A 53,013-nucleotide genomic window follows, 5' to 3' on the forward strand; every position below is an offset into this window, starting at 1 on the left:
GGTTTCCAAGGTAGAATAAATAACAACTCTTGTATATTTGCAGGGGTTGTTCATATAGTTTATTATTATAAACTGTCTCCCGCAGCCCCGTTACGCAAAGTCTCCTGACTTTGAGCCAATAATAAAAGCAATTCCTTTACAATATGCTCCAAAGTCGGGAGACTTCGGAGAGCAGGGGAAGCGGTGGTGGATTGATGTTTGGTGGTTATGGAAGGACTGTAACTGCTGCAGAAGAGGTTTCTATGACATCAAAGATTGCTGCCGAAGCAGAAGCTCAAGGTTTTAAAAGTCTCAATTCTGGAATAGATCCGGCTATAACAGGAAATTATTTAGAACAAATGATGAATGGTACATTTAATAAGCCTGTAGGAGTAGCAGGATTTAGATGGGAAGGCAAATTTTATTTAAATGATGGTAATCATAGAATGAATTCTGCTATCCAATATAAAATACTAACTGGTGACTATAAATATATGGATATACTTATGAACAATGCAAAATGGGATAACGCAAATCCAGTTAATTATGGAAAAGTATATAAATTCCCTGTAAAACCAACAAGATAATGAACAGAGTATCTATAATTAATTCAAAGGAGTTACAAACCTTAAAGGATATGAATGATTATGTTTTCGTTAATTTTGCCTATGATAATGCTCTAAAAATAGGTTATTTTTACGATGAAATTAGGAAGAATGAGAGAATTAAGTTAATTAATTTATTTAATCAATTAACAGGTATTGAAATTAGAGTAGATGATACCTTAGGTAAATTACACATAATTTTACTAAAATTATTAATCGATGGAAAAAAAGATAATATCGTTATTAGTAATGTTGGTTTCCATATGATATCATTTGAGTTTTTGATTGATAATTTGAAAAAGATCTTTCAACATTTAAATGAATTAGTAAATAAAAATGTAGTTATAGTTGACTGTAATCTTAATAACCCTGAGGATATTAAATATTTAGAGCAATATTTCAAAACTTAACCCCCGCTGCCGCACGAATCCTTTCGTGTGGTGAAATAAGTTTATAAATAGGTTCTGGTAATTATATTCTTCCATCCAATATAATTATTTAAATCTGCCTAAACAGATTACACAAAACTCTAAAGCTATTAACTATTATTACAGGGCAGATGGAGTTAAAATTAAGAAATCAGGACCAACAGAATCAAACACAGATTATCTTGATGGGTTTCAATATACGGAAGGAAGCATAAAATTTGTTCAGACTCTGCTGTGGGAAACCCAAGCTATAATTACAAATACAATGGTAAGGAATTACAGGAAACCGGAATGTATGATTATGGAGCAAGGATGTATATGCCGGATCTGGGAAGATGGGGCGTGATTGACCCATTAGCTGAAGCGTCCAGAAGATTTACCCCTTACCATTATGGAAATAACAACCCAATAAGGTTTATCGATCCGGATGGAAGGCTTACCGTAGATAACCTTCAAGGGGGATATAGTACAGGAAGTGCTGTAGCAGATTTCATGTACAGAACCGGTTTAAGCTCAGATGAAAGAAATATGCCGCTATTCTATCGTAATGAAGGGGGAGCAATGATAAGAACAAATGCTTTGGGGAATGATGGCCAAGGTGGCGGTGGTAGTTTTACATTTACTGGGAAATCTGCAGTGTCTATGTTTAATTACTTCAAAGATGGAGGGAGAATGTCTGGACTTAGCTTCCAAAAAAATAAGGTGAGCTGGTGGACAGACTATGAAGATCCGGATTTAAATGTTAAGGGAATTGGAGAATTAAATATATTGAAATTTATAGATAATGGTCTTACAGAAACTGTTAATACCTTAGATGGTATATCCTATGATTTAAAGCATTATCAAACAGAAACTTTCTTTAAAGATATGGAAAAGCATCTTAACGGAGGATTAGGAATAGCTTCTGCAGCTATCGCTGGACAAAGTAAATTACCTGGCGGTATTAAATATCTTGATAAGATAAAAGGGTTATCAAAATTCTCAAAAGTTTTAGGCAGAGCAGGCGTAGTAGGAACAGCTTTAACTGTAGGTGTTACTTTCTCTGAATACTATAATGATGAGTGGACCGCTCATACAGTTGTAAACACAGCTTTATTAGCAGGAACTTTGGCTGCAACAGTCTTTGGTGCTCCTGCAATACTTACGGGAATAGCTATTTATGGAATCGCAGATTATACATTTGGGATCGGTGATAAATTAGATAGTGAGTTTGGAAGAGGATCAATATTTTGGAATACACATATTGCTAATTAAATAAAAATGAACAATAAAAAATCAATTAAAATAATTTCGATAAATAAGGTATTACTTTTTGTATTATTTTTAGTTATCATTCCTAATTCATTAGCAATACTTACATATATTCATATTGCAAAAACTATTTATCCAGGTATAGTATTTTTAATTTCTATATTATTAGTTTACCTTTTATTTTACAAAATTTTACAAAAAAAAATTGATTTTGATTATTCTGATGATAAGATATTTATTAACGAAACTATTTATTTCTTATCAGATTTACAATCTTATAATTTTAGTGAAACGAATTATATTGGTACTATAACATTAAATTTTAATAAAAAAAAGGTAAAATTATATCTTCGCCTTAATAAAAATTTAGAGTATCAAGGGCTAAAAGATAGTATATTAAAGTTGATAAATACATATAATAAAAGGAACAATAGTAAAATTGAAGAGTTCAATTGGTATAAAACAAAATCTGCAAAAGTATATGGTTATATAACTGTATTTATAATGATTTTGTGGATTGCTATAATGTTTATCTATCCAGAGAAATTAAAACTCTCTAATTTATGTTTGTTGTTAATAGTTTCAGCAGGTCTTGCACCAATCTTATTGAGGATTTTTGGAAATAATAAATCTGTATAAGAAAACTGGTAATACTAATAACATTTTTCCCCCCGCTGCGCAAAGTCTGCAGACTTTGAGCTTATTAAATAAACTTACCTTCTGGTTTCCAAGGTAGAATAAATAACAACTCTTGTATATTTGCAGGGGTTGTTCATATAGTTTATTATTATAAACTGTCCCCGTTACGCAAAGTCTCCTGACTTTGAGCCAATAATAAAAGCAATTCCTTTACAATATGCTCCAAAGTCGGGAGACTTCGGAGAGCAGGGCTATACCAGAACAGAATCCGAGTTGGATTTTACCGGAATACCAAAGAAAATGGTTACTCTTCATAAGAGATTAGCGAATGAACCTGGAGTTACCATCACAGAACGTTTTGACTATGATAATCAGAACAGATTACTGGTTCATAAGCATCAGGTAGATGATAAACCGGAACAAATCCTTACACAAAACAGCTATAACGAGATCTCACAGCTTACAAACAAAAAAGTAGGCAATAATCTTCAAAGTATTGATTATAATTATAATATCAGAGGCTGGCTGACTCATATTAATAAAGGTCAGATGACGGTTCCTGATTTAGGAGGAAAGCTATTTTCCTACGAAATCAAATACAATCAGATGAATGGAATAGAGAATCCCGATTCGGCATTATTCTCCGGCAAAAATGTAAAGGCGAAATACAATGGTAATATAGCAGAAGTAGACTGGAGAGCCGTAGAATCTATAGGAGCCAATCCTCCTATACAACCTAAGAGATACGGTTATGTCTATGATGCGTTGAACAGACTTACAGCAGGGTATTATCAAAATCCTGTGAACCCTTACAGCAAAGAACATACAGAATCCTTAACGTATGACCTGAATGGGAATATAAAAAGCCTTTACCGTACTGCTGCTTTGGAAGGAAGTAATACAACCGCTACTGTCATTGATGAATTGGAATATATTTACGGATCCAATAATCTGACCAATCAGGTATCCATTATTAAAGACCACAAAAATAATCCATCAGGATATGAAGGCGGAGGTGGTACTATCCCGTATGACCTTAATGGAAACATGTGGCAGATGCCGGATAAAAACATCACCAAAATCACCTACAATCACCTGAACTTACCCAATAGAATAGAGTATGGCACTTTGGGGCTTTCAGGAATGCATAATTACCTGTACAGATCAGATGGGGTTAAGGTCCAGAAAAAGCTTCCCAAAGGAGAATGCGGGATTATCAATTGTTATACTGTAACCGATATCACAGATTATCTTGATGGATTTCAATATTATCATAATGAATCCGATAACAATGGCGGCGGTGGTATTGAAGAACTCCGTATGATGTCCGAAAAGTTGAAATATGCTCATGAACAGCAGGCTTACAGTGTAGAAAGTGGAATTGTCACCGCAGAGAACCAGCAATTGAATACCCCCGCTGGCGCGAGCGTCTCGCTCGTGTCCGTGAATAAAACAAAATAGCAGCTGCTTTAGCAATGGCTTTTACTCTCTATTCTAAAGAAACCGCTGCGCAAAGTCTGCAGACTTTGAGCTTATTAAATAAACTTACCTTCTGGTTTCCAAGGTAGAATAAATAACAACTCTTGTATATTTGCAGGGGTTGTTCATATAGTTTATTATTATAAACTGTCTTCAGCAGTGCTTTCAGTCACTCCACTAAGTGTTCGCAGCCGCTCATTAATTTGCTATAACCATTTTATAAACTGTCTCCAGATATTTAAGAAATGCCTTCAGACGCTATTGTAAGTATCTCCGGACACTTTATCAAATAGGTATAACTACTTTACAACCGTCTCAACCGTTTTCATAAGTCCCTATAGCCTTTTATTCAAGTAGCTGCAGACTGTTATGGAACACCCTTTAGCCCCTTATGTAACCAGGTATATCCCTTACCCAAGGGGCGAGAGGGGGTTGGCGAAGGGGGTAATCACTATTTTTTCAATAGTATAGATGTAAGTAATGGAAACAGGACATACGGTAATATTTAAATTTCCTAACTTTGTAGTTTTCAATAACAATCAAAATAAAAATATGTCAATCACCAACGAAGATCAGATGCTCGGAATGCAAAAAGTAAGTGAAGCTGTTGCCTATACGCTGAAGAAGATGATGGATTACGCTGAGCCCGGTATGACCACCAAAGATCTGGACGAATATGGAGCCCAAATACTGGGAGGTTTCGGAGCAAAATCAGCACCTTACCTTACATATGGATTTCCAGGGTGGACGTGTATCAGCGTGGACAATGAATTCTGTCACGGGATTCCAACAGATCAGAGGATTTTGAAAGAAGGCGATCTGATCAATATTGATGTTTCTGCGGAGTTGGATGGATATTGGGCGGATAACGGAGGTTCCTTCGTGATTGGAGAAGATATTCACGGACATCAAAAATTGGTGGAGGCCTCCAAAGATATTTTAAGAAAAGTTATCGACAATATCAAGGGCGGGGTAAAAATAGCTGACATAGGACATTTAATGGAAACAGAAGCCAAGAAAAGAGGCCTTAAAGTTATTAAGAATCTTGCAGGTCATGGAGTAGGGAGAAGCTTACACGAACAGCCTGACGAATTGCTGAACTACAGAAACCGCTATGATTCCAGACGTTTCAAAAAAAACTCTGTGGTTGCTATTGAAACATTTATTTCCACCGATTCCAATATCGCTGTAGAATTAAAAGACGGCTGGACCATGGTAGGCAATAAAGGCGGCTATATGGCCCAACATGAACATACTATCGTAATCACGGATGGAAAACCTATCATTTTAACCGAAATGAATGAAATCCTGAATTAAACTAAGATCGCTTATTTAATAGTAAGTAAATCGCAAAGGCGCCAGAATTTCATCATCATTCCTTGCTGAAAATCTCACATTGAGCACAGTCGAAATGTTCTTGCGCCTTTGCGTTAAAAAATAGGTGTTCTTTTAATTCCAAAGCTTCATCCAATCAACTTGTTGATTCCCTCTTTGCTCTCTTCTATTCAATATTCGCAATTCAAAAACTTTGCGTTAAAAACAAACCGTATTATCCACCATCAAAACTCTTTCAGAATACTTTCGTAATCCGCTGTAAAACCAGTCTCCATCGTTCCTTCAATGCGATACGTTTCCACATCGGTAATTCCGGTATAACTCCTTAAAACATCTTTGAGGTAAGCAGAAACATAATCTGGAGTACCTTCTGTACTTCTTCCGCCAGAAGCAACCGCGAGATATACTTTTTTATCTTTAAACTGTCCTATACGATTCCAGTGTTCATCAAAAATATAGGTAACACCTGCCCGGATCAGCTGGTCCAGCCATGCTTTCAAAGGAGTAGAAATTCCCAGATTAAACATGGGGGTTCCCATAACAATAATATCTGCTTCGCGGAGTTCATTCACAATCCTGTTGGCATACGAAAGAAGTTGTCGGCTTTGTTCATCATAGGATTCCGGATGTTTGTAAAATTCATGAATAGAAACTTCATTCGCTAGCGGTGGCATATCCTTCACCAGATCCCGTACCGTAATCTGACGGATATTATTTTGTTGTGAAATTTTTTCAACAATAGCTGAACTGAGTCCTTTGCTATAAGACAGATCTCCTCTTGCGCTGGAGATAATGTGCAGAATATTCTTCATAATATACTATTTTACCCTCATGACGATCAGAACTTCTGTAAGGGGACAAAAAAATGAATAGTAGGGGATTGAATGATAAAGAGTACCTTTAAACTATCTTTATCCTTTGTAAATCCCATCAGCTATGATCAGCCAGAAACATTCCAGGGCAATTGAAATCCTTACTCAGGTATTTGATGCTAATATCTATCGGAAAAAAGAAATAATAATGGATGTGGAGCAGGTTCACCGTGATTTATTTTATATCAGAAAAGGAGTGGCCCGCATTTTCTATTACGATGATAAAGCGATGGACCATACCCATTGGCTTAGTTCAGATGGCCATTTTATTGGTCTTTTCTCGGGTATATTGTCTGGGAAACCAATACCGTTTGGGATTGAAGCGATAGAAGACAACAGTGAAATCTTTCGTTTACCTTATCATCAACTGTTGGAATTAAAATCAAAAAATCTGGAAATACAGCAGTTGATGGAAGATCTCTTTGCTGAAAGTTTAATCACAATGGGCGAAAGGCTGATCGATCACCGGATAAAATCTACAGATCAGCGTTATCAGGATTTTGTGGCTTCACACGCTGGTTTGCTTCAGAGAATCAATCTTGGATATATTGCCGGATATCTGGGAATGACCAAGCAGCAACTGAGCAAAATAAGAGCTCAACGATCATGATTCTTTTTTAATCCAGGTTAAAAGAAAAGCTAAACTATACACTTAATTTCGAAAAAAATTAAGCTTATAAAGGCATGTCTGTAAGAATTAAGAAACACGGGCAGCAGGTTTTTCACCAAAAAAGAATCATAATGAAAAAAGGAACGTACCAATTACACGATGAAGCTAATTTTAATTTTCAGCTGAATCGTACTCTGATGTGGGGAGGAGGAGATCTGGAAGAGATCAGAAGTGTTGCTCCGGCAATCAATACCACAGAAGACTGGGTAAGAGAAATGAAGACTCTTGCTGAAAGAGCGGAAGCCAGTCAGCAGAAGTCCAAAGCGGCCGGATATTACAGAATGGCAGAATTTTTTGAAGCTGACGGATCATGGGACAAATCGGAGTTTTATACAAAATCAAAATCTTTATTCTACGAAGTGTATCAGGATGTTTTTAAAACAAAAATCAGAAGAGATGAGGTAGAATATGATCAGGGGAAACTGCCTGTCTGGATAGGCTTGCCGGAAACGGAAGTAAAAGATACCGTCATTATTCACGGAGGGAATGATTCTTATATGGAAGAGTTTCTCCCTTTGGTTCAACGGTTTTTGTCAGAAGGAATTGCTGTCTATTTATTTGACGGTCCAGGTCAGGGAGGAGCGTTAAGAGAATCTGGAATTCATTTTACGCACGAATGGGAAAAGCCTGTAAAAGCTATTCTGGATGCTTATCAGCTGGATGATGTGACGATTATCGGATTGTCTCTGGGGGGAATGCTCGCTCCGCGGGCTGCAGCCTTTGAAGACCGTATAAAAAGAGTAGTGGCGTGGGGAATTATGCCGGATTTTTATGAAGTGGTATTGAGTAAAGTGCCCGAACAATTAAAACTTTTAATGGATCTGGGAGAAAAAGATCAGGTGAATACGTTGATTCATGCAAAAATGAAAGTTGATCCCTTAATAAAATGGGCCATACAGCACGGAATGTTCAGTATGAATGTGGATACACCTTATGATTATCTTACCCAAACCAGGAAATTTGAAATGCAGAGTATAGGACATCAGATTACTCAGGACTTTTTATTATTGGGCTCTAATGAAGATCATTTTATTCCTGTGAAATTGTACAAAGATGTAATTGATGCCTTGCCCAATGTAAAATCACTCAGCTATAAAATGTATACTAAAAGTGACTCCGCTGAAAACCACTGTAATATTGGAAATACAAAACTGGTTCTGGATGATATTATTCACTGGATACAGCGGGTAAAGAATAAATAATCCACCAATCCCAATCCTAAATTTTTGATGACATCATTAAGGCTATCTCTGCAGAGACAGCCTTTTTAGTTGTCTATAGATGATAAGCAGCACAGGCCGAAAATTGTTAATGACCAAATACTTTGTTATATTTATAGAATAAAATCACTTCACAAACTATCCGCTATGAAAAAGTTTCTTTTAATCCTTTTGGGAATCGTAGTCATTCTGGCTGCTGTCGTATTGATCAAAACCTACACCTATCCGTTTAAAAAAAATACGATCGGGGCAGGCGAGGGTTGGAAACCTATAAAAAATGATTCTGCAGTCATGAGACTTTCAGGAGGAATAAAAGTACCCACCGTTTCTACAGGAAGTTTGGGTGAATTTGATTATGCACCGTTTGAACAGTTCAAAACGTATTTAAAAACATCTTATCCGTTAGTCTATCAGAACACAGAAAATGTTGAAGTCAATCAATACGGATTAGTGTTCAGACTTAAAGGAAGCAATCCATCTTTGGAACCTATTTTATTTTTGTCCCATATGGACGTAGTTCCTCCCGGAGATGCTGATATAAAGAATAATGATACAAATGTATTCCGTCCTGACGATAAACCTTTGGAACCCGTTTCAAAAGTAGCAGAAGATTGGGAATTTGCCCCTTTTTCAGGAGCGGTTGCGAACGGAAGAATCTATGGAAGAGGTGCCATAGATATGAAAGGAATGCTTTTTTCCTTGATGGAATCCATGAATTCTATGATTAAAAACAAACAGGTCCCACAGCGTGATATTTATCTGGCTTTCGGTTTCGATGAAGAAGTAGGCGGACAAAAAGGAGCGATCCAGATTGCCGATTATTTTAAGAAAAAAGGATTGAAGTTCGATGCGGTTTATGACGAAGGTGGATTAATTATGCGAAAAGGAAATGTAGCCGGGATTGATACTGATGTAGCCGTAGTAGGATGTGCTGAAAAAGGGTTTCTTTCCGCAAAAATTAAAGTAAAAGGATTGGGCGGACATTCTTCTATGCCTCCTATGGAAAGCGCTATCGGAAAAGCTGCTGTTATCATGCAGCGTCTGGAGGATCACCAGATGAAACCTGTTATTACTCCTTTAATCAAAGAGTTTTTTAATAATATCGGTGGTGAAATGCCTTTTACCACAAGAATGGCACTGGCGAATCAATGGCTTTTAAAACCGGTATTGATTTCCCAGCTTACCAAAAATAATACAACCAATGCTTTGGTTAGAACCACCACAGCTTTAACGATGATGAAAGGAAGTGATGGAACCAATGTACTTTCTCCCGAAGTGGAATTTGTAGTCAATTTCAGATTACTTCCCGGAAATTCGGTGAAAGATGTAAGAGATCATATTGCTAAAGCGACTGAAGGTTTTGATGTTGAGGTAGAAGAAATTGACAATACGAGAGAAGCTTCTGCTATTTCGCCAACCAACACAAAAGCTTTTAAAATGATAGAAGCCGGAGTGAAAGAAATTCATCCCGGAGCTATTGTTACACCATATCTTACTATGGCTGGAACTGATGCCGGTAAATATGAAATTGTAAGCAAAAATGTCTACAGGTTCATGCCGATTAAGATCAACAGTGCCGAGCAGCAAAGTATTCACAGTACCAATGAATATCTTAGTATTGAAAACTATCTGAAAATGATTCATTATTTTGAGTACATCATGAAGAATTATGATAAATAAATGTCAATGGTGAATGGTGAATTCGCTGCGCTCGTGAATTTTAATACATATAATTAAACGCAGCGTTCGCAAAGCTTTCTATGATGTTTAATTTTTTTCGATCGCAGAGGCGTTTCACTCAGCCATGTATACACTAAGGTCCTGGCTGAACGAAGTACCTTTGCGAACAAAATATAAAACGTTACCAGCTGCGCAAAGTCTCCTGACTTTGAGCCAGTAATAAAGTAATTCCTTTACAATATGCTCCAAAGTCAGGAGACTTCGGAGAGCAGGAGACTTCGGAGAGCAGGTCCTGGCTGAACGAAGTGCCGTTGCGAACAAAATATAAAACGCTAGCCAACAACCCTTGCGAACCTTAGCGTTAATAATGATTCACCCTGACTTTGCACAACAAAAATTCACCATTGACTTAGCAATCTTCCAAATCTTTTTTACAAAAAATATATTGCGTCAAGTTTTGTCGCATTACGGATATAGCTTTGTCATATCAAAATTACAGAGCTATGGAATTGCCATTTTACTTAAACTTTAACGACTTTGAAAGTAATTATTACGATAACCTTGAAAAATGGTTTGAAGAATATCATAATACCAGCGAAACAGATTATCTGAAAGCGCTTGCGGAGCTTTACCGTCCGTATGTGTATTATAACTTTGCAGATGACATGCTAAAGCCCGATGCTTCCATTGAAGTAAAAGACTGCTTTTTCCCCTATCATGAAAAAATCGGGATCTCTTTCTGTATTGATAGTGAAAACGGAATTTCCCCATCCAACGGAATGAATCAGGTATTTGAATTTAAAAATATTTCCATGATGGAGTATGCCCAGCATATTCTGGATAAAATCAATAAGTTCTGTTCAAAAAATAGCCATGCTCTGGACGGCAGTAAAAATATTCAGGATTATATTAATAACTATGCTATTATTACTTCAATGGAAGGGGTAGGGTATTGTATCAGTTACAACCGTCACCAGAAAGCCATTCCTTTTTTAAAAGCTTATCTTCCTTATTATGGGCAGACCGTTAATATGGCAGTATACAGAGACTTCCTTTTTTCTGTTGTTCAGATTGCAGAGTTTATAGATCAGAAATTAAAAACAGTTCACGCTTTTAAACAGACGATTTATGCACGCTCAAGAGCGGAGGCCAAATTCAATGTGCAGTTGAGCCGTCAGTTTTTGACCTTGTGCAACTAAAATTTTACACCAAACATTCATACTTAATTATATTGCGGAAAACTTATGTTTTCAACCAAAAATCCCGGTCAGTAATGATCGGGATTTTGTATTGCAACTTCATGAATACTTGCTTACGTGTATTACTTGTTTTTTTTATAAGGAATGTTCCATACCAGATCGGCAGCCAGATAATGAACGCCTCCATGGTGAATACTTCTGCTGTCTCTGATCAGATCATCCATATATCCAATATCTACGGTAAAAGGAGAGTTCGGAATCGTAAACATATAATAAGCCGAAATACGCATTTCACGATATCCAAACGAACTCCATTCAGAATCCGGTTCATTGAGGTGGCTTATAGAAAACAAAGCTTCTGCACTCAGTGCCAGTTTCTGATTGTTTTTTGGAGATAAATTATAGGTGAGCTGACTCTTGATACGTGTTCTCAACTGAAAATCCTCTTCGACTTTATGAAAGTCTGCATCAAAGAACTTCCTGAATTCCTGACGTATGGTACTTTTAAGTTTCCATTTCCTGCCGAGATCAAAAGTATAGGCATATCTTCCATAAATTCTGAATTCCTGTTCTGTGTTTTCCTGATCATAAGGAGCTGTACTTTCGTATTGTGGCTGACGTCGGTAACTTAATGCATAACTATATTGCTGGTGTGGAGCAAAGGAATGATAAACTTCATGATTTAAAACAATGATCGCTTGCTTCGAAAAAAGATTGTGATCATCCGGACTGCTTTTTCTCCCGATGGCTACATAGCTCAAAGCCTGTTTTTTGCCCAAAGAGTCAAGTTGTCGCTTTACTCCAAAGGCTCCCCAGAATGCATTGTTGGCATCTCCCAGTCCAGGTGGACTGATCTGTGCTTTTATCGATGTTCCTATACATCCCAATAAAAATAATCCTGCAAAAAATTTCTTCATGCTCAATAGTGTGGGTAACTGTTTTACTGTTAAATAACTGCGAAACCATGAAACGGATGAGAATACTGTTGATACGCAGAGAGAATACTTTGTAATAGCAAAATTAGAGGCTTTGTTCATAGAATGTTTATTCAAAATCTTTTAATACTGTTTAAAAACAAGACAAAGTAAAGGCCCGATTTAGGATAGATTTAGGAATAAAGATTTTCTGAGAATTGAAAATGAGTTTTAGGAGAGTATTTTGATTGTGGATAAAATGTTGATAACTTGTTAGTAGTTCGTGGATAACCTATTTTTTATTTATAAATAATGACATAATGGTTTGGTTATCTATGATATAGGTATAATAGTAAATTGCCACAATATAAAATACTGTGGCAATCGGGTTGTATGGACTGGTTGATTTACCTGTTAGTTCTGTCTTACTCCGCACATAGCATCCCATGTAGTCCAGAAATGGGCATTAATAGCTCCGATAGGAGGATTTGTACTGTCTGCAACAATTCCTACCATTGAAGCACAGTTGGAGTTACAGCCTATTTCATTATGACTTCCAGCCTGAGGTGGAATCTGACGCCAAGTACCGGTAGATCCGCTCAATAATTCTACTTTGATTTCAAAAATCCCTGAAAGATTAGGAGTCTGAATCTGTTTAGTAGGATTTTCACTTGAGATGAAATCACTCCAGTCTCCTTGTGAAAAGGTTACACGCCATGTAGAAATCATTTTAGAGGTATCATTTTGTGGGGAAAGATACACCCAGAATTGTGCTCCGTTTCCAAGTACTAGCTGACCTGAAGAATTTGCATTTACACTTGTTGATGTCATATTGATTTGTTTTTTAGGTGATTAGATTGTATTTCAAAGTAACGAAGAACAAGGCTCCTGCAGTAGAGTATAAATAACCAATTATTAGAGTGAGTATAAATACCTATGAGAAAAGGTACCAAAATCTTAAGCACAAAAAAGCCTGTGCTAATCATTAGCACAGGCTTTTGTTTCTTGCAGAGAGGAAGGGATTCGAACCCTCGATACAGTTACCCGTATACTACCTTTCCAGGGTAGCTCCTTCAACCACTCGGACACCTCTCTTTTTGAGATTGCAAAAATAGTGTATTTTCTGGAATATCCAAATAATTCTTACAAATTAATCTGTAATTTCTCCACAAAGGCTTCTGGTGAAATTATCAGCAAAGCTTCCGGAGTAATTTGGATTATCAATTAAATGCATGGCTTTGGTAATCGCTGTTTCCGCTGTCATGTCTCTTCCACTGATCGCTCCGATTCTGGAGAAAATATTACTGTTTTCATACTTTCCAAATGAGATACCTCCTGAAATACACTGGCTTACCACCACGATTTCAGTTCCGTTATCTCGGATTTCCTGAAGCGTTTCCTGGGTTTTTGCACTGCTGAAAATAGTTCCCGAGCCAAAAACCTGAAGAATAAGAACCTTCATTTTAGGGATTTCTCTGAAGTGGCTCAGATGCATTCCCGGAAAAATTCTCCAGAATAAAATATCTTCAGAAATATGTTCATCCACGTGAAACTCTACCTCAGGATCACAACGGAACAGGTTATCTTTAATAATATTCAGATGAACGCCGGATTGTCCTAAAATAGGATAGTTCGGACTTGAATAGGCATCAAAATATTCCGCAGAATATTTCAACGTTCTGTTTCCTCTTAATAATTTGTATTCAAAATAAATGGCAACCTCCTGAATGACTGCTTCATCATTCTCGTAAAGGCTGGCGTAATAAAGACTTGTCAGAAGATTTTCCTTAGCATCTGTTCTCAGATCACCAATCGGAAGCTGAGACCCTGTCATGATGACCGGCTTTCTTAATCCTTTTAGCATGAAACTTAGTGCTGATGCGGTATAAGACATTGTGTCTGTTCCGTGAAGAATCAGGAAACCGTCGTAGTCATCATAATTTTTGTGAATATAATTAGCAATAACTCTCCATTCTTCAGGTCCCATATCCGAAGAATCCAGTGGTTTGGCAAAAGGATGAACAAAGACTTCACATTCCATAAGCCTCATTTCAGGCATCTTTTCGAATATATTTCCAAAATCAAAGGCACGGAGACTTCCGGTTTCGTAATCTTTTTCCATTCCGATGGTTCCACCGGTATAGATGAGCAGGACTTTTCGCTTCATGTACTAATTTATTAAGAATTGGGCCCCGATTAGGGTTCATAGGCCAAAATTACGTTAATTTGCAAAGATTTGAAAATGAATGAAACGCTTATCATGAAATTTTATAAAAATAAAATGAAAATGGCAGATGTTTCATAGGGCTATTGAAAAAAATAACTAAATGCGGATGAAAGATTTAGCGCAAACTTTTGAATATTTAAAACAGTTTTTAACCGAAGAAAGACTCGAGAAAATTGAACATTTTTCTCAGGAAAGTTCAGACTTTGTTCTTCCGGTGGTAGAAGATATCTATCAGTTTAGAAATGCTGCAGCCATTGTACGTTCTGTGGAAGCCTGTGGTTTCCATAAAGTAGTGGCGTTGCAGGAAGAATACAGTTTTGAACCCAATCTTCGTGTAACAAAAGGAGCAGATACCTGGGTTGAGGTGGAAAAACTACCCCGGAATATGGAATCCTTTCAGAATATTAAAGACCGAGGATATAAAATAGTGGTTGTTTCGCTGGAAAAGAACGCTAAAATGTTACCAGAATACGAAATAACAGAACCTATTGCTTTGGTTTTCGGAACTGAAATGGAAGGTGTTTCCCAGGAGATTTTAGATTTTGCCGATGAAACACTGGCTATTCCGATGTATGGCTTTACCAGAAGCTTCAATGTTTCTGTAGCGGCATCAATTTGTATGTATGAATTGAAACAAAAGCTGATAAAGTCTGGGATTGATTATAAACTGAATGAAGAAAAGCTTTTAAGGATGCAAATCCTTTGGGCAGTGAATTCAATGAGAAGCGGACAGCAGATTTTTGAAAAATACCTGAAAGAGAATAATATTGACTGGAAATAATTAATGAGAAATAAAAAAGAGAAGATTCAACATCTTCTCTTTTTATTTATATCATATTGTAATAATTCCATGCGGCTACAAAAACGCCGGCCGTTTCCGTTCTGAGTCTTTGGTTTCCGAGAGATACTGCTCTTACTTTATTTTCGGCCAGAAATGCAATTTCCTTTTCAGAAAAATCACCTTCAGGGCCTATTAAAAATGTAAGTTGTTCCAATTGAGGAATATTTTTAAGATCAATTCTTTCCAGATTTTCATGGCAGTGTGCTACAAAAGTATGTTCCGGATCCATATTTTTCAGAAAATCACCTAGCCTTACAGCGTCATTGATAACCGGAAAATGAAATCTCAGACTTTGTTTTGAGGCGGCAACAGCCTGTTTTCTGATTTTATCGATATTAATATTCTTACGCTCTGTTTTCTCTGTAACAATAATACTGATCTCAGAAATCCCCATTTCCACAGCTTTTTCCACAAAGAATTCAATTCTGTCAATATTCTTGGTAGGAGCAATGGCAATATGAAGTTTCGGATTGAATTCCGGCAGATTTTCTTTGATCTCAGAAACTTCAATACCGGCTTTCTTGCCTTCTATAATAAGTTTTCCGGAAGCCAGTTTTCCTTTTCCATCCGTCACATGAATATCTTCTCCATCTCTCATACGAAGAACTTTTACGATATGCTGCTGTTCTTCATCGTTGATCGTAACTTTATTTCCGTTGATGTCTCCGTAGAATAGTTTCATATATCCTGGTTTATAAATGCAACTCCTGTTTTGATGGTTGTATATATGTCTGTATCACATTCCCGGTAAGAACACATGTATATTTCTTCTATCCATACATTATTAATGAAAATCAGATTTAAATATTCCTGTTTTCTCAAATTATTTTTGATGGATAAATAATCTCCTTCTTTTGGAGTATAGGGAAAACTAAAAAGATGTTCAGAATTGATTAATTGTAAAACTTCATCTTTGATATCCTGAATATATCCTGTTTCAGAACTTCCTCCGTTAAACTCTGAAAAAGTTTCTGATCCCTCATGTCTTCCTGTGATGGTTTCTAATACCCAGTAATATTTTGAGTTCTTTTTAGAGTGTGTTCCCAGTACTTTTTCTTCTAAGAGTATTTTCATAAATCGTATTTTGCGGTTGCGGAAGTTCTTAAATCTGTAAATTCTCCTCGCTCAAACTTCAGTTTTGCCACCATAGCAATCATAGCTGCGTTGTCTGTTGTATATTCGAACTTAGGAATATAGATATCCCAACCAAGTCTTTCTTTGTTATCTTCCATTACTTTTCTAAGTGCAGAATTGGCAGATACACCTCCTGCAATTGCCACCTGATTTACATTGAGATCTTTGGCTGCTTTTTCAAGCTTATTCATCAGGATTTCAATAATGGATTTCTGTACAGAAGCACAAAGGTCATTAAGATTGTCCTTGATGAAATCCGGATTCTTTCTGACTTCTTTCTGAATGAAATACAGCACGGAAGTTTTAATTCCGCTAAAAGAATAATCGTAGTTTTCCAGCTTCGGTTTGTTGAATTTAAAAGCATCAGGATTTCCTTCCCTGGCCAGTCTGTCGATGATAGGTCCCGCAGGGTAATCAAGGTCAAAAATCTTTCCTATTTTATCAAAAGCTTCTCCTGCTGCATCATCAATGGTTTTCCCGATGATTTCCATGTCAAAATAGTCTTTTACCAATACAATCATGGTATGTCCACCACTTACGGTAAGACATAAAAATGGAAAGGTAGGCGGCACAGGATTTGCATCTTCGATGAAATGGGCCAGAATGTGAGCTTGAAGGTGATTTACTTCGATCAAAGGTACATTCAGGCTCATAGCCAAAGACTTAGCAAATGATGTTCCTACAAGAAGAGATCCTAAAAGTCCCGGTCCGCGAGTAAATCCTATAGCAGAGATAGCATTTTGTTGTATATTTGCTTTAGAAAAAGATTTTTCAACAACGGGGATAATATTTTGCTGATGGGCTCGTGAAGCCAATTCAGGGACAACGCCGCCATATTCTTTGTGGATGGCCTGGTTCGCGGCAATGTTTGAAAGAATAGAATTTCCCTTGATGATAGCTGCTGAGGTGTCGTCACAGGACGATTCAATACCTAAAATTATAGAGTCGCTCATAATAATGGCAAAGTTAGAGAATAATAACGAGAATGAGAATAAAAAATCAGTAGCTGAAAACCTAGGGGATCAGGTACAGAAAACTGTTGAAAATGTAGAGGGAAAAGTTCGGGAAACAGTGAAGGAAGCATCAGAGCTTGCTTCGGATGCTATACACCATCCTGTGGAAACAGCTGAAGAGTTTGGGAAACAGGCAGTAAAGGATGTTACCAGCTATACCTGGTGGGCAAAACTTCTCTTGATTCTCTTTTGGCTGGGGATTTTCCTTGTAGGTGGAGTACTGATTGCCATCAATCTTCCGGTTACGAAAAAATGGGCAGCTGATCAGGCACTAAAGCTTGTTAATAATGATTTTAAATCTGATTTTTCTACAGAAAGTGTAGATGTAAATTACTTTGGTGATGTCACCATAAAAGGGTTAAAAGTAAAAGATTATAAAGGATTTAATTTTATTACAGCCCGTGAGTTTCGAGCAGATTCAGACTGGATATCTCTGGCGGTAAATGCCATCTCAGGAAGCAGTAATTCTTTAAGTTTTAACTCTCTGGCTCTTGTGAATGCCGATGTAAAAGTAATTACTTATAAAGGCGACAGCATATCCAATTTTGTCAGGTTTGTAGAGCTCTTTGACAACGGGAAGAAAAGAGATCCTAAGAAACCTCCTTTTCAACTGAATTCCAGAATTCAGATCATTGATTCTAAAGTTTCGATCGTTAATGAAAACTCTCCAGGAGAACAAGGGAAATGGCTGACAGCAACAAAATTCAACTTAAAAGCACCGAACGTAAAAGTTAACGGTCCGAATGTTTCGGCGTTAATCAATAATATGTCTTTTGTAACTTCAAGATGGGGGAAATCTCATTTTGTAGATACATTTTCAACAGAACTGTCTCTAACGAAGCAGTTTTTGTCATTAAAAGACCTTACCCTGAATACAGATCATACCTTACTTCAGGGAGATATTAAATTTAATCTTCACGACGGATCCTGGGCAGATTTTGCAGACAAGGTACGTTGGGATATGAATATTCAGCAGGGAAGCCAGCTAAGCGGATATGATATCAGTTATTTTGTAACCAACTGGGATAATATCAAACCTTTCAATCTTTCCGGGGTTATGACTGGTCCTTTGAATAAATTTCATCTTGAAAATTTTCTGATCAGAAACCCTGATGTTAATATTGCTACCAAAACGATGAAGGTAGATAATCTGCTGAAAGGTCATTTTGCAATTGAAACAAAAGAGCTTTCCACAGATTTTACCTACAAAGATTTAAAAGCAATGATGCCTTCATTCATCTCCAAAAAGATGAAGAACTTTGCTGATGATTTCGGAAAACTGAAATACAATGGAACGGCAAAAGTGAATCCGGATCAGATCTATGTGGATAATGGAAACTTAATGACAGGAATCGGGCAGGCGAAAATTTCCAAACTTACCTTGACGGGCTACAGTACTGCTATGCCGAAATATTCCGGTTATCTTGATGTGAAAGATCTCAATACCTCAGTCATCACAAAGAATAAAGCAGTAGGTTTAATTTCCGGTAAATTTGATCTTAACGGACAAAGTTTTGATGTTAATACCATGCGTCTGACCACAAAATCTCAGATTGCAAGTATTGAAATTATGGATAAAACGATCAATAATCTGTATCTGGATGGTTTATTGGATCATAAAAAATATAACGGACTCATCACTGTTAATGATGAACAGGCTAAAGCTACGGTTAAAGGATTGATAGATTTCAGTACTTCGAGAATTGCTATGGATGTGAATGCAGATGTTACTTATCTGAACATGAACTACTTTACCAATAAGCCGGGTACTCAGGTGGTAAGTGGTCAGGTTGACGGTAAAATGGCAATGTCTTCTATCAATGATCTTACCTTAGATGTGAATGCCAATAACCTTCATTTTGCTTCAGCTACTCAAAAATATAATATTCCGAATGCCAAGTTAAAAACGTTTGTTGAAGCAGGAGGTCGTGTGATTGATGTGGATGCTCCGGGAGCAGCTACAGGTAAGATTTCAGGAAAATACAGTCTTGCGGATCTTGCTGGAATGGTAGAAAATGGAGTAGGGAAAATATTAGTGGGACCACCGCCAAGAAAATTATACCGTGGACAGAATTTTGCGTTGAAGTTTGATGTTCAGCAAGGATTGATCAATTATTTCTTACCCGAATTGAGATTGCCGCAAGGAGCTCTTGTAGAAGGAGAATATGATGGAAACTCAAACAATCTGATTCTGAATCTGGATGCAGCATCTTTAAAATATATTATGACTAAGGAGGAAGAGATTACAGATGCTGATCAGGCGCTGGCATCTTCAAACCCTGATTATAAAATTAATGACAGAAATAATCTCAGCAGAGATAGTGCGATGGTGGATAGTGTTAAAGTTAGAATTAACACCGGAGATCTTAACCAGCAATTGTATGCTAAAATCAACAGAGTCATTTATAATAAAAATGTAATCAAAGATTTTGAGCTTAAAGGAAATAATGAAAACGGAAATACACTTCATTTAGCTACTGTATTTAAGCATGGAAGTCCTGATGATGAGATTAATGAAAAACTTAAGGAATACGCCATCAATGTAGATCAGTCTACAGATGCGGCCGGAGATTATGTATTCAGGTTTGAACCTACCGAGGTAAAATTCAATGACGTTACGTGGGCAATAGATACAAGTCCCGAATTGGATCACTCCATTACCTACAGAAAGAAAACCGGAGATTTTGATATCAGAAATCTGAGAGTTTATTCCGATAAAAGTGCTTTGTTTATTAAAGAAGCTCAGTTTAAGTCTGCAAAAGACTTTTATGTAGATGCTGATATTAACGATTTTGCTGTAGAAAAACTTCTTGAAATGCAGTCCGGAGGAAATACTATGGATATTAAAGGTCTTGCCAACGGAAGTGTGAAGATCAAAATGGATAAAAGTACCCTTCAGCCATTGGTAGATCTTAACATTGATGATATTAAGATGAATGGCAATGATATGGGAGATATCTCTATTTCTGCTACCAACGGATTCTCACTGAATGTATATGATATTGATGTGAAAGTTCATTCGGCAGGTGTACTGGGAAATAACAGTCTTAATCTGACAGGAACGGTTAATAATAATACTTCTTCGCCAATTATTGATCTTACAGCAGAAATGCGTGATTTTGACTTATCATTTACACAGCAGTTTGTGCAGACTATTTTTGGAAACCTTCGTGGAAAAGCAACAGGTGATCTTAAAATCAATGGAAAGCTTAACAACCTTGATTATAATGGAGATATTGCTTTAAAAGATTTTGGATTGAAGCTTCTGTTTACCGGAGTTGACTATTCATTTGATGATACCGTGATTCAGTTGACTAAAGGGCTTGCTATCCTCAACAATATTGAAGTACACGACGGAAGAACCAATTCCAAAGGGAATATTTCCGGGGCGATTCAGTTTGAAACCCTTTCTTCAATGGGGGTGTCTCTCGTAATGAGAGCAGATAACCTGTTGATGCTGAATACTACGCAAAAAGATTTTGACCTGTTCTGGGGAAGAGTTTACGGACAGGGAGATCTGTACGTGGATGGACCTGTTTCAGGGTTAAGTATAACGACCCCTAATATGAAGGCGCTTAACGGAAGTACCTTTACCTTTAATTCCAGCTCTACTTCCAATGTGGAAGAATTTAAAATGCTGAGGTTCCTGAAAGAAGGAAAAGACGGTTTGATCACACTGGAAGAAAAGAAAAAAACAGGAGCCAATATGAACATTGATTTCAATCTGGCTGTGGATAAAGGAACTACTGTCAATGTACTCGTAGGAGACGATGTGGGAAATATTACGGTAAAAGGATCAGCTGATCCGCTAAGGTTCCATATGAACAGACAGGGAAATATTGCCATGAGTGGTACCTATAAAGTAGATAACGGAACATTTGTCTCTAAAGCTATTCTGAATAAAACATTCCAGATTGAAAGAAACAGTAGTATCAGATGGGATGGGGATGCTATGAAACCTACATTAGATATCAATGCCAATTATATAAGAATGGTTTCCAATGCAGGAGAATATCTGAGTATGGGGAAGCTACAGCCTATCAGTATTTTGCTGCAGGCCCACATTACCCAGTCGTTGGTAGATCCTCAGATTGATCTTAATGTAACTGCAATGGATGTGTCCAGTCAGGTAAGAGAAACGCTGGCTGCGAAAATGAGCCAGGAAGGAGAGAAAGTTCTCCAGTTTGGTTCTGTATTGTTGTTAAGTACTTTCAATGTATCCAATACAGGTGGATTCGATGTAAATGTAGGAAATGTAGCAGAATCTTCCGGATATAATATGCTGTTGAAACAGCTGGGATCTGTTCTTAATACGATGAGTAATGAGTTCCAGATTGACCTTAATTATGTAAAAGGAGACCAGAATTCAAACTTCGGAGACAGAGCCAATGCAGGTGTGAGTGTAGCGCTTTCCCCAAGAGTTAATATCAAGACCGGTTTGGGTATTCCGTTATCAAAAACAGATGGTGCCCAAAACAATTACCTTTCCACGGAAGGGTCGGTAGAATATGATTTATCTAAAAAGAATGACGGTTCATTAGTTATACGTGCTTATTCCAAGCCTACAAACATCGGAATGGTGAGTACAAACGGTTCTGCTAATCAAGCCTATGGTGGAGGGGTAGTGTGGAGTAAAAGCTTCAATTCTTTGTTTAAAAAGAAGAAAAAAGACAAAAAAACTTCAGACGCAAAAGGTGAAATAAAAACAGATTCTATAAAATCAAATGGTAAATAATTGGAATATTTTAATGATTTTTATCATCTGTGTTAATTATTGTTAATATTTGATATATATTTTTTAGTTAAATTATTTTTCGTAAATTTGCAAAAAATACATAGATTTTTTAAAGAAATTGTAATTTAACTAATATGAACTATCAACTGGACGAAATAGACAAGAAAATTCTTGATTTCTTAGTAGAAAACACAAGAATGCCTTTTACTGAAATTGCAAAGCAGATGGATGTTTCTGCTGGAACAATTCACGTAAGAGTGAAAAAGATGGAAGATGCAGGTATTATTTTGGGATCATCTCTTAACATCGATTATGGTAAGCTGGATTATCACTTTACAGCTTTCATAGGTATCCTTTTGACAAAATCAAACCGTACTCAAGAAGTATTGAAAGAATTGTCAACTCTTCCTAACGTAATCGAGGCTAGCGTTATTTCCGGGAAATATAATATTTTCTGTAAAGTAAGAGCTAAGAATACTGATGATGCTAAAAGAATTATTTACCAGATCGACGACATTCAGGATGTAATGAGAACTGAAAGTATGATCTCTATGGAGGAATTCTTAAGTGACAAAAACAGACTGATCAACGCAATCTCTGTGTAAGTCAAATTTTAAACGAATAATTATAAAAGAACTTATGAAATCTCTCATAAGTTCTTTATTTTTGTAGGTATGGAAGAATACAGCTATTTTGACGAAGACCCAAAGAAAGGATGGGGATTTATACTGGCATTTGCAGCCTTGATGTTGTTTACTATAATGGGGCTTGGTATCGATGTGGATGAATATCTGCAGCATGAATATCTTCAGATTCCGAGGTGGTATTTCTATGTGATTTTTTCTATTGATGTACTGATGATGATAGGGCTGGTGCTGATGTTCTTTTACAGAAAAGTGGGAATCATTATGTTTCCGGCTTTACTGGTGCTGCATTTCTTTATGCACAATTACTATCTGTCTACATTTTTGTATACAGATGTTACCAATCTCTTCCTGTTTACAGGCTTCGGAATGCTTGCCATTATCCCAAAATGGAAGTTTTTTAAATAAAGTTTCAAATACAATAAGATAACAAACCGCTTTTAAATCAAATTTAAAAGCGGTTTTCCATTAACAAGGTTTATGAAAAAAATTATCTGAGTTCCAGAGAATTAAAAATTTCCTGTTTTAAAGGATTTTTTAACCAATCATCCCAAACGCCTGTATAAGGATTGTAGCCACATTTTAGCGGTTTTGATATATCCAGTCCTTTTTTGTTTTTAACAGCATTTTCAGTGTATGCCCTGCAGTCTGTGCAGACATAACGGAACTCGCAGTCTTTGCATATTTCAATATGGTCTTTGGTGAGGTTCCAGTATTTTTTGAAATCAGGCTGATTGAGTGTTTCTTCAAGACTTTGTTTATGGATATTTCCAAGGCTTTCACTCATGAGCGGACAGTTTTTGATGGTACCATGTCTATCAATGCCTATCTTTTTATACAGGCAGGAATTGTGGTTGATAGCTTCTATAACTTTAGTCATATTCGTATTGAAGTATTTCAGATCCACTTTTCCACACGCAGATATTTTCAGGTCATCTTTCAGGAAATGCAGCGAGAAACGGTATTCATCTTTAGCTTTGAAAGGAGGTTTCGAACAATGGTAAAGAATGAGACTGTAAATTCTGACCGTGTTTTTTTGAAGAGCCTGTATAAAAGATAGGTTGATTTTCTGATGAAACGGAGAGAAGATTTCTATTCCGGATAAGACCGAAGTTTTAAAAATTTCATCAATTTCTATAAAATCTTTTAAAGCTAACGGGTTCAAACTGTAAATAACCAAATGTTTAACTCCAAGATTTTCTATTGACGGGTGTATTTTCTTTAAGATCCCTATATCTTCCATTTCTATAAAAAGATCTGTTGCAGCACTGGGTTCATGATAGTCGTAAGAGAGAGGAGGAAAATTTCTGTCCCAGTCATTTTCAGTAACAAATCCATACTCTTTTTCCAGCAGAAGATTGATATAGTTCTGAACAATTTCTCTGGATTCTTCATCATAGTTTGTCATCATAGCTTCAATAGAATGAGTTTTCAATTCTATAATGATCTCGTATAACTCCAGAGGATACAGTTCTGATACATTTCTCTGGAGATCTGAAATGAGGATTCTGGTGGTTCCTTTGGTGATGAGGATATTACTAAATAGGTTGAAGTATTTCATATGCTGGTAAGATCTTTTTTACATCATTTTTACAGATCATGAATATCAATTTTTATTTTTTTTGAAAAAATCTTTTGCGATCAATTCTTCAATACGTTCCTGATTGAGAGGGTGGTATTTTCTAAATAGTGCTTTGTATAATTTTATTGCTTTTTCAGGTTGTTTTGCCATTCTGTAGATACTATCGATTTCATTGACCTTATTATAATACATAATATAATTTCGATTTTTGCAGGAGCAAAGGAATAGACAAAGAGTCAAATAAATTATATGCCTAAAAATAGTATATAAATTTTGTGTTTTTGTATTAATGTATTTCATACTAGTCTTACAAGTGGTTTTGTAGGTTTTATTCTCATTAAAAAATTAGTTTGGTATTCTACAGTGGTAACATAATTAATCTTATGACTATCTTGTATTTCAGCTGAAGCACCTCTAAAATTTTCTATATACTTTAGAGTAAGAGGTAACTTATTTCTTTCCTTGAATTTTTTTTTCATAAGTATTCTGCTATTTCTTTTTCAAGTAAATAATTACAAATTGCTGATAGACCTAAGAACTGACCAACAGGGTTGATTTCTAAGAAGTAAAAATCATTTTTGTTTTTTATAAAATCAAGTGAACCACAGTTGATATCGAGTTGCATCATAAGGATATGTATTTTTTCTTCAATTTCTTTTGGAAGATTATATCTAACATTTCGATTCGGTACTTCGTGATTATATTTTCTATGATCAAGTTGAGTCTTCTTATCATTTTGAGAAAAAATAGCAGTCGCCCAGATTTTGCCATGAATATAAAAAGCCCGCACTTCAAAATCTTTTTCGATCAATTCCTGAAAAAAGGTAATAAAGAAGCTTTCCTTTTCCTTTTCTGTAACAAGAGAAGTATACAAAATGCTTTCAGAAAAGTCACCTATAGATTTTAGTATTATATTCTCAGCAATAGATTTAGTAATGGTCCTATTCACAAGTAGCTGGTCTGTGTTTTCTGCCAAGTAATATTTCGGGACTTTCAAACCTACTTTTTTGGCCTGTTCAAGTACCAGAAGTTTATTTAAATGGCTGTTGCTTTGCTTATTAATATGTCTTTTTGTTTCAAGCATTTTTATTACATAATCTTCAAGCCAATATTGAGTTTCATTCATGTAAGAATTAATGGAAGGGTTGTCATATTTTTTTCTCATAAATTGTAATCCTCCTCTGCGATACCAAACACTGGTAATATCTTCAATGAAAAAACGATTTCTTTGACTTTGTAAAAGGATTTTGTTTTGATAGACTTTTATTTCAAAAATTTCATCTTCATGGACACGAATAAAAGCTTTACCTAATGTTTTAAGCCACTTAATAACTTCATTTGTTGTTGTTTCCTGATTAGCGGAAAGGATAAGAATCATTTTTTCTTAAATTTATCTTTTCTGATTTTAGATGAATGTTTTATACTGGGAAGTCCAATACTTTTTCGGTTGCGGTTAATCCGAACAGAATCCAGATTATTGTTACGTAAGCTGTATCGTACAGCAGTATTTCTATAGTAATCATAGGTATCAGACATTAAGGCATATTCCTGTGGAGAACAATCACCTGATTTTACATATTCGAATAATTTTTTTCTGAATTCAGGATATTTTTTTGAGCCAATCATATGACTTAACAATGTAGGCATGGCGATGAAAACATTATCATTTCCTAATCTCCCTATTTTTTGCCCATCAGGAAACCCATAATGTTCAAATGTCCAGAAAAAAAGATTTACATTTTTATCAATGTTCTTATTTACAAGGGCTATATTTTCAGGTCTTCCTTTCTGGTCACGAATCATCGCAATACTAAAGGAGTCTATTAATGCGCTGTTCAGTCCCATTTTCCAATCGGCTACTTTTTGGTTTACTTCCAGACTGTCTATTCCGTATTTCTTACAAAGCGGATAAAGTTTTTTATATTCATTACCATAGGGCGCTAACAGGGTAATAAGTTTGTATAGACTCTTTTTTCCACCAAATTTTTTATGGTATTGATCTGCAAGTTTAATGTAGGTTTTGTATTCTTCAGTAAGCTCTTGGTTTTTAGGTTCATACTTGTGAAACAGTTTTGTGAATTTTTTTATGGCTTTTTCAGGTTTATTAGCCATTCTGTAAATACTGTCAATTTCATTCACTTTGTTATAATAAGTAATGTAATTTGTTTCTTGATTTTTACATGATAAAAAGACCAAAATAAAAAATAGAAAACAACAAGTATATTGTTTCATAATCTTGTAAAGAAGTTTTTGATAGTTAACCTAAGATTGAAAAAGGAGGGCAAAGCCCTCCATGTATTAGTTTAGGGACTGTGATTCCTGTGTTGGATTGCATACAGTAATTCTTCCTATATATGTGCCTCCGGGTGCTGTATAGGTATCATATTCTTCACAGCCTTCTCCAACGGAAACGTTAGATTTAACATTATAGCTGCCTCCTTGAATTGTTTTAAGATCTTTCAGCCTTTTGTTTTCCAAAGAAGAGAAGTCTCTCTTCATTCCATTTAATTTTTTCATGTGTGTAATTTTTAATTGTTTTATGTAAATCATTTGTGTCAAATTACCCCATGACCTGGGGTGAATAATTCTAAACTTTATCATACACTGTACACTTGTAGTCAAAAATGAAGAATGTATTTCATCAACGTTGATGAGATAAAACTATAACTATTTAGATCACTTTATAGGGATAAAATGTGCAAATGATTTGTATTTTTCTGTATACACAAATGCAAATTTTACTCTGAATGAGAGCTGGGTTTTGGTGAAATATTTGAAATATGAAAAAGTATAAATTACATGATCATCATCTAAAGAAAACTAAAGGTTTTAATGCGAGGTTGCATAGTAATATTTTCTATTGTACAATATCCGGAAATAAATAGTTTTTAGCCCGGAAATAAGACGTTTTCCAACTTATTTTGGTTATAATTTGTATGCTTTCGGTGTAATTTTTATGAAGAAATCACACTTTTTATTCAAAAATAAAAGCAAACATCTTCTCTGTTTTTATAGAAAACCTCTGGTTTTAAAAATTTAAACCTGAACAAATGAAATGTAAATATAAAAATGAGGCATTTCAGCAATGATTTGAAATGCCTTTTTAGTGTACTATAAATATTGTCTGCTTACTCAGCGAGTACTCCCTGAAAAAAAGATTCTAAGGCTATATTTTCATCCAGCCCGAACTTCTTTTTCAGGCGGTATTTGGTCATTCTTACACTCTTGGGTTCTACATTAAGGAGGTTGGCTATCTGTTTCGTATCCATTCCCAGATAGATATAGGCGCAGTATTTTAAATCCAGAGCAGTAAGTTTTTGTTGGGCTTTTTCAGTGATATTTTTAAAAAAATCAGGATGCAGTTCCTGAATGGTGAATCTGATCTTTTCAAAATCATTATCAACGCGGTTTTCTCCCTTTACAACCTGATGAATATTGATATCAGTATCAGAAAGCTGGGTCTGAAGGTTCTGAAGAACCTCATTCTTATGTTGGATATGAAGCTGGCTGGCCAGTACCTCACTTTGAAGCTTTTGCTGCTGAAGGGTAAGAAGTTCCTGCTCTGCCTTTAATCTGGCCTGTTCTTCCTTCTGAAGTTTAATCTGTATTTCTGCTTCATGCTTTTCCGTATCAAGCTTATTTTCTCTTTCTATAGAATACCGCAGCTTAAAATGATAAGAACGGAACATAAAGAATGCTCCAATCAATCCAATAATCCCCAACCCGATATAGAGGAGTTTCTCTTTTTTCAGACTTGCTGTTTTTTCGGTGAGAGATCTGAGTTCAGTTTCTTTTTTCTGAGATTGATATTGAGCTTCCAGTCTTTTGGCTGTTTCCGCCTGCCCTTCATCAAAAAGAAGATTATTGTATTCTGTTACTTTTGACTCATACTCATAGGCTTTCTGATAATTTTTTTGTTTGGCATACAGCTGGGCAAGACCTTTTACCACATTAATCATTACATGGTAATAGACCGGCTTTTGAGTAAGAAGAATTGTTTCTGCTTTCAGGAGATATTGCTCTGATAAAGCATCATTTTGATCCCGTGATGCAAGATTACTCAATACACCAAGCGCTCCTGCCTGCATTCCCTGATTAAGGGTGGTATGCTCAGTAAGGGCTAATATTTCGTTAGCATTATTCTGAATTTCCTCCCGTATCTCAGGAGTCATAACAGGATAGCTCAAATAGTAATTGATAAGATTCAGCAATGCCATAGCATGTACGTGTGCAGAAACATGCCCAGGAAACTGATGATATAGAGTTACAGCCTTTTTACACATTTCTATGACAGGTTTCAGATCTTTTAAGTCTCCGGTCTTTTCATGTTGGAAAGAGTAGCAAACGGCCAATGCAGAATAGGTAGAACTCAATAGATTTTTATTTCCTGATTTCTCAGCAAGCTCAATAGATTTTTTTGCATATTTGGTAGCATTTTCGGCATCATTCCATTCAGTGTAGATTCCGTAGAGAAGATAATTGAGTTTTGCATTCAGCATGATTTCTGAAGGTTGCTTTTCTACCATAGGAAGTACTTTCTGTATCAGTTTGATTGTGCTTTCAGATTCACCAAGAGCATTCATGTAGTAGATATTCAGATAGCTGGCATATAGAGCTGCAGTTTTATTATTACTCTTCTGAACAATTTCATTCGCAGCATCAATGATAGGTGGAATTGTATTGTACTCAGACTGGTTAAGCTTAATAATTCCTTTTTGGGTAAGTGCTTTTACTTCTTCGGCATCATTTTGTTCCTTTTTAGCCAGCTCCATTTGTTGCTGTACATATTTTTCTGCGGTACTATATTGATCACTGACTCTGTAATATTCGGTAAGTTCATTATAAATTCTGAATTTTTCTGCGGTTGTAATATGCTCTTCGCTCAATTGGTTTTTAAGGCCATCGATAAATGTATTCTGTGCAGGGTACAAGGTGCAGATAAAAAGTATACAATATAAAAGTGAGTACTTTAGTTTCATAGGGTGAAAGTACAAAAATTGTAGACACCTGTCAATTTCCCACATAAAAAAGTAAAAATGATTTAAGTTTATATCTGATTGTAAATCAGCGTGTTGTTTGTTTTTGTAGACGTTTTGTAGTCAGTTTTAATCTCGGTTGAAGGTGTTTTGTAGTTGCTGAAATGATGAAGAGGGAATTTTTCTGTCGCAATTTTGAACCAGAAAAAAATCAAAGAATATTAATTTAAAATTTTACCATTATGGACAACAAAACATTATCAATTGTTTCTTACATTACGCTTTTTGGGTGGCTGATTTCCTTCATTATCGGAAAAGAAAAATCGAATAAACTTTTAAAATATCATCTGAAACAGTCTTTGGGATTGATTATTTTTTCAGTTATATTATCCATCATTCTCAATATCATATTGATGGTAACCAAAATCGGAATTCTTGGGATATTTGGTTTTATTCCTTTGGTACTGATGATTATCGGAATCATTAATGCAGCCAATGATGTTGAAAAACCTTTACCTCTGATTGGAAAAATGTTCGAAGATAAATTCTCTTTCATCGGATAGAATCTGAATTTTTTTGGATATGGAAGGCTTTAAACACTTAAAGAAAAAGGATACGGAATATGAGGTGAAGCAGTATATAGCACTTCAGCATATTATAGGAATAGCCTGGGTTTGTATTTCGATATTGCTTATTGAAAATAATCAAAAACTGAACAGAGATCTTGATGATCTGGAAAGAGAAGCAGGTTGTATTCTTGATCGTTATAACAGCTTTGTAGATTGATTTACCAATAACTAAAACTGATAGTATGAAAAAAATACTAGGAATTATTTTGATAATAATAGGCTTTTGCCTGGTCGTGGTGATTAAAATAGGACCATCCAGAGAAACTTCCTGGCTGTTTAAATATGGAGAGTTGATTCCTATACTCCTTGGAGCAGCTATTTTGATTCCCGGATTAGTCCTCTATAATAAAAATAGATAGCTATAATCACGAAATTGAACAGCCTTTATAAAAATATAAGGTGCTGATTTGACAGGATAAAGGTATTTTTACCGCCCATTTTAAAAAAGAAAAGAAGTATGGATTTTGAAATTTTGAAACAGCAGATAGAAGACGCTGCTAAGAAAGCTTTTTTAGAAGTGTATGAAAAACATGGTGCAGAAGGAATTTACAGCTTTGCACTGTACAGCGATGAGGGAGCAATGACAGTATGTCCTGCAGCTAATACATTGAAAGTAATGGAGAATGCAGATGAAGAAGATGCTCTTTATTATAAATATGAACCGGCAGAATGGACCTATGAAATGGAAGGTGCTGATAAAGAATTTGATAGCATCTGTACTCAGTTGAGAGCAGAGCTTAGTAAACACGATGACGATGATCAATGGTTTGAGAGTTTTCAGGCCAAATTATATTCAACCTGCATTGAAGTACTGGAGAAACTTAAAAATGAGAACTTTTTCGGAAAGATTACAGGCAAAGATATTTTCCTGATTTTCACGGTTTCGGATTATGAGTTTGAGCAAGAAGATCTGAAGAATCTTATCATCAGACTGAATGATAATGAATACAAAAATGAATATCTGGACTGGATGGCTACCTGGGGCAATTAAAAGGATGAAGAATTAAAAAAACACTTTAAATATATACATATGAAGCCCGATAAAATAATTGTCTCAGAAGCCTCTTATACATTACAATCTCTATAAAAGCTTTTTAAAGCAATAGACTCAAGTCACAACGAAAATATTAAGAACAATTACATTCATTATGAACAACTATCAATTTTATAAACAAGAAGGAAATCAATATATTTTTAAAAACCAGCCGGTGTTTATTGCAGTGCTCTGCATTATTTTTCTGGTCATTGCAGGGTTAATTTTTAACAGTGTAAGAACCGGTAGCTATATTATTATGGCAGTAGTTGCCCTTATTGTAGTCAACTTCTTTACCAAGAAATTTATCATCGATATGGATCGTAAAACGATTACCGGAAAACATACGATTTTTGTTCCGGCAAGAACATATCCTATTGAGAATTTCAGAAATTTTCATGTGGTAGCAACAAAATATATGGGTTTTATTACCACCAATGTAATGCTGTCTGTTTATTTTGAAGTAGATGGTAAAGAAAAACAGCTTACAATAGGCCAGGCGCTTACTCAGAAAGGAATACAGAAAATGGTCAATGAAACTGAGGATATTTTGAACATTAATCATCCTGAAAATGGACATCAGAGACCGCTATAAGTTTGAAGAAAACGGAAGTGAAATCAGCTTTATGCCCAATTACAGTTTCCTGCGCATTTTGGTTTGGTGGCTGGTATTGGGAATCATTGCACTTCCTGTGATCATCTATTATTTTATGGATAAAATGTCCGGAGATCAGTTCAGAATTACCATGGGATTATGGGCTGTTTATATGATCTACTTCCTGTTTGACCTCTTTTTCAGAATTCCTGTGAAATATATTTTTGATAAATCGGAAAAGTGTATTTACAGAAAACTGTTACTTTCCAAAAAGCTCATGAACTTTGATGAAATGACCTATTTTGTGAATGATGAAAGAGGCGGATATTATTATTCCATCGGTAAAAAGAGAAATCAGTTTGTAAAAAACTACAGAATCAGTAATTATTTTTCAGGTTCAAAAGCTTCCGAGAGAAGAGAGGATGAGTATATAAAAGAAATTTTATGTCCTGTTCTCATTGCCGTAGGAATTCCTTTGAATCAGGAAGAACAATAATAAGCAGGGTAAAAACTAATACGATGAAGAATGGAGGTATAACCATTCCCCTCCTCCGGAGGGGTGGCAAAAATTCAAAGAATTTTTGACGGGGTGGTTGATACACAATAACAAAAAACCCGGCGGTTTCGAAGAAACCGCCGGGTTTTGTCTATATAAAACAGCTTATATTAAGCTAAAATTCTCTTTACAGCTTCTTTTACTGCAGCAGCATCAATTTTATACTTCTTCATCAATTCTGCTGGTGTTGCAGACTCTCCGAAAGTATCATTTACCGCCACAAATTCCTGTCTTGTAGGTCTTTTTCTTGCCAGCATTCCTGCAACAGATTCTCCTAAACCTCCAAGGTAGTTGTGCTCTTCAGCCGTTACAATTTTACCTGTTTTTTCAACAGATTTTAAAATGATCTCTTCATCAAGAGGTTTGATCGTATGAATGTTGATAACTTCACAAGAAATACCTTCTTTCTCAAGCTCATCAGCAGCTACAAGAGATTCCCAAACAAGGTGTCCTGTTGCAACAATTGTTACATCAGTACCTTCCTGAAGCATAATTCCTTTTCCGATTTCGAAAGGCATATCTTCCGGAATGAAAACAGGAACTACCGGTCTTCCAAATCTTAAATATACAGGACCTTCAAAATCTGCAATCGCCAAGGTAGCAGCTTTTGTCTGGTTGTAGTCACAAGTGTTGATCACGGTCATTCCAGGAAGCATTTTCATCATACCGATATCTTCAAGAACCTGGTGAGTAGCTCCATCCTCTCCTAAAGTAAGACCTGCGTGAGATGCACAGATTTTTACATTTTTGTTAGAATAAGCAATAGACTGACGGATCTGGTCATATACTCTTGAAGTAGAGAAGTTAGCGAAAGTTCCTGTAAAAGGAATTTTTCCTGTAATACTAAGACCTGCTGCAATTCCCATCATGTTTGCTTCTGCAATACCAATCTGAAAGAATCTTTCAGGAGCTTTCTCAATGAATTTCTCCATCTTCAAAGAACCGATAAGGTCTGCGCAAAGTGCTACTACATTAGGATTTTTGTCAGCCAGTTCAGCTAATCCTGCTCCGAATCCTGAACGCGTGTCCTTTTTTTCTGTATATGTATATTTCATTTTTATTTTATTAATCGAGATGTTAAGATATTAGTAGTCAGCCGGAGCTTCTAGGTATAATTGCTTGATTGCTGTTTCCAACTGTTCATCATTAGGAGCTTTACCATGCCAAGCATGAGATCCCATCATATAATCAACGCCGTAACCCATTTCTGTATGAAGAAGAATTGCTACCGGTTTTCCTTTTCCAGTTTCTGTTTTTGCTTTCTCAAGGATTGCAATCACAGCTTCAAGATCATTACCATTTTTTTCTTCCAAAACAATCCATCCGAATGCCTCCAATTTAGCATGAAGATTTCCTAAACTTAATACATCATCTGTATCACCATCAATTTGACGACCATTATAGTCGATAGTAGAGATGATATTATCTACTTTTTTGGCAGCTGCATACATCAATGCTTCCCAGATCTGACCTTCCTGAAGCTCACCGTCTCCGTGAAGAGAGTAAACAAGAGATTGATCACCATCCAATTTTTTACCCTGAGCTACTCCAAGTGCTACAGAAAGTCCTTGTCCAAGAGAACCTGAAGCGATTCTGATTCCCGGAAGTCCTTCATGAGTTGTTGGGTGTCCCTGTAATCTTGAATCTAATTTTCTGAAAGTACTCAGTTCTTCCACAGGGAAGAAACCAAATCTTGCTAAAGTAGAGTAGAATACCGGAGAAATATGTCCGTTTGATAGATAAAAATGATCTTCATTTTTACCTTCCATTGTGAAAGGAAGTTTATAGTTCATCACTTTCCCATAAAGAGCTGTAAAGAACTCTGTACAACCTAAGCTACCACCTGGGTGTCCTGAATTTACAGCATGAACCATTCTTAAAATGTCTCTTCTGATCTGCGTAGTAAGAGTTTTTAACTCTTCGATACTTTTACTCATTATATCTGATTTATTTGCATGCGAATTTACAATTTTTTACCGGCTTATGGAAATGCAAAAATCCGGATATAAAACCCCGGATTTTGATTGAATTGAATATTTTTCTGCTTTTAACAGCCTTCATTGAGATAAACTGAGATTTCTGTCACGATATTATTAACAAATTTAAAGCTTAGTAGTGTTCCTGCCTGGCTGTCTTCAATATTAAAATAGCCGGAATCTTTAATCGGTTTACCATTGGAATCCCAATCCGGACGTACACTGAAATTGGTGTAACTTCTATAAGCATTAATCAGGTCATCTCTGGTACTTCCTACCCCGATACCGCTTTTTGTTTTAAATTTTTTACTCGAGGTTGTCATAAAGGTAATGGAAGGAACACTAGGATTGGCTTCATTGATGTAATTGTCAAAAAGATCAATCTGGATGGTCTCCCCATTATACTTTACCATATTTTTTTTCTCTCCATTTGAGTTGACCAATTTTGTTCCTGCAATTTTTTCTGCTTCAACCTTGGGCATAAAGACTTTAAATGGTCCGATTCTTAAGGTTGATACTTCAAAATTTTCCTGAGCATTCATAAAACTAAATGTCAATAGAAATGTGAAAATCGTGATAATTTTTTTCATAGTTTTTTAATTTTTGTTTTTTTTTATTTCGATGATTTTAAAAATTAATTTATATCATTCGTGTCAAAGATAATTAAAATACAAAAGTCTATAAAATCAGTTATTTAGACAAAGACAAAAAAATGAAAAATATTTATTAACGGTAATGCTTTGTGGTAGCAGGATCATTGGCTTTTTACTATTAAACATCGCTTTTTTTTGAATTTTAGTTTGTGATAATTAGATTAATTTAACTAATTTTATAATTCAAATAATTATGAATTATAAACCTTTAACGAATTATTTTTTTTGTTTTTGGTTATAATATTTGAATTAGTAAAAATTACATACCATTATATATGAAAATTAAACAATTATTTTATCTGGGGATATTTATTATATCCGTTTCCTCAGGGAAAGCACAGGACTTTTTTACGGTAATCAGTGAGAGGTCCATCAAAGCAGATCCGAAAAACAGAACTGTACAACCGGAAAAGTCACTTACCTACACCTTGGATGTGGCCGGAATGAAAAGTTATTTCAATTCTGTCCCGGAACTGAAAGACAGTGACCGCAAAGAAAATGCTCCGATTATTGTTCTTCCAATGCCAGATGGTACGAAAGCAAAATTCAGAATCTGGAAATCTTCAGTGATGGCTCCCGAATTGGCCAGCAAGTTTCCTCAGATTGTCACTTTTACAGGACAGGGAATTGATGACAAGTATGCAACCCTAAAACTTGATTTTACAGAACTAGGTTTCCATGCACAGATAAAATCTTTGGTAGCAGGTGACTCTTATATTGATCCTTATGCAAAACAGGATGTCAACAATTATATCATTTATAAAAAAAGTGATTTGATTGATAAAAATCCAAAATCCTGCGGAGTGAAGGATGAAGAAGATTCTTCATTAGCAAAAAAAAACGCTCAAAAAACCGTAGCTCCAAGCGTAGGAACTCAAATTAGAGTTTTCAGATTTGCAGTGGCCTGTACCCATCAGTATGCAATTGCTGCAACGGGTTCAGCAACACCTACAGTGGCCCAGACACTTTCAGCTATTGTAACCTCTGTAAACAGAGTAAATGGAGTATATGAACAGGAAGTTGCTTCAAGATTGGTATTAGTAGGTACTGAAACCAATGTGATCTTTACAAGTGCTGCTACAGATCCTTTTACAGGAAATGACAGTGCCGGAACATTAATTAACGAAAGCCAGACTCAGATTGACTTACTGATAGGAAATGCCAATTATGATATCGGACATACCTTCAGTACCGGAGGCGGTGGATTAGCAGGATTAGGAGTAATCTGTAACAACTCCAATAAAGGAAGAGGAATTACCGGTTCACCTAACCCGGTTGGTGATCCTTATGATATTGATTATGTTGCCCATGAAGTAGGACATCAGTTTGGAGGTCCACATACTTTTAATGCAACTACCGGAAGCTGTGGAGGAGGAAACCGTAGTGCTGCCAATGCTGTAGAACCTGGAAGCGGAATTACTATTATGGCTTACGCAGGGATTTGTGGAAGTGTAAACAACTTAGCCCCTAACAGTATCCCTACTTTCCATACTAAATCATATCAGTCTATCACCACAAAAGTTCAGTCAACAACTTGTCAGGTGACACTTCCCAGCAATAATTTCGCTCCTACAGTAAACGCGGGAGGAGATTATACTATTCCTAAAAGTACACCGTTCAGATTGGAAGGATCTGCTACAGATTTAGATAACAATCCTCTTACTTACAGCTGGGAACAGAATGATGTAGGACCTGCGGGTGACTGGAATGCACCAACATTAAATGCACCTCTGTTCAGATCATACGTACCTGTAACCGTTCCTTACAGATATTTCCCAAAACTTACGGATGTAATTAATGGTACAGTATCCAAAGGAGAAGTTAGACCTTCTTATGCAAGAACAATGGAGTTCAGACTGACGGTAAGAGATAATAATGCGGGTTGTGCGGGGGTAGCCAATGATGATGCTATCATTACCGTTGATGGAAATTCCGGACCTTTTAATGTAACTGCGCCTACTACAGCGGTAAACTGGGCTGGTAATTCTACTCAAACAATCACATGGGATGTAGCCAATACTACTGCATTCCCGGTGAATGCTGCTACTGTAAATATTTATCTTTCTACAGATGGTGGGCTTACCTATCCTACGCTGATTCTGGCTTCCACTCCGAACGATGGTTCTGAAGCGGTGACCATTCCTAACGTAAATACTACACAGGCAAGAATTATGGTGGCTGCAGAAACGAATGTTTTCTACAACATTAATCCAATCAACTTTACCATTACCCAAACATTAGGCGTGAATGAAACCGCTGCCAATAAAGATGTATTTGTGGTATATCCTAATCCAAGTAAAGGATTACTGAATGTGAAATTTACCAATTCAAATGAAGTGTATGATATTACAGTATATGATGTAAGCGGAAAATTAGTATTCACTCAGGCAAATAACAAACTGAATCATGATAAAACAGGTACTTTTGACTTGTCACACCTTGTTCAGGGAGATTATCTGATTAAAGTTAAATCTAAGAATTTAGAGAAAACAATCAAATGGATTAAGGAATAATCTATTGAATTGATTCAAATAAGAAAAGGCTGTCTTCAATAGAGGACAGCCTTTTTTTGTAATGTATGTTGTTTTAAACAACTCTTAAATGTTGTTTGTTTTTTACCAGCCACAGACCAATGAAAGTAAGCAATCCGTTTAAAACAATTAGCTCTACACCAATTTTATAATCCGTATAAGTTGTAACTGCCGTATTGATGAAGTAAGTCAATACCGGTGCTAAAAGGGTAACTGTAAGAATTGAGTATTTTCTGGAAATCTGAAACTTGGTGAAAATCCCAAAAGCGAATAGTCCTAGAAGCGGTCCGTAAGTATATCCTGCAATTTCCATGATCAGATAGACGATAGATTTATCATTCAATGCTTTGAAAACCATAATCAGAATAAAGAAAACTACCGTGAAAATCAAATGTACTTTCATACGAAGGCGTTTCTTTTCTTTTTCAGTTTTGGTTTTGTCTTCATTAAGGTTTAATAAATCTACACAATATGAACTTGTTACAGCTGTTAAAGCACCATCAGCAGAAGGGAATAAGGCTGAAATTAATCCAATAATGAAAATAACAGAAATAGCCATCGGGAAATATCCTTGAAGCGATAAAGCCGGGAAAAGATCGTCACCCATTACGTTTTTAATATTCCCAGTTGCATCTTTAAATCCGAAAATATTCGTTACTGTTTCAGCGTTTATTGTTCCATATTCTGCACCATGCTGTATTGCGAAAAGATAAAGTAATCCTCCCAGGAATAAGAAGGCAAGGTTCACAATAAGAAGTGTTCCTGCAAAAGTCAACATGTTTTTCTTTGAATTCTTAAGATTATCCACAGAGATATTTTTCTGCATCATTTCCTGATCCAATCCTGTCATGGCAATGGTAATAAAAATTCCGCCCAGAATGGTTTTCAGGAAAAAGGTTTTGGAATTAGGATCAAAATTGATGAAATGAGTATAGTTTTTCTGTTCAAGAATCGTGTAAGCTTCTCCAAATGATAAATTCAGGTTGGATAAAATATAAACAATACAAGCTACAAGACTGATGATCATAAAAGAAGTCTGCAGCGTATCTGTGATGACAATGGTCTTTACTCCGCCTTCAAAAGTATACAGAAGTACCATTAGCAGAAGAACAAGAGAAGTTACCCAGAACGGAACTCCCAATCCTTCAAGTAAGAATATCTGTAAAACGTTAACCACCAGATATAATCTTGCGGTAGCTCCAATTGCTCTTGAAATAATAAAAAAGATAGAACCTATTTTATGCGCTTCCACATTGAATCTTTTTCCCAGATAGGTATAAATAGAAGTCAGATTCATCTTGTAGTAAAGTGGTAATAATATCGCTGCCACAATGAAATATCCGATGAAGAACCCGATTACCATCATATAGTACTCAAAACCTCCGTAAATATATTCGGAGCCTGTCATTTTTCCTACCGTTCCCGGAACGGAAATAAAAGTAACCCCACTTAAGCTGGTTCCTATCATCCCGAATGCTACGAGCCACCATTTACTCTTTTTGTTACCGATAAAAAAAGACTGGTTATCAGAATTCCGGCTGGTGAAATAAGAAATCACCAAAAGACCGATAAAATAGACGAAAACAAATAGCAAAAGGATAGTTCCTGGATTCATGCTTGATTTTTAAATTTTAGCAAATATATAAAAAAGATCAGTCGTGAATCATGAATTTAGTTCAGACACAATTTTTAAACAATTACTTTTTTGAAATTGATCTAAGTTCGGGATAAAACCAGTATTTTCAGAAAGGTTTGAAGCTAGGAGCTGGAAGTTATAAAGCTGATAAAAGAAATTATTCTCTATATTTTCATCTTTTTATAGCGAGAACGGGTAAAAAGTAACTTTACTCTTCTGTCTTAAAGCTGGGTGCTATTTTCTGAGTTAATAATAACAGTTTGCTTCATCAAATCAATTAAAAATTGATTCACTCTTTGCATGCTTAAAGTTTAATATAATGTAAAATAAGCTTTGCGTTAATAAAGAATCATAAAATAACTGCATAAAAAACCCTTTCGGATGTCTCTCTGAAAGGGTTGTATGGTAAGGATAGAATACAGTGACTAATTCACCAAAACATCCTGAAGTTCTTCACTTTTCTGAAAACTTGCTTTAGCGAAAGGGCAGAGGGGAATAATCTTCTTATCATTTTTTCTGGCAAAATCTACGGCTGCCAGAAGCATTTCCTTGCCTACACCTTTTCCGTTGTAAGCTTCTTCCACCTCAGTGTGGTCTATAATAAATCTTTCTTCTCCTGCCCAGGTATAGGTCATCATTCCTGCGCGTCTTCCATCTATGAAAGCTTCAAAACTTCCGTGTTTTTCGTCGTTGTTTTGTTTTACTTCGATCATGTTATGAGAATTTAGTTAGTATTTCTATGTCGTTGGTTAATATTTTATGAACAGGACATGCATCCGCAATGGTGTGCAGTCTTTTACGCTGCTCATCATCCAGAATACCTTCAAAGCTGATGTCTCTTTTGAAGACGGCTCTTTTTGTTAATGGAAAATTTTCAAGCTCTACTTCTACATTGATGTTTTCCACATCCCATTCTTTTCTTTCAATATACATTCTCAATGTAGCTGCTGTACAGCTTGCCAGTGATGTGGCCAGAATTTCCATAGGATTAAGACCTTTGTTCTGTCCGCCTTTATCAATCGGTTCATCCGTAATGATTGTATTCTCGCCGGCTGTTACCTCTGTATAATATTTTGTTTTTCCTAAACTTGCTTTTACCGTTACCGCCATTATTTTGCTGTATTGAATTTATAACTTAATGCACCTGAAGGGCATAGGTCGATCTGATTTTTAAGTTCTTCGGGGCTTGCGTTTTCTGCTTTTATCCAAGGTCTTTCTTTAGGATTGTAGACTTTGGGAAGTGTTTTCACACATACGGCAGAGTGGATGCATTTCTGAGGCTGCCAGATGACAGTAATGTTTCCGTTAGGATATTCGTGTGTTTCCATATCAATTTTCTTTTAATGTTTTTTCGATTCTTCTGTCCGGAATCAGCCATATAAGAGCCACGATATAATAAAAACCTATGGCAATATAAGGATAAAAAAATGAAGTAGCGATTCCCAGGACATAAAATACAATGGAGATATACTCTTTATATTTCGAATGAATAGCTTCCTTTAGCTTTGAATCTTCTCCTTCGCACCTGATAATCAAATGCTCCAGAATGGTGTAGGCAATAGCTGACATAATAAGCCCGATACCATAGACAGCAACAGGATTTTTTGCAAAATTCGTAGTTCCGATCCATTCTGTGGCAACAGGCATCAGAGAAAGCCAGAACAGAAGGTGAAGATTAGCCCAAAGAATGCTGCCATTTACTTTCTTTACTGTCTGAAACAAATGATGATGATTGTTCCAGTAGATTCCTACATAAATAAAACTGAAAATATAAGCCAGAAATTTAGGAAGAAGAGGTTTGACACTGGCCCAGCTATTTCCTTCAGGTACTTTCAGTTCAAGTACCATAATGGTGATAATAATAGCAAGGACACCATCACTGAACGCCTCCAGTCTTCCTTTATTCATTTACTTTACCTGATTTTTAAAGTTTTGTATCTTCCCTTTCAGATCATTCAGCATATCAGGATTAATAACTCCGCTTTCCATATCAAAGTTTTCATAAAACTTGGGTAGAGAAAAAGTGTCCTTGATATCTGCTGCAAACTGAGGAAAAAATGTTTTTGCCGTATTCATCACATTTCCGCCTCCGTAACCTCCGGGAGAAGTGCTCATCAGAAGCATGGGTTTATTCTGAAATACTTTTACATTAATCCTTGAAGACCAGTCAAAGACATTTTTAAAGGCTGAACTGTAAGAGCGGTTGTGTTCTGCAAGAGAGCAGATGATTACATCACATTCCTCAATCACTTTTAAAAACTGATGCGCTTCATCCGGAAACCCTTTCTTTTCGAGATCCACAGAAAAAACGGGCATTGTGAAATCGTTGAGGTCTATCAGATTGATTTCTTCGTCCTGAAAATCTTTCAGAACAAATTTTACCAGTTCTCTGTTGATAGAAGTGGAAGACGTACTTCCGGCAAATGCTAATATTTTCATGGCTGATAAATCTGGTGTGAAGTTATTTTCTGTTTAAAATAGCCTTAGGCAGCGGAACGTATTCATTTTCATCGCCAGGAACCAAAGGAAATGCTTCGTGATTCTGGTCATTCCAGTTTACCTTTGCCTGATCGATTAATTCTTTATCAGAGTTAACAAAATTCCAGAATATAAAACGTTCTTCATCGAATGGCTCGCCACCGAAAAGATAAACTGTTCCGTTTTCACTCATCTCAAATTCGCAAAGCTTGGTATCTTTAGCAATCATCAGCTGTTTTGAACCATAAGAATTTCCGTCTGTGGTTACCGTTCCATCCAGAACATACATGGCTGCTTCTCCATAAAGATCTTTCCCGATGCTGATTTTCTTTGCTTCTGTTGTTTTGATCTCAATGAAAAATAACTTACTATGTACCGGAACTGCAGACGTTCTTCCGAATGCTTCACCGGCAATTAATTTATACTGAATACCATCTTCTTCCCACACCGGAATTTCATCCGCTTCAATATGATGAAAAGTAGGCTCAGACTGCTCAAGGTGTTTTGGAAGACCAACCCAGATCTGGAATCCGTGAAGTCTTTTATCACTGTGTCTTAAATATTCAGGTGTTCTTTCTGAATGTACAACTCCTTTTCCGGCAGTCATCCAGTTAACAGCACCCGGTTTTATTTCTACAGCACTTCCAATACTGTCTCTGTGGAAAATAGAGCCTTCCAGCAGATAAGTTAATGTAGATAAGCCGATATGCGGATGAGGAGGAACATCAAGATTCTGATAATCTTTTAATTCTGAAGGTCCCATGTGGTCAATAAAAACGAAAGGTCCAACGGCTCTTTTTTCACGGAAGGGAAGTAGTCTTCCCACCAGGAAGTTTCCGATATCTGCTGCTTTTTCTTCAATAATAAGTCCAATATTTGACATGATGATGTGATACTTTTTAAAATGTTATTTAAATAAATTGATGAGTCGTGATGAAGGTTTACAGTTTGTCATATCCTTCAAATCTCTCATCCACGATACGTTTCCAGTCAGGATGTTTCTTAATAAAAGCGAAAACATAAGGACAGAAAGGAAGAAGTTTTTTTCCACTTTCTTCAATAAAATTCAAAGTTTTCTCTACTACCGCTGCTGCGGCACCTGTTCCGGCTAATTCCGGTTCTGCTTCAGTATGAATCAAAGAAATCTGATGCAAGGTTTCACGGTAATCAATAAATGCAAAATGTCCGTTGAATTCTATTTCAAATCTTTTTTCGGCTTTTACAAGAGGTATATTTTCAAATTCTGGTTTCATAATATTTTGCATTAAGGGTGTCCGGTTTTTTTAAAAACAGGATTTTGTTCATTATGACAGTTAAACCTTACAGGTTTTTAAAACCTATAAGGTTTGCCATTATATAAAGTTAATAAAAAAAGGAATAGTCAAAGATTAAGATAAATTTAATTCTTTAATCTTCCAGATATCCGAATTTTCCGGTATTAAAATCTTCAAAAGCCTGCATGATTTCTTCTCTGGAATTCATCACAAAAGGTCCGTGAGGATAAATAGGTTCGTTGATAGGCTCACCGCTGATAATTAAAACAACTGCATCTTCTTTTGCCTCGATGGTGAATGTTTCACCTTCATTTTTAAACAAAGCAAAATGATCTGCTTTAATGGTGTCTTCTCCGTTAATGATCATACTTCCTTCAATCACCAAAGCTGCCGTATTGAAATGAGCCGGAAAACTAAATTCAGCTTTTCCTCCAGTTTTAAGTTTGGCATTCATCATATGAACTGGTGTGAAAGTACTGGCAGGCCCTTTGTGGCCATCATACTCTCCGGCAATTACTTCTATAAAACCATTTTCATCCAGATCCACTCGTTCCATTTTGGAATTTTCTATAGCCTGATATTTCGGGCAGCTCATTTTATCCTTTGCAGGAAGATTCACCCAAAGCTGAACCATCTGAAAAATTCCTCCTTCTTTTGCCCATTCGGTTTCATGATATTCTTTATGAAGAACTCCTTTAGCGGCAGTCATCCACTGAACATCACCTTCTCCGATCACACCGCCGCCGCCAGCGCTGTCATGGTGCTCTACTTTTCCGCTATATGCTATGGTTACTGTTTCAAAACCTCTGTGCGGATGCACTCCCACACCTCTTGGTGTCTCTGATCCGTTGAAATGAAATTTTGAATTGTAATCCAGCATAATAAACGGATCCATTCTTTTCATATCCAATCCAGGTACTCCCGGAATGAAATTGTGAACCCTGAATCCATCACCTACGAAGTGCGCAGGTTTTGGAGATACTACGATTTCTATTTTTTTAGTTGCCATCACATTGTTGATTTATGTAAACAAAATTACCATTGTTATATGCGAAAAGCATTGATCTGTGTTAAGTTCGTAGGAAGGGATGAAACTGTGATCTGATCTATTTAATCTTCCTTCGACTTCATATTCTTTCCATCCGAAATATGCAGTCTTCTAAACACGAATCCGGATAAAATCGTTAATATACCTACTGTGAGAAAAGTATATCGGAATGCATTGTGGATCTCTCCTTTGATCAGATCTGTATTTTCAAATAGCTTTAAAACAATAAGTCCGAAGGCAATTCCAAAACCGATTGCTAATTGTTGATTGACCGAGATTAATGAATTTCCACTACTGGTTTGAAAGTTTCGAAGATCAGCAATAGAAATGGTGTTCATGGAGGTGAACTGTATCGAGTTGAAAAAACCTAATACAGCAATAATAGGAACAAACCAGTATAGGGAGGTATGAATGTTAGGGATGGCAAGAAGGCATATCAGAGTTCCGATGATGAAGGTGTTTACCATTAATGTCTGACGGTAGCCATATTTATCTAAAATCTTAATAACTGATGATTTCCCGAAGATAGCTGTCAAAGCCATAGGAGCGATGATCCAGCCTGAAGTGACTGCAGATTGTTTGTAGGCGATCTGAATCATCAGCGGAAGCAATAACGGAACTGAACTGATTCCTAATCTGGTAGCTAGATTTCCTACAATACCTACCCTGAAAGTTCTTACCTGAAACAAGTTTAAAGGAAAAATAGGATGTCCTCCCTTTTTTGCATGTTTGTAATAATAATAAAGGAATAAGAACCCAAGGATAAAGACTACAAGAACCGGCGTAATATTCTGCATGTCTCCAAAAAGTTCCAATGAAACGGAAAGCAGGAGAGAAGCAGCGGCAAAAATTAAGAATCCTTTTAAATCGAAATCAACATCATCTGATTTATAATTGGGCATAAATTTTAATCCTAAAAGAATTCCCAGCACTCCAATCGGAATATTGATCAGAAATATCCAGTGCCATGACAGGTAATCTACCATATAGCCGCCTACCAAAGGCCCGAGTACTGGCCCGATAAGTGCCGGGATAATGGCAAAGTTCATGGCTTTGAGCAGTTCATTCTTGTCAAATGTTTTGATAAGTGCCAGCTTCCCAACGGGGGTCATCAGACTTCCTCCCACTCCCTGAACGACCCTTGAAATTACCAAATGGGTAAGATTTTGAGACATGGAACAAAACAGTGAGCCTAAACTGAATAGCACTAATGAAAATATAAATACTTTTTTTGTTCCAAACCGGTCTGCCAGAAATCCGCTGGCTGGCATAAAAACAGCTAATGTAAGAACATAACTGATGATGGCGTTCTGCATATTAAGCGGAGATTCTTTCAGGTCTTTTGCTATAGAAGGCAGGGAAGTGTTCAGAATCGTAGAATCCAGCATCTGCATGAAAATAGCAGTGGCCAGAATTAAGGGAAGGATTTTCTTTATGGATGTCTTTTGTGGGCTTGCTTCTGTCATTTTGTATAGGCTGGACATAGAAAATATCCAGGCTTATTTTTATTTGAAGAACTTGCTTGCTTTAAGCGGTCTGATCCTTAGATCATGAAATCCATATAAAATTAAAAAAGTCCTGCGAGATTTCACAGGACTTTTTGATTTATTTTCTAGGTTTTTCTACTCCTTTCCATTCATCACCAGCTTTTCTATACTGGCTTAAGGTGAAAGTTTTGAAATCCTTTGTTTTATATTCGATGTTATCGGTATTCTGCTCGAACGGCATGATGTAGTAGTATTCAATGTCCGTTTTATCAGATTTGTTCCCTTTTTTTACGGAAGGAACATATTTTGAGAATTTATAGCTTGGAAGATATTGTTTCAATCTTGTGTAGAAAGCTTTGTCTTCTTTTTCGCTAGGGATGATATCTACAATATTCAGATCATCTTTTTTCTTGTCAATCCAAAGATAATAGGTCTTTTCTTCTCCTATATTTCTGTTGAATGAGTTGAAAGCAAATAATTCTTTTGGTACAAGTTCTTTGATTTTCTCCGGATCAACCTTCGTATAATACTGACCTTTTGAAGGATCTACATACGTTTCAAGGTTATACATTAAAACAGAATTGTTCTCGAATTTTTTATTTTTAAAATATTGATTTAAAGATAATTCTGCAGTTGCTCTCAGCTCTTTCCCTCTTGCATCCAGTTTTTTTGTCGGATTCTGAGGGTTTACATATTTTACAAATTCATATAAAACAACAGGTTTAATGTCTTTAAGGTGAGGATAAGTTTTCAGTTGCTCTGCCTTTACAAGCCAATAGAATTGTTGATAATAGTCATCCTTATCTTGGTCTTTCACACTCTTATAAGCCAAAGCAAGCTTCTTTGAATTCAGATATTTGCCATATTTTCCTTGTCCAAAAGCAAAACTTATGGCTAATAAGGCAAATAAAACAGTAAGGTTTCTTCTCATTTTTTTATAATTGATATTTTCGTTTTCCAAATATAATTATTTATTAGATATTATTTTGGATTGTGAGTTAAATTATGCCATATTGTTATTGTTAATTCAAGAAAAAATCCTGTATTGCTACAGGATTGATAAATTATAACTGAGGGAGTTATATGTTTGAATGAAAAAAATATACATGTCATTAGTGAATTTTGCTTTGCAAGTGAATTATTAACTGTCAATTTTTGCTTCGCAAGTGAATAATAAACCTGTAATCCCGTAACCCAAATCCCGCAACAAATTCACGAGTGAAGCGGATTTACGATTGGCCCATTCATAAATATCCCTTTTTAATATGACGTCTCATGCACCTTCACAGCTCTTCCGCTTGGATCATTCATTTTTTTGAACGCTTCATCCCATTCCAGAGCAATAGGAGTGGAGCAGGCAACTGATGGAACCGATGGAACGGTTGCAGCTGCGGTTTCACTTGGGAAATGTTCTTCAAAAATAGTTCTGTATCGGTATTCTTCTTTGTTCTGAGGCGTGTTTAGCGGGAATCTGAATCTTGCATTAGTCATCATTTCGTCCGTCACTTCTTTTTCAGCCACCTCTTTTAAGGTATCGATCCATGAATAGCCTACACCATCCGAGAACTGTTCTTTCTGTCTCCATACAATAGAATCTGGAAGTAAGTCTTCAAAAGCTTTTCTCAATACCCATTTTTCAATTTTCCCTTCAGCAGTGTTAATCATTTTATCCTGAGGGTTAACAGTCATAGCGATATCCATGAATTCTTTGTCAAGGAAAGGTACTCTGCCTTCAATTCCCCAGCTCATCAGTGCTTTGTTGGCTCTTAAACAATCATAAAGGTGGAGTTTGCCAAGTTTTCTCACAGTTTCATCGTGGAATTCTTTTGCGTTAGGAGCTTTATGGAAGTATAAGTAACCACCGAACAATTCATCGGAGCCTTCTCCTGAAAGAACCATTTTAATCCCCATCGATTTGATGACTCTTGCTAAAAGATACATCGGGGTAGATGCTCTGATAGTGGTTACATCATAGGTTTCAAGGTGATAAATGACATCACGTACAGCATCCAGTCCTTCCTGAACAGTGAAGTTAACTTCATGGTGAACCGATCCGATATGTTCTGCAGCTTTTTGGGCCGCTGCAAGATCAGGAGAACCAACCAATCCTACCGCAAAACTGTGAAGTCTTGGATACCAGGCTTCCTGAGTATCGCCACTTTCAATTCTCTGGCGGGCAAATTTTGCAGTGATTGCTGAAATAACAGATGAATCTAATCCTCCTGAAAGAAGCACACCATAAGGAACATCACTCATCAGTTGTCTGTGAACGGCATCTTCGAGACCTTTTCTCAATTTTGATATATCCGTTTCATTGTCTTTTACATGATCAAAGCTGTCCCATTCTCTTGTATACCATTGCTGAAGTTCGGCTCCGTCCGGGCTGTACATCAAATGTCCTGGTAAGAAGGTTTCTATTTTTTTGCAGATTCCTTCAAGAGCTTTTAATTCAGAAGCAACATAGTAGTTTCCGTTTTTATCCCAACCTTGATAAAGCGGGCAGATTCCCATATGATCGCGGGCAATAAGATAAATATCGTTTTCTGTATCGTATAAAGCGAATGCAAAAATTCCGTTAAGTTTTTCTACGAAATCTTTTCCGTATTTTCTGTAAAGGGCAAGGATCACCTCACAGTCGGACTGAGTCTGAAACTCATAATCCGGAAATTCTTCTTTAAGTTCTCTATGGTTATAGATTTCACCGTTCACCGCTAACACTACTTTTCCATCTTTAGTAAATAGAGGCTGTTTTCCAGAAGTAGGATCTACAATGGCAAGTCTTTCATGAGAAAAAATTACTTTCTCGTCCTGAAAAACTCCACTCCAATCCGGTCCTCTGTGACGGATTTTTTTTGACATTTCCAATACCTGAGGTCTTAATACTTCAGTTTTTTGCTTGGCGTCGAATAAACATACAATTCCACACATGATTTTTATTATTTATGGAACAAAAGTAGAAGGGATGTTTATAAATAACAATAAAAAATATTTAAAAACGAAAATTTTTAATCAATTAATGTTTTAAAGTTAAAATTTTTAACTATTTCTTGAAATTGACATGTTTTTGATTAATTTTTTTCGTTGAGCCGAAATGGATGTGATTTCCATACGAAATAAAAATGACATATTTATTAATCTATGGTAATTAATTATATGAATTTTACCCCTTACTTTGTGGCTCGAAATAATTTTTTTTCATCATTTGTGTTTTTACCTTCTTGCAATTCTCATGCAAGAAGGTTTTGTTTTTATTGTACTCCCAGTAACGTTCCTGAAACATTCCATGAGCTGAAACTTGTTCCTTCTGTAGGTCCCTGCGGAATTTTTACCTGTATCGTGTGTTTACCTGCTTTCAAATCTCCCAGAGGGATGAAATTAGGATTGGTAACCGTTCCCGGACACCAGTTTGATCTGCTGAGGTCTGAGGATGAAAGCCCGTCCTGGAAATTTCCGGAAGCCGGATTGTATAAACGGTAGGAGCCACAATCTGTTCTCCATGGGATAAATGAAAATACAGCATTTCCATCCATGAATATAGAATTGGCTTTTGGAACGAACTCATCACCGTTTTCCCAACCGCCGTGTCCTGTTGTGGTATATCTTAGCTGTGCATTTTTCAGATCTTTATCCAAAGTGAAAGTAACAAGAAGACCTTTATCCTGGTTGAACATAGTAGAGTAGTCCTGTCCGGCCATTTCCATAATATTTAACGTATTGAATAAAGGAATAGCGGTATTGTTTTTATTAACGGTCTGATCACTTTTATGAATCGTAATATCAAGGCTCACTTTATGTCCTCCTTTATCATAATTGCCGATAAATGTACCTATCCAAAGTTCTTTTCCTGATAAAGCAGGCTTCAAATCTGTAATGTCTTGTCGGTAAGGGCTTATGGTCTGCCAGTCTTTTCCTTTAAGCTGAATATGATTGAATTTCTGGATGCCAAAGGCGGTAAAGAATCTCATCATTTCCATGGCAGGGCTATAGTTGTCTGTAGCGGTTATTCCGTAATATTGCTTTCCGTTTCCGTTTTCATAGAGAGGAAGTGTTTTTGCTCCTTTTTCCAATCCGTCAAAAAAAGACTTTTCTTTATCCTGTGGAATGAAAAATACAGTTCCGGTTCTGTCATAAGCATCTCCGTTAGACTGTTGTTTTAGTTCTACAAAAATATTTTCTCCTTCTGTAATAATTGGGAATTTTATTTTTTTAAGAATGATAGTTCCGTTGGCGTATCTTTTTATCTGGTCATCAGATTTTGAAGCGTCAGAGAAATTGATGGTTTCATTTTCGAAAATATTCAGCGTGGTAAATCTGCTTTTCCAAAGGAGATCTTTATATCCCAGCTGATCGGTTGTCTGTATGTCTCCTTTTAGAATGTTCTCAATCCCGGTATTTTTGATTTTTTTGATTGATCTGGCTGTAACTAAAGAATTTTTGTTTCTTTCCACTTCCAGAACTAATCCTAAATTCTGTCCTAAAACGGATGGTCCGCCTTTTAAGTTCAAATCATTGGTGTACCAAACTTCAATGGTATTTGAATTGACCTTTGTAACCGCTTTTTTACAGTTGTATCCTAAGATCTTTTTTGTTTCATTGGTAAGTTCAAAATTCTGTTTTCCCACCGACTCTGCATCTGATGCTGAAATAATGGATCCTGGCTTTAAAAAAGCGTAAGAAACAATCGTGTTAGACGGCTTTTCTACCTTAGTAATCTCATAAGGATAGCTGCTTTTTTGTTCTTTGATGGTACTGTTAAGAATAAAATTTTCCTTCTCATTGACCCAAACGATGGTAGAAGGTTGATCCGTTGATATCTTTCCGTTATAAGAACTGGTGTACTGAATTTCATACGTCTGTGCAGAAAACAGACAGTATGCGAAAACAGCCAGAAAATTGAAAACGATTCTTGTATGCATAAATAATTGAGTTTGCTGCAAAGGTATTCTAAACTTTCTACAGCATCAAACCGGTTTTAATCTATACAGTTAGTAGGCAATGGGGTTGAAATGTTACAAAAATTGTTACATTTTTTCGGGCAGGTTTTAAACAATATTGAACTTGAAATAAATTGATAGATCTTACGTTCAATCAAAAAAATAATACCATTGAAAAACTTTTTTCTCCTTTTTATATTTCTATTGTTGTCAAATTCTGTAGAAGCACATAAACCTAAAGTAAGGATAGAAAACCTCGGAAATATAAAGACTTATTTTAAGTCAGGGTTTAATTTTAATCAGAAAACAATTGAATCTGAAGAGCTAAAGATACGGGTTATTGGTAGGTTGTCCAGAATTATTGCTGAAAAATTAGGATGTTCTGATACGATCATGATTGAAAGAACAACTTATTATGCTCATGATGCTGCTCAAAATTTTTTTATTCTTGAAAATAATAATTCTCAATATAAGCTTGCTGTTTTGGATGAAGGAGTTTTACTGAAAACTAATAACAATGGTCTGGCAATTAGAGTTATGAGTGAAAATGTAAATGTTGTGGATGTTTTAAAGCTTGTGGAATATTCTATTCTGAATCGCAAGAAACTTAATAAGAAACTTATTCCCCAAACCTATTTTTATGGAGAAGAAAAGTTGAAAATATTAGCAAATTCTGAAGATTTTATTCGAAAAATATGTAAAATGCAATCCAAATTAGTTGATGAAGTTATTGATAACAATATTGAATTATTGGACAATGGATTTTTAAGAACTGAAATTTCATGGAAAAACGGGAAATTCATGTTTGGAATTAACCGTAAATATCCAGCAGGTGAGACTTATCCAGATTCTGAAATATATAATTATGAGATTGAGGATTTCAAATATTATGTAGATTCTGCTTATTCAGATTTCTTTCTGATTTTTCTTGCTCCCAATACATTTACATACTTTGACGGTGATAGTGAGAATACACCAGATAAAATAGAAGTAGAAAAAAGTTCGTGGTACCCGTTTCAACTTTCAAAAGATAATTTTGGTGATAAAATAGTTCTATTTGATACGAATGCTTACTTCTATGTTTATAATTTCAAAAAAAAACTACTCCAGAAAATAGAGTAGTTTAATGTATTGTTGTTGGATTTGAATTAAGAAATTCTCTCAATCAGAGCCATATAGAATCCGTCATAGCCTTCACTAGGCATTACTTTTTCATCTTTAATCATCTTGAATCCAGGATTGTTTTTGATGAACTCATCTACCTGAAGATTATTTTCAGATGGAAGGATAGAACAGGTAGCGTATACCATTTTTCCTCCTTTTTTAAGCATTTTAGAGTAGTCCTGAAGAATTTGTTGTTGCTCCTTTTTAATTCTGTCAATAAAGTCCTGGTCAATTTTCCACTTACTGTCCGGGTTTCTTTTCAAAACTCCAAGACCTGAACATGGTGCATCAATCAGAAGTCTGTCAGCTTTTTCATGAAGACGTTTAATCACTTTATTATCAGAGATCATACGGGTTTCAATATTGTGGGCTCCGGCTCTCTTGGCACGACGCTTCAGCTCGGCAAGTTTCCATTCGAAGATATCTAATGCTACAATCTGCCCTTTGTTTTTCATTAATGCTGCTAAGTGCAATGTTTTTCCTCCTGCACCCGCACACGCATCTACTACTCTTTGTCCTTCTTTTACATCAAGGAAATACCCGATTTTCTGAGAAGAAGCATCCTGAACTTCGAATAATCCTTCTTTGAAAGCCGTAGTAAGGAAAACATTTTTCTTTTCTTCCAGCTGAACAGCATCAGGATAATTTTTAATAGGATAAGAAACAACACCTTCATCTGAAAGGTCAGAAATAAGTTCTTTAGTTGTTGTTCTTAAAGAGTTTGCTCTTAAAACTGTAGGAGCCTGCTCATTCAAAGCAGCCATTTCTTTTTCCCAGTTAGCACCTATTTCTTTTTCAAGAGTTTCAGCCAGCCATTCAGGAATAGAGTGTTCTATTGCTTTTGTAGGAACAGTGTTCTTTTTAAGTTTGGTAAGAATATCGGCGATTTTGATTCCGTCAAATTCTTCGAATTTTTTATAATTGGTTTTACTCCAAAGTAAATACGCAATAATCAGTTTGTAGATATTGTTGGGTTTTACACCTTCACCCATATAGTATTCAAGGCGTTTTTTCCAACGGATAATATTGTAAAAAATTTCAGAAACAACGGCTCTGTCCTGGCTTCCCCATTTTCTGTTTGCTTTCAAAAGTCTTTCGATAACTTTATCGGCATATTTGTTTTTCTCAAAAAATGTCTCCTGTAAGGCATCGTGAATTCCGATTGCCAAGTTTCTGTGAATAAGTTCCATAAATTTGCTTCGCTGTTTGAATCTGCAAAAATACGACTTTTAATTGAGAGTTGAGGATTTGGGTGGGAGAGTTTGAGAATAGGAAAGATGAAGGGGATTGTGAATGGTGAATCCGCTTCGCTTGTGAATTTTGGGGTTTGGGTTTCCGGTTGAGAGGTTATGACTAATTATATATTGTACAGATCAGTTTTCTAATGGAAGGTGGCGCATTCACCATTCACTTTGCAAAGCAAAAATTGACTATTGACAATCTAGGATTCAGTAATGAATGGTGAATCCGCTTCGCTTGTGAATTTGTTGTGTGGTTCGGGTTGCGAGATTCGGGGTTCGGGTTTCCGGTTGAGAGGTTATGACTAATTATATATTGTACAGATCAGTTTTCTAATGGAAGGTGGCGCATTCACCA

Annotated in this window: 52 protein-coding genes and 1 tRNA gene; 22 read left to right on the top strand and 31 right to left on the bottom strand. The window is 36.0% G+C overall.

From position 1 onward, the window contains the following. Positions 1-143: 143 nt before the first annotated feature. From NK356_RS15260 to map, 6 genes are all read left to right on the top strand, one after another. On the top strand, positions 144-566 hold the full coding sequence (locus NK356_RS15260) for a hypothetical protein (protein WP_253317381.1): 423 nt from the start codon (positions 144-146) through the stop codon (positions 564-566). Continuing rightward, positions 566-994 carry a hypothetical protein gene (locus NK356_RS15265; protein ID WP_051934488.1) on the top strand — a complete coding sequence of 143 codons (429 nt, stop codon included), beginning with the start codon at positions 566-568 and terminating at the stop codon, positions 992-994. Before NK356_RS15260 ends, NK356_RS15265 begins: the two co-directional genes overlap by 1 nt. 252 nt (positions 995-1,246) lie before the next feature. Continuing rightward, the gene (locus NK356_RS24280) at positions 1,247-2,266 is read left to right on the top strand and encodes an RHS repeat-associated core domain-containing protein (protein WP_367399309.1); all 1,020 of its coding nucleotides are present in this window, start codon (positions 1,247-1,249) and stop codon (positions 2,264-2,266) included. A 6-nt stretch (positions 2,267-2,272) separates the two neighbouring features. Next, on the top strand, positions 2,273-2,902 hold the full coding sequence (locus NK356_RS15275; protein ID WP_253317382.1) for a hypothetical protein: 630 nt from the start codon (positions 2,273-2,275) through the stop codon (positions 2,900-2,902). A 300-nt stretch (positions 2,903-3,202) separates the two neighbouring features. Further along, positions 3,203-4,363, top strand: coding sequence for a hypothetical protein (locus NK356_RS15280; RefSeq protein ID WP_253317383.1), 1,161 nt, complete (start codon positions 3,203-3,205; stop codon positions 4,361-4,363). 570 nt (positions 4,364-4,933) lie between these two features. Beyond that, positions 4,934-5,698 (top strand): type I methionyl aminopeptidase, encoded by a 765-nt coding sequence (gene map, locus NK356_RS15285; RefSeq protein WP_253317384.1) that lies wholly within the window; start codon positions 4,934-4,936, stop codon positions 5,696-5,698. 242 nt (positions 5,699-5,940) lie between these two features. On the opposite strand, the gene NK356_RS15290 is transcribed toward map, so the two are convergent. Next, on the bottom strand, positions 5,941-6,528 hold the full coding sequence (locus tag NK356_RS15290; protein WP_253317385.1) for an FMN-dependent NADH-azoreductase: 588 nt from the start codon (positions 6,526-6,528) through the stop codon (positions 5,941-5,943). Positions 6,529-6,652: 124 nt separating this feature from the next. Between NK356_RS15290 and NK356_RS15295 the strand changes: the two genes are divergently transcribed. From NK356_RS15295 to NK356_RS15310, 4 genes are all read left to right on the top strand, one after another. Then, on the top strand, positions 6,653-7,198 hold the full coding sequence (locus tag NK356_RS15295; RefSeq protein WP_253317386.1) for a Crp/Fnr family transcriptional regulator: 546 nt from the start codon (positions 6,653-6,655) through the stop codon (positions 7,196-7,198). A 131-nt stretch (positions 7,199-7,329) separates the two neighbouring features. After that, positions 7,330-8,460: an alpha/beta hydrolase gene (locus NK356_RS15300; protein ID WP_034697041.1), complete on the top strand. Its 1,131-nt coding sequence runs from the start codon at positions 7,330-7,332 to the stop codon at positions 8,458-8,460. Between the two features lie 165 nt (positions 8,461-8,625). Next, positions 8,626-10,158: a M20/M25/M40 family metallo-hydrolase gene (locus NK356_RS15305; protein WP_034696969.1), complete on the top strand. Its 1,533-nt coding sequence runs from the start codon at positions 8,626-8,628 to the stop codon at positions 10,156-10,158. A 503-nt stretch (positions 10,159-10,661) separates the two neighbouring features. Next, the gene (locus NK356_RS15310) at positions 10,662-11,357 is read left to right on the top strand and encodes a hypothetical protein (protein WP_034696970.1); all 696 of its coding nucleotides are present in this window, start codon (positions 10,662-10,664) and stop codon (positions 11,355-11,357) included. Between the two features lie 122 nt (positions 11,358-11,479). Here the strand turns inward: NK356_RS15310 and NK356_RS15315 are convergent, their stop codons facing one another. The 4 genes from NK356_RS15315 to NK356_RS15330 form a co-directional block, all read right to left on the bottom strand. After that, positions 11,480-12,274 (bottom strand): DUF2490 domain-containing protein, encoded by a 795-nt coding sequence (locus NK356_RS15315; RefSeq protein WP_051934412.1) that lies wholly within the window; start codon positions 12,272-12,274, stop codon positions 11,480-11,482. 411 nt (positions 12,275-12,685) lie between these two features. Further along, the gene (locus NK356_RS15320; RefSeq protein ID WP_034696971.1) at positions 12,686-13,102 is read right to left on the bottom strand and encodes a hypothetical protein; all 417 of its coding nucleotides are present in this window, start codon (positions 13,100-13,102) and stop codon (positions 12,686-12,688) included. A 177-nt stretch (positions 13,103-13,279) separates the two neighbouring features. Next, positions 13,280-13,366: transfer RNA gene (locus NK356_RS15325), tRNA-Ser, on the bottom strand. Between the two features lie 55 nt (positions 13,367-13,421). Further along, positions 13,422-14,438: an asparaginase gene (locus tag NK356_RS15330; protein WP_034696972.1), complete on the bottom strand. Its 1,017-nt coding sequence runs from the start codon at positions 14,436-14,438 to the stop codon at positions 13,422-13,424. 166 nt (positions 14,439-14,604) lie between these two features. On the opposite strand from NK356_RS15330, the gene NK356_RS15335 reads away from it, so the two are divergent. Beyond that, a complete protein-coding gene (locus NK356_RS15335) occupies positions 14,605-15,279 on the top strand; it encodes an RNA methyltransferase (protein WP_253317387.1) in 675 nt (224 codons plus the stop codon). A gap of 46 nt (positions 15,280-15,325) precedes the next feature. Here NK356_RS15335 and NK356_RS15340 read toward each other — a convergent pair whose 3' ends face one another. From NK356_RS15340 to tsaD, 3 genes are read right to left on the bottom strand one after another with little or no spacing between them, the layout of a single operon-like run. Then, entirely contained in the window at positions 15,326-16,021 is a 696-nt protein-coding gene (locus tag NK356_RS15340; protein WP_253317388.1) for a 16S rRNA (uracil(1498)-N(3))-methyltransferase, read from the bottom strand. Next, positions 16,018-16,413, bottom strand: coding sequence for a hypothetical protein (locus NK356_RS15345; RefSeq protein WP_034696976.1), 396 nt, complete (start codon positions 16,411-16,413; stop codon positions 16,018-16,020). The genes NK356_RS15340 and NK356_RS15345 overlap by 4 nt, the downstream gene beginning before the upstream one ends. Continuing rightward, on the bottom strand, positions 16,410-17,426 hold the full coding sequence (tsaD, locus tag NK356_RS15350; protein ID WP_253317389.1) for a tRNA (adenosine(37)-N6)-threonylcarbamoyltransferase complex transferase subunit TsaD: 1,017 nt from the start codon (positions 17,424-17,426) through the stop codon (positions 16,410-16,412). Before tsaD ends, NK356_RS15345 begins: the two co-directional genes overlap by 4 nt. Positions 17,427-17,430: 4 nt before the next feature. Between tsaD and NK356_RS15355 the strand changes: the two genes are divergently transcribed. From NK356_RS15355 to NK356_RS15365, 3 genes are all read left to right on the top strand, one after another. Next, on the top strand, positions 17,431-22,221 hold the full coding sequence (locus NK356_RS15355; protein WP_253317390.1) for a translocation/assembly module TamB: 4,791 nt from the start codon (positions 17,431-17,433) through the stop codon (positions 22,219-22,221). A 134-nt stretch (positions 22,222-22,355) separates the two neighbouring features. Further along, a complete protein-coding gene (locus NK356_RS15360; RefSeq protein WP_034696982.1) occupies positions 22,356-22,826 on the top strand; it encodes an Lrp/AsnC family transcriptional regulator in 471 nt (156 codons plus the stop codon). Between the two features lie 69 nt (positions 22,827-22,895). Then, positions 22,896-23,273 carry a hypothetical protein gene (locus NK356_RS15365; RefSeq protein ID WP_034696984.1) on the top strand — a complete coding sequence of 126 codons (378 nt, stop codon included), beginning with the start codon at positions 22,896-22,898 and terminating at the stop codon, positions 23,271-23,273. 82 nt (positions 23,274-23,355) lie between these two features. Here NK356_RS15365 and gwsS read toward each other — a convergent pair whose 3' ends face one another. From gwsS to NK356_RS15395, 6 genes are all read right to left on the bottom strand, one after another. Then, positions 23,356-24,426 carry a grasp-with-spasm system SPASM domain peptide maturase gene (gwsS, locus tag NK356_RS15370; protein ID WP_034696986.1) on the bottom strand — a complete coding sequence of 357 codons (1,071 nt, stop codon included), beginning with the start codon at positions 24,424-24,426 and terminating at the stop codon, positions 23,356-23,358. Between the two features lie 45 nt (positions 24,427-24,471). Next, a complete protein-coding gene (locus NK356_RS15375; protein WP_253317391.1) occupies positions 24,472-24,639 on the bottom strand; it encodes a hypothetical protein in 168 nt (55 codons plus the stop codon). Positions 24,640-24,922: 283 nt separating this feature from the next. After that, positions 24,923-25,825 carry a grasp-with-spasm system ATP-grasp peptide maturase gene (gene gwsG, locus NK356_RS15380; RefSeq protein WP_253317392.1) on the bottom strand — a complete coding sequence of 301 codons (903 nt, stop codon included), beginning with the start codon at positions 25,823-25,825 and terminating at the stop codon, positions 24,923-24,925. Next, positions 25,822-26,586, bottom strand: a complete 765-nt coding sequence (locus NK356_RS15385; RefSeq protein ID WP_253317393.1) for a hypothetical protein — start codon at positions 26,584-26,586, stop codon at positions 25,822-25,824. Before NK356_RS15385 ends, gwsG begins: the two co-directional genes overlap by 4 nt. A 159-nt stretch (positions 26,587-26,745) precedes the next feature. Continuing rightward, a complete protein-coding gene (locus NK356_RS15390; RefSeq protein WP_034696994.1) occupies positions 26,746-26,964 on the bottom strand; it encodes a TIGR04139 family peptide modification target in 219 nt (72 codons plus the stop codon). Between the two features lie 611 nt (positions 26,965-27,575). Continuing rightward, positions 27,576-29,426 (bottom strand): hypothetical protein, encoded by a 1,851-nt coding sequence (locus NK356_RS15395; RefSeq protein WP_253317394.1) that lies wholly within the window; start codon positions 29,424-29,426, stop codon positions 27,576-27,578. A 239-nt stretch (positions 29,427-29,665) separates the two neighbouring features. On the opposite strand from NK356_RS15395, the gene NK356_RS15400 reads away from it, so the two are divergent. The 6 genes from NK356_RS15400 to NK356_RS15425 all read left to right on the top strand — a co-directional run bounded on the left by NK356_RS15400 (position 29,666) and on the right by NK356_RS15425 (position 32,176). Further along, positions 29,666-29,986, top strand: coding sequence for an import component protein (locus tag NK356_RS15400; protein WP_034696998.1), 321 nt, complete (start codon positions 29,666-29,668; stop codon positions 29,984-29,986). Positions 29,987-30,005: 19 nt separating this feature from the next. Beyond that, positions 30,006-30,209 carry a hypothetical protein gene (locus NK356_RS15405; protein WP_253317395.1) on the top strand — a complete coding sequence of 68 codons (204 nt, stop codon included), beginning with the start codon at positions 30,006-30,008 and terminating at the stop codon, positions 30,207-30,209. Between the two features lie 25 nt (positions 30,210-30,234). After that, positions 30,235-30,411 (top strand): hypothetical protein, encoded by a 177-nt coding sequence (locus NK356_RS15410; protein ID WP_156106479.1) that lies wholly within the window; start codon positions 30,235-30,237, stop codon positions 30,409-30,411. 98 nt (positions 30,412-30,509) lie between these two features. Continuing rightward, positions 30,510-31,043, top strand: coding sequence for a DUF4303 domain-containing protein (locus tag NK356_RS15415; protein WP_253317396.1), 534 nt, complete (start codon positions 30,510-30,512; stop codon positions 31,041-31,043). Positions 31,044-31,200: 157 nt separating this feature from the next. Continuing rightward, a complete protein-coding gene (locus NK356_RS15420; RefSeq protein ID WP_051934414.1) occupies positions 31,201-31,680 on the top strand; it encodes a hypothetical protein in 480 nt (159 codons plus the stop codon). Beyond that, entirely contained in the window at positions 31,658-32,176 is a 519-nt protein-coding gene (locus NK356_RS15425; protein ID WP_253317397.1) for a hypothetical protein, read from the top strand. The genes NK356_RS15420 and NK356_RS15425 overlap by 23 nt, the downstream gene beginning before the upstream one ends. A gap of 170 nt (positions 32,177-32,346) precedes the next feature. On the opposite strand, the gene NK356_RS15430 is transcribed toward NK356_RS15425, so the two are convergent. The 3 genes from NK356_RS15430 to NK356_RS15440 all read right to left on the bottom strand — a co-directional run bounded on the left by NK356_RS15430 (position 32,347) and on the right by NK356_RS15440 (position 34,802). After that, complete coding sequence (locus tag NK356_RS15430; RefSeq protein ID WP_034697001.1) at positions 32,347-33,291, bottom strand: transketolase family protein; 945 nt, start codon at positions 33,289-33,291, stop codon at positions 32,347-32,349. A 30-nt stretch (positions 33,292-33,321) separates the two neighbouring features. After that, positions 33,322-34,206: a transketolase gene (locus NK356_RS15435; RefSeq protein WP_367399310.1), complete on the bottom strand. Its 885-nt coding sequence runs from the start codon at positions 34,204-34,206 to the stop codon at positions 33,322-33,324. Between the two features lie 77 nt (positions 34,207-34,283). Beyond that, on the bottom strand, positions 34,284-34,802 hold the full coding sequence (locus NK356_RS15440; protein ID WP_034697003.1) for a hypothetical protein: 519 nt from the start codon (positions 34,800-34,802) through the stop codon (positions 34,284-34,286). A gap of 338 nt (positions 34,803-35,140) precedes the next feature. Here NK356_RS15440 and NK356_RS15445 point away from each other — a divergent pair, with 338 nt between their 5' ends. Beyond that, positions 35,141-37,378 (top strand): reprolysin-like metallopeptidase, encoded by a 2,238-nt coding sequence (locus NK356_RS15445; RefSeq protein ID WP_051934416.1) that lies wholly within the window; start codon positions 35,141-35,143, stop codon positions 37,376-37,378. A gap of 73 nt (positions 37,379-37,451) precedes the next feature. Here NK356_RS15445 and NK356_RS15450 read toward each other — a convergent pair whose 3' ends face one another. The 13 genes from NK356_RS15450 to NK356_RS15510 form a co-directional block, all read right to left on the bottom strand. Next, a complete protein-coding gene (locus NK356_RS15450; RefSeq protein WP_034697004.1) occupies positions 37,452-39,011 on the bottom strand; it encodes a sodium:solute symporter in 1,560 nt (519 codons plus the stop codon). Positions 39,012-39,457: 446 nt separating this feature from the next. Then, a complete protein-coding gene (locus NK356_RS15455) occupies positions 39,458-39,745 on the bottom strand; it encodes a GNAT family N-acetyltransferase (protein ID WP_171006298.1) in 288 nt (95 codons plus the stop codon). A gap of 1 nt (position 39,746) precedes the next feature. Continuing rightward, the gene (locus NK356_RS15460; RefSeq protein WP_034697005.1) at positions 39,747-40,142 is read right to left on the bottom strand and encodes an OsmC family protein; all 396 of its coding nucleotides are present in this window, start codon (positions 40,140-40,142) and stop codon (positions 39,747-39,749) included. Next, positions 40,142-40,360 (bottom strand): (4Fe-4S)-binding protein, encoded by a 219-nt coding sequence (locus tag NK356_RS15465; protein WP_034697006.1) that lies wholly within the window; start codon positions 40,358-40,360, stop codon positions 40,142-40,144. The genes NK356_RS15460 and NK356_RS15465 overlap by 1 nt, the downstream gene beginning before the upstream one ends. Before the next feature lies 1 nt (position 40,361). Next, on the bottom strand, positions 40,362-40,940 hold the full coding sequence (locus NK356_RS15470) for a TMEM175 family protein (RefSeq protein ID WP_034697007.1): 579 nt from the start codon (positions 40,938-40,940) through the stop codon (positions 40,362-40,364). Then, the gene (locus NK356_RS15475; protein WP_079240613.1) at positions 40,941-41,471 is read right to left on the bottom strand and encodes an NADPH-dependent FMN reductase; all 531 of its coding nucleotides are present in this window, start codon (positions 41,469-41,471) and stop codon (positions 40,941-40,943) included. A gap of 22 nt (positions 41,472-41,493) precedes the next feature. Next, positions 41,494-42,393, bottom strand: coding sequence for a pirin family protein (locus NK356_RS15480; RefSeq protein ID WP_253317398.1), 900 nt, complete (start codon positions 42,391-42,393; stop codon positions 41,494-41,496). A 58-nt stretch (positions 42,394-42,451) separates the two neighbouring features. Then, positions 42,452-42,763: a GNAT family N-acetyltransferase gene (locus NK356_RS15485; protein WP_034697051.1), complete on the bottom strand. Its 312-nt coding sequence runs from the start codon at positions 42,761-42,763 to the stop codon at positions 42,452-42,454. A 154-nt stretch (positions 42,764-42,917) separates the two neighbouring features. After that, positions 42,918-43,793 carry a pirin family protein gene (locus NK356_RS15490; protein WP_034697010.1) on the bottom strand — a complete coding sequence of 292 codons (876 nt, stop codon included), beginning with the start codon at positions 43,791-43,793 and terminating at the stop codon, positions 42,918-42,920. A 101-nt stretch (positions 43,794-43,894) separates the two neighbouring features. Continuing rightward, a complete protein-coding gene (locus NK356_RS15495; RefSeq protein WP_034697011.1) occupies positions 43,895-45,298 on the bottom strand; it encodes an MFS transporter in 1,404 nt (467 codons plus the stop codon). 139 nt (positions 45,299-45,437) lie between these two features. Beyond that, positions 45,438-46,280 (bottom strand): hypothetical protein, encoded by an 843-nt coding sequence (locus tag NK356_RS15500; RefSeq protein WP_034697012.1) that lies wholly within the window; start codon positions 46,278-46,280, stop codon positions 45,438-45,440. A 299-nt stretch (positions 46,281-46,579) separates the two neighbouring features. Further along, on the bottom strand, positions 46,580-48,247 hold the full coding sequence (asnB, locus tag NK356_RS15505; protein WP_253317399.1) for an asparagine synthase B: 1,668 nt from the start codon (positions 48,245-48,247) through the stop codon (positions 46,580-46,582). Positions 48,248-48,567: 320 nt separating this feature from the next. Beyond that, positions 48,568-50,235: a GLPGLI family protein gene (locus NK356_RS15510; protein ID WP_051934421.1), complete on the bottom strand. Its 1,668-nt coding sequence runs from the start codon at positions 50,233-50,235 to the stop codon at positions 48,568-48,570. Between the two features lie 411 nt (positions 50,236-50,646). On the opposite strand from NK356_RS15510, the gene NK356_RS15515 reads away from it, so the two are divergent. After that, a complete protein-coding gene (locus NK356_RS15515; protein WP_253317400.1) occupies positions 50,647-51,375 on the top strand; it encodes a hypothetical protein in 729 nt (242 codons plus the stop codon). Between the two features lie 26 nt (positions 51,376-51,401). Here NK356_RS15515 and NK356_RS15520 read toward each other — a convergent pair whose 3' ends face one another. Continuing rightward, positions 51,402-52,607 carry an RsmB/NOP family class I SAM-dependent RNA methyltransferase gene (locus NK356_RS15520; RefSeq protein ID WP_034697016.1) on the bottom strand — a complete coding sequence of 402 codons (1,206 nt, stop codon included), beginning with the start codon at positions 52,605-52,607 and terminating at the stop codon, positions 51,402-51,404. Positions 52,608-53,013 lie beyond the last annotated feature (406 nt).

It is taken from the genome of Chryseobacterium sp. S0630 (assembly GCF_024158915.1).
In the GTDB taxonomy this organism is placed as follows: Bacteria; Bacteroidota; Bacteroidia; order Flavobacteriales; family Weeksellaceae; genus Chryseobacterium.

What these genes read in the sequence shown, in the direction of transcription:
- map (WP_253317384.1), top strand. Translation starts at nt 4,934, where the DNA reads ATGTCAATCACCAACGAAGATCAGATGCTCGGAATGCAAAAAGTAAGT.
- NK356_RS15405 (WP_253317395.1), top strand. Translation starts at nt 30,006, where the DNA reads ATGGAAGGCTTTAAACACTTAAAGAAAAAGGATACGGAATATGAGGTG.
- NK356_RS15300 (WP_034697041.1), top strand. Translation starts at nt 7,330, where the DNA reads ATGAAAAAAGGAACGTACCAATTACACGATGAAGCTAATTTTAATTTT.
- NK356_RS15400 (WP_034696998.1), top strand. Translation starts at nt 29,666, where the DNA reads ATGGACAACAAAACATTATCAATTGTTTCTTACATTACGCTTTTTGGG.
- NK356_RS15360 (WP_034696982.1), top strand. Translation starts at nt 22,356, where the DNA reads ATGAACTATCAACTGGACGAAATAGACAAGAAAATTCTTGATTTCTTA.
- NK356_RS15390 (WP_034696994.1), bottom strand. Translation starts at nt 26,964, where the DNA reads ATGAAAAAATTAAATGGAATGAAGAGAGACTTCTCTTCTTTGGAAAAC.
- NK356_RS15470 (WP_034697007.1), bottom strand. Translation starts at nt 40,940, where the DNA reads ATGAATAAAGGAAGACTGGAGGCGTTCAGTGATGGTGTCCTTGCTATT.
- asnB (WP_253317399.1), bottom strand. Translation starts at nt 48,247, where the DNA reads ATGTGTGGAATTGTATGTTTATTCGACGCCAAGCAAAAAACTGAAGTA.
- NK356_RS15495 (WP_034697011.1), bottom strand. Translation starts at nt 45,298, where the DNA reads ATGACAGAAGCAAGCCCACAAAAGACATCCATAAAGAAAATCCTTCCC.
- NK356_RS15355 (WP_253317390.1), top strand. Translation starts at nt 17,431, where the DNA reads ATGGCAAAGTTAGAGAATAATAACGAGAATGAGAATAAAAAATCAGTA.
- NK356_RS15515 (WP_253317400.1), top strand. Translation starts at nt 50,647, where the DNA reads ATGATTGAAAGAACAACTTATTATGCTCATGATGCTGCTCAAAATTTT.
- NK356_RS15365 (WP_034696984.1), top strand. Translation starts at nt 22,896, where the DNA reads ATGGAAGAATACAGCTATTTTGACGAAGACCCAAAGAAAGGATGGGGA.
- gwsG (WP_253317392.1), bottom strand. Translation starts at nt 25,825, where the DNA reads ATGATTCTTATCCTTTCCGCTAATCAGGAAACAACAACAAATGAAGTT.
- NK356_RS15445 (WP_051934416.1), top strand. Translation starts at nt 35,141, where the DNA reads ATGAAAATTAAACAATTATTTTATCTGGGGATATTTATTATATCCGTT.
- NK356_RS15415 (WP_253317396.1), top strand. Translation starts at nt 30,510, where the DNA reads ATGGATTTTGAAATTTTGAAACAGCAGATAGAAGACGCTGCTAAGAAA.
- NK356_RS15480 (WP_253317398.1), bottom strand. Translation starts at nt 42,393, where the DNA reads ATGTCAAATATTGGACTTATTATTGAAGAAAAAGCAGCAGATATCGGA.
- NK356_RS15295 (WP_253317386.1), top strand. Translation starts at nt 6,653, where the DNA reads ATGATCAGCCAGAAACATTCCAGGGCAATTGAAATCCTTACTCAGGTA.
- NK356_RS15340 (WP_253317388.1), bottom strand. Translation starts at nt 16,021, where the DNA reads ATGAAACTATTCTACGGAGACATCAACGGAAATAAAGTTACGATCAAC.
- NK356_RS15260 (WP_253317381.1), top strand. Translation starts at nt 144, where the DNA reads ATGCTCCAAAGTCGGGAGACTTCGGAGAGCAGGGGAAGCGGTGGTGGA.
- NK356_RS15420 (WP_051934414.1), top strand. Translation starts at nt 31,201, where the DNA reads ATGAACAACTATCAATTTTATAAACAAGAAGGAAATCAATATATTTTT.
- NK356_RS15335 (WP_253317387.1), top strand. Translation starts at nt 14,605, where the DNA reads ATGAAAGATTTAGCGCAAACTTTTGAATATTTAAAACAGTTTTTAACC.
- NK356_RS15305 (WP_034696969.1), top strand. Translation starts at nt 8,626, where the DNA reads ATGAAAAAGTTTCTTTTAATCCTTTTGGGAATCGTAGTCATTCTGGCT.
- NK356_RS15425 (WP_253317397.1), top strand. Translation starts at nt 31,658, where the DNA reads ATGGACATCAGAGACCGCTATAAGTTTGAAGAAAACGGAAGTGAAATC.
- NK356_RS15310 (WP_034696970.1), top strand. Translation starts at nt 10,662, where the DNA reads ATGGAATTGCCATTTTACTTAAACTTTAACGACTTTGAAAGTAATTAT.
- NK356_RS15375 (WP_253317391.1), bottom strand. Translation starts at nt 24,639, where the DNA reads ATGTATTATAATAAGGTCAATGAAATCGATAGTATCTACAGAATGGCA.
- NK356_RS15460 (WP_034697005.1), bottom strand. Translation starts at nt 40,142, where the DNA reads ATGGCGGTAACGGTAAAAGCAAGTTTAGGAAAAACAAAATATTATACA.
- NK356_RS15330 (WP_034696972.1), bottom strand. Translation starts at nt 14,438, where the DNA reads ATGAAGCGAAAAGTCCTGCTCATCTATACCGGTGGAACCATCGGAATG.
- NK356_RS15455 (WP_171006298.1), bottom strand. Translation starts at nt 39,745, where the DNA reads ATGATCGAAGTAAAACAAAACAACGACGAAAAACACGGAAGTTTTGAA.
- NK356_RS15320 (WP_034696971.1), bottom strand. Translation starts at nt 13,102, where the DNA reads ATGACATCAACAAGTGTAAATGCAAATTCTTCAGGTCAGCTAGTACTT.
- NK356_RS15490 (WP_034697010.1), bottom strand. Translation starts at nt 43,793, where the DNA reads ATGGCAACTAAAAAAATAGAAATCGTAGTATCTCCAAAACCTGCGCAC.
- NK356_RS15430 (WP_034697001.1), bottom strand. Translation starts at nt 33,291, where the DNA reads ATGAAATATACATATACAGAAAAAAAGGACACGCGTTCAGGATTCGGA.
- NK356_RS15315 (WP_051934412.1), bottom strand. Translation starts at nt 12,274, where the DNA reads ATGAAGAAATTTTTTGCAGGATTATTTTTATTGGGATGTATAGGAACA.
- NK356_RS15520 (WP_034697016.1), bottom strand. Translation starts at nt 52,607, where the DNA reads ATGGAACTTATTCACAGAAACTTGGCAATCGGAATTCACGATGCCTTA.
- NK356_RS15290 (WP_253317385.1), bottom strand. Translation starts at nt 6,528, where the DNA reads ATGAAGAATATTCTGCACATTATCTCCAGCGCAAGAGGAGATCTGTCT.
- NK356_RS15485 (WP_034697051.1), bottom strand. Translation starts at nt 42,763, where the DNA reads ATGAAACCAGAATTTGAAAATATACCTCTTGTAAAAGCCGAAAAAAGA.
- NK356_RS15275 (WP_253317382.1), top strand. Translation starts at nt 2,273, where the DNA reads ATGAACAATAAAAAATCAATTAAAATAATTTCGATAAATAAGGTATTA.
- NK356_RS15280 (WP_253317383.1), top strand. Translation starts at nt 3,203, where the DNA reads ATGGTTACTCTTCATAAGAGATTAGCGAATGAACCTGGAGTTACCATC.
- NK356_RS15510 (WP_051934421.1), bottom strand. Translation starts at nt 50,235, where the DNA reads ATGCATACAAGAATCGTTTTCAATTTTCTGGCTGTTTTCGCATACTGT.
- NK356_RS15265 (WP_051934488.1), top strand. Translation starts at nt 566, where the DNA reads ATGAACAGAGTATCTATAATTAATTCAAAGGAGTTACAAACCTTAAAG.
- NK356_RS15465 (WP_034697006.1), bottom strand. Translation starts at nt 40,360, where the DNA reads ATGGAAACACACGAATATCCTAACGGAAACATTACTGTCATCTGGCAG.
- gwsS (WP_034696986.1), bottom strand. Translation starts at nt 24,426, where the DNA reads ATGAAATACTTCAACCTATTTAGTAATATCCTCATCACCAAAGGAACC.
- NK356_RS15345 (WP_034696976.1), bottom strand. Translation starts at nt 16,413, where the DNA reads ATGAAAATACTCTTAGAAGAAAAAGTACTGGGAACACACTCTAAAAAG.
- NK356_RS15410 (WP_156106479.1), top strand. Translation starts at nt 30,235, where the DNA reads ATGAAAAAAATACTAGGAATTATTTTGATAATAATAGGCTTTTGCCTG.
- NK356_RS15450 (WP_034697004.1), bottom strand. Translation starts at nt 39,011, where the DNA reads ATGAATCCAGGAACTATCCTTTTGCTATTTGTTTTCGTCTATTTTATC.
- tsaD (WP_253317389.1), bottom strand. Translation starts at nt 17,426, where the DNA reads ATGAGCGACTCTATAATTTTAGGTATTGAATCGTCCTGTGACGACACC.
- NK356_RS15395 (WP_253317394.1), bottom strand. Translation starts at nt 29,426, where the DNA reads ATGAAACTAAAGTACTCACTTTTATATTGTATACTTTTTATCTGCACC.
- NK356_RS15475 (WP_079240613.1), bottom strand. Translation starts at nt 41,471, where the DNA reads ATGAAAATATTAGCATTTGCCGGAAGTACGTCTTCCACTTCTATCAAC.
- NK356_RS15440 (WP_034697003.1), bottom strand. Translation starts at nt 34,802, where the DNA reads ATGAAAAAAATTATCACGATTTTCACATTTCTATTGACATTTAGTTTT.